The following is a 57,671-nucleotide window of genomic DNA, read 5'->3' on the forward strand; positions in this document are numbered from 1 at the left end:
TTTCAGTTGAGGGTCACTTTTGTATGCTCTTTTTTCGGACAATTTCCTCGTAACAGCTTTTCATCCCCTTGAATTTGCTCCGTTAGCGCAATCTTGATCGTTATTATGTGTTCGTAATGACTGCTTGCTGCTTTTGTCCTGTCAAAGTAAATGCAACCCCGTCGCATTTACTTTGACGAGGTTGCATTTACTCTGAAAATTTACCCCTTCCGCCGGCGCGGCCGCGGGAAAACGGCGAAAGGCGCCGCGGAACGTGGTACAATTCCCGGTGAAAAATCTATTCCATGGGGGGATTTCACATGAAAAAAGCGCTTTTGATCAACGGCAGCCCGCATCGGGACGGCTGCACTTTCACCGCCCTGGGCGAACTGCAAAAGGCGTTGAGCGGCGCGGGCGTCGCCAGCGACCTGCTCTGGCTGGGGACGAAACCCATGCAGGACTGCACCTCCTGCGGTCACTGCGAAACGACAGGACGCTGCGTCTTCGGCGACCAGGTCAACGAGGTGCTGGACCAGCTCGACGATTACGGCGCCATCGTGGTCGGCTCGCCGGTCTACTATTCCGGGGCAACGGGACGCCTGTGTTCGTTTCTTGACCGTCTGTTCTACGTCGGCAGCGACCGCATGGCCGGCAAGCTGGGGGCGGCCGTGGTGTCCTGCCGGCGCGGCGGTTCGACAGCCTCGTTCGAGCGGCTCAATCAGTACTTTCTGATCAGCAACATGTTCGTTGTCGGCTCGCAGTACTGGAACCAAGTGCACGGCTTCACGCCCGACGACGTGCGCCAGGACGCTGAGGGACTTCAGACCATGCGCACGCTGGGGGTCAACATGGCCTGGATGCTCCGTTCCATCGAGGCCGGACAGAAAGCCGGCATTCCCGCGCCGGCCTACGAGGAACACGTTTGGACGCACTTCATCGGTTAATTTTCACCGCGCATACGACACAGGGGGTTCGGCTTGGCGCCGAACCCCCTGTGTCGTACGGCTGCGGCTACATCTCGATAACGCCTTCAAAATCGCAGTCCACGCCGCCGATCAGGGATACCCCCTCAGGCGCGAGACGGACGACCAGCAGTCCCCCCGCCGTCCTCACGGAAATCTCGCCTTCGTCTACCAACCCCAGTCTGGCTGCGACGACGGCCGCGGCGCAGGCCGAAGTGCCGCAGCTCATGGTCTCGCCGATGCGGCGCTCCCACGTGCGTACCCGCAGCGTGTGACGGTCGGCAACGCTGACGCAGCTGACGTTGGCCCCTTCCGGGAATATCTCCGCGCGTTCCATCAACGGCCCTTCCACGCTCAGTTCCGCGCCGTCGCAGTCGTCGGTCAGGATCACGCACTGCGGGTCGCCCAGCGACAGGCAGGTAATCTGATCGTCGAATCCGCCGCAGGAATAGTACTGACTGACCACGGGCCGGCCGTCGGCGTTAAGCGTAACGGGCACGCGCGCGGGGTCGAAGTCGGGCCGGCCGATCAGCGCCTCGACGCTGTAGATCTCGCCGTCGCGGTCGTAAAGGCGAAGCGCCTTGACGCCGTCGTCGGTTTCGATCAGCAGATCTTTTTTCTTCACGTCCAGTTTCTCGTAAAGATATTTGCCCACGCCGCGCAGCGCATTGCCGCCGATGCGGGCGCGCGTGCCGTCGGCATCGTAAAGGGTCATGCGCGCGTCGGCTTTTCCCCGGGCCGGGGCGACGATCACGAGGCCATCGCCGCCGACGCTGCGCCGACGCCCGCACAGGGCCACGCTGAGGCTGGCCGGTTCGGCGACGCTCTGGCGGATCGTGTCGACATAAATGTATTCGTTGCCGCCGCAGTGCATCTTGACGAAGCGCACGGGACGTTTGCGTTCCGGCAGATGGGCCATGTCGACGAGCTCCACGTTGTCCTCGTCGTAACCGCTGACCATGCAGTCGACGAGGGCGCGGGCCGTGTCGAGGCTGGTCATGCAGGCGGCGCGGCGCTCGATGGCCTTGCTGCGCAGCACCTGGGCGTCGGCGCGCTCGCTGCTGTCGGGCGAGCTGGTCGAGAGCACGTACTGCACCCGTCCCTGATCGAGCAGATAAGGAATATCGCGGTTACCCTGGCTGATCTTGCCCACCGAGGCGCTGCGAATGCCGCGGCTTCTCAGGTATTCGGCGGTGCCGCCGGTGGTGTAAAGGCGGCAGCCCAGCGAAGCGAGGCGGCGGGCCAGCTCCACGATCTCGGGCTTGTCGCGGTCCTGCACGCTGATCAGCACGCCGCCCGGTTCGTGATGACGCACGGCGTAACCGGCCGCAATCAGCCCTTTGTACAAGGCTTCCTCAAGATTCTTGCCCACGCCGAGCACTTCGCCGGTGGACTTCATTTCCGGTCCCAGCTGCACGTCGGCGCCGCTCAGCTTTTCGAAGGAGAACACGGGCACCTTGACGGCGCAGTAAGGGCTGGGCCGGTACAGGCCCGTGCCGCAGGGCAGGTCGCGCAGCTTCGGCGCGTCGGGCGTCAGCGTGGCGAGCATCACCTGCGTGGCGATATCCACCAGCGGCAGTCCGGTGACTTTGCTGATATAAGGGATCGTGCGGCTGGCGCGGGGGTTGCTCTCGATCACGTAGACCCGGTTGTTGTAGATCACGTACTGGATGTTGACCAGCCCCTTCACGCCCAGTTCGAGGGCGATGCGGGCAGTGCTCTCCACCAGCTTCTCGGTGACGGGGCCGGAAAGGTTCCAGGCCGGATAAGCGGCGATGCTGTCGCCGGAATGGACCCCGGCGCGCTCGATGTGTTCCATGATGCCGGGAATCAGCACGTCGGTCCCGTCGCAAACGGCGTCGACTTCCACCTCGGTGCCTTCGAGGTATTTGTCGATCAGCACGGGGCCATCGGTCCCGATGGCGAGAAGGCGCCGCATGTAATTGCTGACGCTCTCGTCGTCGTAAGCGATGATCATGTTCTGGCCGCCCAGCACGTAGGACGGGCGCACGAGCACGGGATAACCGATGTCGCGGGCGGCGGCGAGCGCCTGCTCCAGCGTTTCCACGCCGCGTCCCTTGGGGCGGGCGATGCCGCAGCGGCTCAGAATCGCGTCGAAGCGCTCGCGGTCCTCGGCGGCGTCGATGGCGTCGGCGCTGGTGCCGAGGATGGCGACGCCGTTTTCGCTGAGGCACTTCGTCAGCTTGATGGCGGTCTGCCCGCCAAAGGCCACGACCACGCCGAGAGGCCGTTCCAGTCGGATGACGTCCATCACGTCCTCAGGCGTGAGCGGCTCGAAGTAAAGTCGGTCGGCCGTGTCGAAATCGGTGCTGACCGTCTCGGGATTGTTGTTGATCATCACGACCGTGTAACCCAGGCGCTTCAGCGCCCACACGCAGTGCACGGCGGCGTAGTCGAACTCGATGCCCTGGCCAATGCGGATCGGCCCGCTGCCGAGGACGACGATGGTCCCTTTGGAGGCGGCAAGGCCGGCATGATGGGCGATGAATCCGGCCGCTTCGTCTTCGCTGCCCGAGACCGGAGCGGCGGCGTAGAAGTAAGGCGTTTCGGCCGCAAATTCGGCGGCGCAGGTATCGACCATGCGGTAGACCGGCGCCAAATGTTTTTCCACTTTCGCGCCTGAAAGCTTCTCGATCGTGCGGTCAAGAAAACCTGTCGCCTTGGCGCCGGCGTACAGTTCGTCGGGCAGGACGCCGCCGCACTTCTGCAAAGCGCTCTCGACGGCAAGGATTTTTTTCAGCTTCCACAGGAACCAGCGGTCGATCTTCGTCACGTCGTGGACGTGATCGACCGACACGCCGCGGCCCAAAGCCTCGTACACGACGGACAGCCGCTGGTCGGTAGGCTCTCGCAGGCAGGCCTCGAGCTGATCGTCGCCGAGCTCCTTCAGGGAAGCGAGGCGCGGCGAATCCATACCGATCTCGGCGCCGCGCAGCGATTTGAGCAGAGCTTCCTCAAAGGTCGGCGCGATCGCCATCACTTCGCCGGTGGCTTTCATCTGCGGTCCCAGCGTGCGCGTGGCGCTGCTGAACTTGTCGAAGGGCCAGCGCGGCATCTTCACCACCACGTAGTCCAGCACCGGCTCGAAGAAAGCCGACGTCTTGCCGGTGACGGCGTTGGGGATCTCGTCAAGGCGCAGGCCCATGGCGATCTGCGCCGAAACCTTGGCGATCGGGTAGCCGGTCGCCTTGGAGGCCAGCGCCGAAGAGCGCGACACGCGCGGGTTGACTTCGATCACGGCATATTCGAAGCTGCCGGGGTTGAGCGCGAACTGCACGTTGCAGCCGCCCTGCACTTCGAGCTCGCGCACGATGCGAAGCGCCGCGCTGCGCAGCAGCTGGTACTCCTTATCGGCCAGCGTCAGCGCCGGCGCCACGACGATGGAATCGCCGGTGTGCACGCCTACGGGATCGAGGTTCTCCATGGAGCAAATGGCGATACAGTTGTCGTCGCCGTCGCGCATCATCTCGAACTCGATCTCTTTCCAACCGGCGACGCTGCGCTCCACGAGGATCTGCCCCACGGGCGAGACTTCCAGTCCGCGTCGCGCGAGCTGCTCCATCTCCGCGGCGCTGTGGGCGATGCCGCCGCCGGTGCCGCCCAGCGTGAAGGAGGGGCGGATGATGACGGGATAACCGATTTTGGCGCCGAAGTTCATGGCTTCGTTCAGTCGGGTCGCGATCGCCGAGGGGATGACGGGTTCGCCGATTTTCTCCAGCATGTCCTTGAAAAGCTGACGGTCCTCGGCTCGTTCGATCGTGTCCAGCGACGCGCCCAGCAGTCTGACGCCTTTCGATTCAAGCCAGCCGTCCCGGGCCAGCTGCATGGACAGGGTCAGCCCGTTCTGGCCGCCGATGGTGGAGAGCAGTCCGTCGGGGCGTTCCTTCTCGATCAGGCGCTTCAGGATCTCTACCGTCAGCGGTTCGATGTAGACCTTGTCGGCGATGTCGCTGTCGGTCATGATCGTGGCAGGATTGGAGTTGACCAGGATCACCTCGATGCCGAGCGCGCGCAGGGCCCGGCAGGCTTGAGTGCCGGCATAGTCGAATTCGGCGGCCTGGCCGATCACGATCGGGCCGGAGCCGATGATCATCACCCGTTTCAGTTTTTTATCGAGCGGCATGGCGGACGGCCTCCTCGCAATTCTTCAAAAAGCGGTCAAACAGGAACGCCGTGTCCTGCGGACCGGCACAGGCTTCGGGATGGAACTGCACGGAAAAGGCGTTGACGCCGCCGTAATCGATGCCCTCGCAGGTGCCGTCGTTCACGTTGACGTAGCTCAGACGGTTCTCCGCCGGAATGCTGTCGTTCTCCACCGCGTAACCGTGGTTCTGACTGGTGATCAGCAGACGCCCCGTCGCCGTTTCGCGCACGGGCTGGTTTTCGCCGCGGTGACCGTACTTCAGCTTCGTCGTGCGCGCGCCGCGGGCCAGGGCCAGAAGCTGATGGCCAAGGCAGATGCCGAACATGGGCAGCCCCGTCTCGGCCACGGTGTTGACGTTCTCGACGATGCCGCGGCAGGAGGCGGGATCGCCGGGACCGTTGGACAGCAGCACGCCGTCGGGACGCAGGGCAAGGATCTTCACCGCCGCCGTGTCCGCCGGCACCACGGTGACGCGGCAGCCGCGCTCCGTCAGCGCGCGGGCAATGCCGCCTTTGCAGCCAAAGTCCCAGAGCACGATGTGGCGCGTGCCGTCGGGGTTGAGGATAAAGGGCTTGTCGCAGGTCACCGCAAAGACGTCGCTCGACAGCCGCCGTCCCGCCAGATCCGCCGTGAAAGCCGGCAGGTCCTCGGGCAGACGCGAGCAGACGGCGGCGTTCATCACGCCGTGCTCGCGGATGATGCGCGTCAGCGTGCGCGTATCCACGCCGGCAAGTCCGGCTACGCCGCTTTCCCGCAGATAATCGTCAAGCGTGCCGCCGCTGCGGAAGTTCGAAGGAGCGTCGCACAGTTCGCGCACGATATACGCGCTCAGCCGCGGGCGCGGGCTTTCGAAATCCTCGCGGATGACGCCGCAGTCGCCGATCAGCGGAAAGGTCTGCACGACGATCTCCCCGTGGTAGCTGGGGTCGGTGAGCGTTTCCAGATAACCGGTCATGCCCGTGGCGAAAACGATCTCCGCCGTCACGTCGCCGGCCGCGCCGAAGCGTTCTCCGGCAAAAACGCGCCCGTTTTGCAGCACCAGATAGGCTTTCTCTCTCAAAGTCCTCACCCTCTTTTCTCCGTCCGCGCCGCCGCGCGGCGCCATTTTTCGTCCACGGTCATTCGTCTTCGTAAAATGCCCGCCAGCCCGATGCGGCGCGAACCAGCAGCGTGCGCCCGGCGGCGGGACGGCCGAGCACTTTCGCCGGCCCCTCGCCGAGGGCCGCCAGCAGCCGTTCGATGCCGCAGGGGCGGCCCTGCGCCTCCCAGCCGTCCAGCAGTTCCGGCAGGACGCCGTTCAACTTTTCGCTGCCGAAGGGGATCTCCTCGAAAGGCAGGCTCAGCTGATCGGCGCTGCGCGCGCAGTGATTGCTCACGACCGCCGCGATCAGACCTTCGTCGAGCGCCCGCCACAGGGCGGCGCGGTCGTCCGCGCCGCGCAGCACCGGCCAGACTTTGAGCGCGCCCTCAAGGGACGCCGCGTCGTACTCGTCTTCGGTATGGATCAGGTTCATGAAGGGCACGTCGCAGGTCACGTCCTGCCCGCCGTCCCGCGCCGCACGGATCGCTTCCAGCGAAGCGCGGCAGCTGACGCCGCGCACGTGCAGCGGCACGCCCCACTCGCCCGCCAGCGTCAGGACCGCCGCCACGGCGATCGCTTCGGCGACGGCGGGGACGCCTTTCATGCCCAGCCGGTCGGCCGCGTCGCCGTCGTTGATCTGGCCGAAAGCGCACAGCTCGCCCAGGCACGGCCTCACGGCGAGGCGGCAGCCCAGCCCGGAAGCGTAGCAGAACAGCGCCCGCAGCCGCCGCCAGTCTTCGAATCCTTCGGGCACGCAGAACAGCTTTTCGCCGTCTCGCGCCATCAGGCCGATCTCGGCCATCGCGCCGTTGTCGCGCAGCGCCGCGGGCAGCGGCCACACCCCCGCGCCGTCTTCCGACGCCAGCAGGCGGGCGGCCTTCAACGCGCCCGGGCCGTCGCTGCCGGCTTCGGCCGTCAGGGCCGTCAGCCCCCAGCCGCCGCGGCGGGCTTCCGCGGCCAGCGCCGCGCCGCTTTTGGCGCCGGCGCGGCAGAACAGGTCGATCGCGGCGGGGATGCGCCAGGCTTCCAGGACTTTTTCGGAAAGTTTCAGCGTTCGCGGATCCACGGCATAACGAGAACTCATCGCGCGCCACCTCCCAGGCAAATGTCGAGCAGAGCCATGCGCGTCAGCACGCCGCAGAGCACCTGCTCGCGGATCAGGCTCGACGGGCCGTCGGCCACCGACGAAGCGACCTCGACGCCGCGGTTGATCGGCGCCGGATGCATCACCACCGCGCCGGGACGGGCGCAGGCCAGCAGTTCCTCCGTGGCGCCGTAGCGCGCGTGATATTCCTTTACCGACGGGAACAGCCCCGCTTCCTGACGCTCCAGCTGCACGCGCAGCAGGCCGAGGATGTCCGCCTGCGCGGCCGCGGCGCGCGGGTCGGGCTCGTACTCCGCGCCCAGCGCCTCGGGACGCGTCGGCATCAGCGTGCGCGGGCCGCTGAGGATCACGCGCGCCCCCATGCCGCGGAAGGCTTTGACGTCGCTGCGCGCCACGCGGCTGTAACGGACGTCGCCGATGATCGCCAGCGTTTTCCCCTTCAGGCTGCCCAAACGCTCCACGGCCGCCGTGACGTCGAGCAAACCTTGCGTCGGGTGGCTGCGCGCGCCGTCGCCGGCGTTGAACACCGGGACGTGCGGCACGAGCTTTTGGATGTAATAAGGCATCCCCGTCGCGGAATGGCGCACCACCAGCGCGTTGACGCCCATCTCGCAGAGCGTCCAGACCGTGTCGCGCAGGCTCTCGCCCTTGGACATGCTCGATCCGGAAGCGCTCCAGTCGATCACCTCGGCCCCGGTCATCCGTTCGGCGACGTCGAACGAGTTGCGGGTGCGCGTGGAATTCTCGAAGAAAAGATTCGCCACGGTGAGGCCTCGCAGCGAATCGAGCGGCCGCTTCGGCACGCTCACAAGGCGCGGTTTCAACGCCAGAGCGCGCTTCACGAAATCCTCGAAATCCTGCGGCGTCCAGTCGTTCAGGTCGAGCAGGTTCTTGCGGTTCCAGGACATAAAACTCCTCCTTCCGGCACTGCGGTTCTTCCTTCCAACCCTGCGGCGCGGTTTTACCGAGACGGATTATACTCCGCGAAACGATTTCATGCAACCGATTGCATCAATGAAAATCACGTTCTTTTTTCCGACGCTCATGCGACTTTCGTCTTTTTACGATCGCTGTGATAGAATGAAAAAACTCAAACGACGCAAGGGGGTTTCCTGATGAAATTTCACTTCATCCACACGAACTTCAACGTCCTCGACCTGAAACGGAGCATGGCTTTTTACGAAAAGGCGCTGGGGCTGAAAGAAGCGCGTCGCATCGAGGGAGACGGTTTCACGATCGTCTACCTGGGCGACGGCGTCACCGATTTTCAGCTCGAGCTGACCTGGATGCACGACCGTACCGAGCCGTACGACCTCGGCGAGCAGGAGTTCCATCTGGCGCTGCGCGTCGACGATTTCGAGGCGGCGCACCGGCTTCACGAGGAAATGGGCTGCATCTGCTACGAAAACCCGTCCATGGGCATCTACTTCATTCAGGATCCCGACCAGTACTGGATCGAAGTGCTGCCCACGCGCGGATAATCTTTTTTCGCCCACGAAAAAGGATCGCCGCACCGCGGCAAAAACGCGAGGGCGAACGGCTGGATTTCATCCGGCCGTTCGCCCTCGCATTTTCGTTTCGGAATGTTCCACGTGGAACATTTTTATCTAAAACCAGACAGTCAGTGAATAAAATTATGACAGTTCATTTCACATTTCCAAAGGATCTCCGTGCCTCCAGAACACGCAGGCGCGCGCGTAAGCGCAGCCGGCGCAGCGCGAACGGTCGGGCGGCCACGGGCCGGAGGCCGCTTGGGACGCCTGCGCCAGGAGCGCGGCTTCCAGCGCTTTTTCGGCCTTCGCGTCCAGCGCTTCGAGCTTCTGTTCCGCGCCGCCGCGCAGGTTCCACAGCGCCAGATCGAGCTGCAGCGGCGCGAACTCGGGACGCTGGCGGCGCAGGGCCAGCGCGTAAAACCGCAGCTGCCGCGCGTAAAAATCGTCCATCCAGCGGCGGCGCAACGGGTCTTTCGGCAGGCGCGTGGTCTTGTAGTCGCGCACGCACAGCCGCGCCGGACGGCCGGCGGCGCTTTCGATCCAGAAGGCGTCGACGGCGCCGACCAGCTCGACGGGGCCGAGGCGGACCTTGAACGGGTATTCGCGCGCCAGCGTCCCCTCTGCCAGCGCCCGGCGCAGCCGCGCCAGCAGCTTTTCGCCGCCGGGGCTGTGGAAGTTCTGCAAAAAGCGTTCCAGCTCGCGGCGCGAGGCCGGATCGCGCCAGACGCGGCGGAATTCGGGGCGCAGGTGCCCGTCGCGGAGGCCGAGGATGCGTCGGTAATCGCCGTCGCTGAAGTCCCATTTGGAAAGGATCCAGTGCGCGACGTCGCCCAGCTCGGCGCCGCCGGACGCTTCGCGAAGCGATTCGCCTTCGCCGGCGTTCCAGCTCAGGTCGAGGTTCTGGCGGAAGGACAGGCGCCACGCCGCCGGGCACAGGCTCCAGAGGGCGTGCGAGGTGGCGCTGACGCGGCGCAGCGCGCGCGGGCGGAGGACGGTCAGCGGCACGTCGGCGCCGGGGATCGTCTTTTCGTGCGCGCCGGCCGCGTTGCGGCGCAGCCAGGCGTCGGCCTGGCGACGGGAGACTTCGCCGGACGCGGGGACGAACTCGCCGCCGGCGCGCTCGATCGACAGCAGCGAACGGTCTTTTTCCGCGCGTTTTCCCCCGCCGGGCATGAGGCCGCACAGGATCAGGCCGTCGCGCGCGCGGGTCAGCGCCACGTAATAAAGGCGCGTCCGTTCTTCGTACTCGGCGCGTTCGTCGAGACGGGCGTGCGCCTTGCCGAGCAGGCAGTCGCCTTCGGGCCAGCCGTCGGGGAAACGCGGCGCGGCCGCCAGCAGATGGCGCGAAGGAGCCACGCCTTTTTCCCGCGCGCCGGCGCGGCCGCCGTGTTCCAGACCGAAGACGGCCACGAGCGGGAATTCCAGCCCCTTGGAGGCGTGGATCGTCATCACCCTGACCGTGTCGCCGTCGGCTTCGGCGCTGGCTTCGGGATCGGCCGCGCCGCGGCGCAGGGCGCTGCGAAGATACGCGGCGACGCCCGCCGGCGACGGGCCGACGCCCGCTTCGTACTCTTCCAGCAGAGCCACGGCGCGGCGCAGATTGGCCAGCGCCGCGGCGCGCCGTTTCGGATGGACGTTTTTCAGGCAGTCGCCGCGGGCCAGCAGCGAGGCCAGCGCCGCCGACGGGCCTTCGAGCATGGCCTGCCGGGCCAGGGATCTCAGTTTCGCGGCCGGGCCGGGCCAATGCTCCGCCAGCGTTTTCAGCGGCTCGCCGCGGTCGAGCAGCGGCAGCAGCGCCTGGGCGTCCGCAAGCGGCAGGCCGGAGAAAGGCGAACACAAAAACCCCGCCAGCGCCGTGCGGTCGCGCGGATCGGCGAGAAACGCGCAGAGCGCGCAGGCGTCACGGATCTCCGGCCGCGCGTAAAAACTGCGCCCGCCGGTAAAGGCGGCGGGGACGCCGCAGAGTGAAAAAGCTCTCTGCAGGTTCTCGTAGGAGCTGCGGGTCGGCGTCAGCACGGCCATGTCGTCCCAGCGGACGGGGCGCAGGCGGTCGCGGTCCCAGATTTTCGCCTCCTGTCCGCGCAGCTCGCAGAGACGCAGCGCCAGACGCAGCGCCAGACGGTCGCGCGCGGCGGCCGCGCTTTCGCGCGCCCTTCCCTCTTCGTCGCGCTGGAATTCTTCCAGCAGCCGTTCGCAGACGGGCAGTTCCGTGCGCTGGCGTTCGTCGATCCACGCGGCGGCGCGCGCCAGACCGCGCGGCGAACGCAACGCCTCGTAGGGCTGGTTCAGTTCCGCGCCGAGGCGGTCTTTCCAGATTCTTTCGAAGCGGCCGTTGACGGCGTCCAAAATCTTTTCGCCGCTGCGGAACGACACCGACAGGCTCACGTAACGGCCGCCGCGGCGCGCCGCGGCGACATAGCGCTCGAAGATGGCCGGCTCGGCGTGGCGGAAGCGGTAAATGGACTGTTTCAGGTCGCCGACCACGAACAGCCGCGCGCGCGCCGCGCGCCGGACGGCGCGCAGCAGGGCGTCCTGCCGGTCGTTGGTGTCCTGGAATTCGTCCACGAGCACTTCGGAAAAGCGCGCGGCGTAAGATTCGTCATGTTCCAGCGCCTGAGCGGCCAGAGCGATCATGTCGGAAAAAGAGATGCCGCCGCGCGAGGACTTGTACGCCTGCCACTTGCGCCAGCACAGCCAGCCGAAGCGGATCAGCAGCGCGCGCAGCCTCAGCTCGTCGGCGCTCCACCCGTCGGCGAGCAGGCGCTCGAAGACTCGCAGCGCGTCGGCGTCCCTGCGCCAGTCGGCCAGCTTGACGCCCATCGCCTCCGCCAGCGCGTCGGCCAGCTTGCCGCGCGCGTTTTTGACGGTGTCGGCGGCGTCGAAGACGAACTCGCGGCAGTCCGCTTCGCTCGCGAAGCCGCGCGCGTTCCAGCGGTCGCGGAAGGCGGCGAAGCGCGCGACGAAATCGCCCGTGCCGCCGCATCGAACGGGATCGACGTCGAAGCCTTCGGTCCAGCAGTCGGCCAGCCGCGCGAACTCGGCGCCGAGATTTTGCCGCAGCAGCTCCAGCGCCTGCGCGTCGGGGGAGCTCAACTTTTCGAGAACGCTTTCGGGGGTTTCGCCGAAGTCGAACATCATGCCCTCGAAGCTGCGGGCGAAATCGGCGACGCCTTCGGGCCGCCAGCAGTTCACCACGTCGGCGGCTCCGGGGTCGCTCAGCAGCGCGCGCGCGGAGGCTCCGTACCCGCGGTCCATGCCCCAGCAGAACCATTCAACGTCGAGCCGGTCCAGCGCGCCGGTCAGTTCGCGCCAGAACTCGTCGGCCTCCGCGTCGCCGACGAGGCGCAGCGACGGTTCGACGGGCAGCGACAGCCCCGCTTCGCCGATGACGCGCGCGCCGAAGCCGTGGATCGTGGAGATGTAGGCCTGATCGAGCGAAGCCAGCGCGGCGGCGCGGCGGCGCGAAAGTTCGGCCGAAGCGGCGAGCGCCGGCTCGAGGTCCGCCAGCAGCGCGGCGATGCGGCGGCGCATCTCCGACGCCGCTTTTTCGGTAAACGTCAGCGTCAGCGTATGGCGCACGTCTTCGCGCGTCAGCACGGTCCAGACGAAGCGCCAGGCCAGCGTCCAGGTCTTGCCCGTGCCGGCCCCGGCGCCGACCACCGTCAGCGGCGCGTCGGACGTGATCGCCTCGACCTGCTCGGGCAGGCCCTGCGAGGCGACGTAATTTTTCAGCAGCGCCAGGTCTTCTTCCGGCAGAGGCGGCAGTCCGCGTTCTTTATTCGTCATCGGCGCCCTCCTCTTCCGATTCTTCGAGTTCGCCGCTCATCTCGCCGCGGCGGCAGATCGCCGCGAAGGCGCAGGCGCGGCAGCGTTTGCTCTCGTAGCGCGGCGGGAACTGCCCGGCGTCCATGGCCAGGGCGATATCCGACAGCAGCTGGCCGGCACCTTCCTTCCGCTCGCGCAGCGTTTTCGATCCGCTCCGTTTGTTCAGCAGCGAGGCGACGTCGTCGTCCCAACAGCCGGAAACGGCGGCGTCCTTCTGGCCGACGTAGCCCCAGCCGGCGCATCCGCCTCCGCCCAGCCCGCCGCTTTCGAGGGCCAGCGCGTAGCAGCCCAGCTGGAACGCCTTGCCGTAAGCGGAGGCTTTTCCCGCTTTGTAATCCCAGAGCAGAAAACGGCCGTCTTTGAGGCGGTCGAGGCGGTCGCAGCGGCCGCGGAACGTGACCGCGCCGCGTCGCAGCGGCGGCAGGTCGAGCTCGCAGAGGATCTCCGCGCGCAGCGGTCGCAGCGCCGTTTCCCACTCGTCCTGTTTCGCTGCGCAGCGTTCCGCGCCGCTGCGCAGTTCCAGCAGCGCGCGGCTCAGCGACGGAGAGCGCAGCAGCGCCGGATAGTTTTCGCCGACGACTCCGTCGAACAGACGGCGCGTCCCCTCTTCGACCGAGCCGCGGCAGCCCGACGCGGCGTATTCGCGCCAGACGCGTTCCCAGAGGGCGTGCATGGCCGTGCCGCCGCGGAGCGGGTCATACTCGTCCTCGCGCGGCGGCTCCTCGTAACCGAGGACGGCACGCAGCGCGAAAAGGTACGGGCACTCGGCGAAGTCGTCCACGGAACTCAGGCGCACTTCGGCGGCCGCGGCTTCGAGGCGTCCCGGCAGCACGCGGCTGGCCGGCAGCGAGTTCTCGGCGCGGAAATCCGGCTGCCGCGTCTCGACGGGCGTCAGCGCCGCTTCCTGCGGCGCGGCGAGAAGACGATCGAGCCCGCGCGCGACCGTCCTTTCCACGGAGATCCAACGGTCGGCCGCGGCGGCGGCAATCAGCGCCGATTCCTCCTGCGGCCGCTCCTGCGCGTCCACGGCGCTGCGGCAGAGGAACGTACAGAGGTCGCCGCAGGCGATCAAACGGCGGAAAAGGAACTCGCGCTGCCGCCGCTGTTCCGACAACAGGGGCAGATGGCTGCGGTCCAGCCCCAGAGAACTCAGGCCGTGGAGGCGCTCCTTGCGCGCCTCGTCGAGCAGCGGCGACTCACGAAGGCCGCCCGGCCACTGCGAAGCTTCCGTGCCGATCATGAACCAGTACGGCGCGTGGAACAGCGGCGACGGCGCGCCGGCGAAGACCGTCAGGCAGCCGGCCTCGCGCTGCCCCGGCGAGGCGGTCGTGCCGTCGGTCCACGCCGACAGGTAGGCGCGCGCGTCGGCGCCGGAAAGTTTCTGCGAGCCGAACTCGCCGAGGTCGCGTACGACTTCTTTGATGAAAAGGATCTTGCGGTCCAGCTCGCGCAGCGCTTCCAAGAACAGGGCAATGCGGCCGTCCAGCTCCGGCGCATCGACCGTCAGCCGCGCCACGATCAGCGCCCGCCCCGAGGCAAACGCGCGCAGCGCCGTCAGCAGTTCCAGCGCCGTCCCGCCGCGCCGCACTTTCGCGGCATAGCGGCGGCAGTCGACGAACGCGGCGCGGGCGGAAGCGCCGGCGCCGTCGAGCGCTTTTTCCCAGCCTTTGGCGCCGCGGGGATGGAACGCTCTCAACCGTTCTATGTCGAGCTCGGATCCGCACAGCCACGGCAGCGACAGCAGCCGCAGCGTCGGCTCCGTCTGCCAGCCGCTCTCGGCCGCTTCGAGACAGGCCGACGAGAGCTGCCAGAGCGGCGTCTCGCTGATCGCGCGGCGGAAATCCCAAAAGACGGGCAGCCCGTAGCGTGCAAAGACTTCTTTTGCCTCGGCGAGGCGGGAGCGCGGCATCGAAAAGGCCACGGCTTCCAGCCCCGGCCACGGCCCCAACTCCGCCAGCGGCCCTTCGCCTCGCTCCCAAAGCGCCAGCGAGCGCGCCGCCGTTTCCAGTTCCTGGCGCGGGTCGCCGCCCTGGATCTTCACCGCGCGCAGCGGCCGCCGTTCCGACAGCGCTTCGCCGTCGACGCCGAACTGCTGCGCCGCGCCGTAGGCCCCGGCCAGATCGGCGACGGGCGCGCACAGGCGCACGGCCGCGCCGTGCCCGACGAGCGCGCGCACGAGCGCCAGCTGCGAATGGGTCAGGCTGGAAAATCCGACGAGCACGAGATCGAGAGAACGGCACACGTCCGCCGCGCCGGGCAGGTCGAGGAGTTTGCGCGTTTCCGTGGTAACGCCGGCGCTGTCCGAAAGCCCCTGCCGGTCGAGCGCTCCGAGATACGCGCGGTACAGGCTGACGAAGGCCCGGCCGAGCTGGTCGCCTTCTTCGCAGACGGCCGCGAGGCTTTCCGGCGGCACCTCTTCGCTGATCAGCTCGCGGATCTGCGAGCCCAGCAGCGTCAGAAAGCCGCGGCGCTGCGCGCCCGCCGGCAGGACGCCGCCGGATTCGCGGTAACGCCTGACGATGCTCCAGAGCAGCAGCCAGTGGTCGGGCGGGTCGATCTGTACGCGCGGCTTTTCGACGCTCAGTTCTTCCGCAAAGAAGCGGTAGATCTCGTCCCAGCGGCGGATCCGATACTCCGGCGACGTCTCCGTTCCCGACAGCGTTTCGGCCAGCAGTTCGCGGTCGCCCGAACCGGCCACGAGGAACGTGCGGCCCCGCGCCGGCGGCAGGGCGCGCAGCAGCCGTTCCAGATCGCCGATACGCCGGTAAGCGTACAGTTCAAAGGGCATGGCGCTTCTCCTTTCGTTCCTCGTCCCATGCGGCCGCGGCCGCTATCGGCGGTACTCGCGCAGCAGCGCCAGCGTCGTTTCCGGCAACAGCGCCGCCAACTCCGGCTCGTCAAGGCCGCCGCGTTCCAGCAGCGCGCGCACGCGCGTGGCGCTGATCGGCGCGCCGCCGGCCTCGCAGCGGGGGATTTCCGTCACTTCGACGCCCAATGGCGGCAAAAACGCCTTCATGGCTTCGTTGTAACGCTCCGTCACGGGACTGAGCGGCTCCGTGCCGACGAAGCGCCGCGTGATGTTCATCGGTTCGGCGAAACAGCGCGCGAAAATGGTCAGGTCGAGTTCGCACTTGACGTCGCCGGCGCGCGCCTTGTCCTTGAGGAAATAATCGGGGAACGTCGCCGCCGAGATCAGATAATCTCCGGTCGGATGCACAGCGACGTTTTTCAGGTACGCGGTGCCGCGGCGCACCATCTCCAGCCGCAGCGCCGCGGGGAAAAGGCTCTTTTCCGCCGAAAGCACGAAGACGTGCAGAAAATCGCACTGCGACGCCGCCGTCTCCATCAGGTAGCGATGCCCTTTCGTGAACGGATTGCAGTTCACCACCACGGCGCCGATCACGCCGTCCCGGACGGGACGTTCCAGCGAAGCGACGAAGCGCTTCACGCCGTCGCGGCGGTTTTCCATCAGCAGCACGTCGGCGGTCTCCGCCATCGGGAAAAATCCCAGATCGTCGAAGATCTGCCGGTTCGACGGCTTCGTGAACACGAACAGATGAGTCAGCCCCGCCTGGATCGCGTCGGTCACGACCTCGCTCACGACCGACGCCGCCAGCCCCTCGCCCTGACGCGCCGCGCTGACGCCGACGCACTTGATCACCGCGCCCTGGCGCGACGCCGTGGCGACCACCTCGCCCTCCTCGTCGCAGGCGCAGGCCGTCATCTCCACGCCGTCGTCGTAGTCCAGCCCCAGCGACGCCAGAAATTTTTCGATCCGTTCCAGCGTTCTGCCCTTGAACGGACGCCCTTGCATCATATCCATCGGCTCAGTCCTCCCTTCGCAAGTTCGAATCGTCTCATTGATTCTACACTACCCCGCGGCGAAACAAAAGATTGCCGCGCTCATTCGGGCTTCGGTTGTGATATGATGAACTGCGAAAATTCGCTCTTTTTCCCCAACAAAGAATTTCACCGGAGGTTCTGCCATGAATCTGAAAAAACTGCTGATCGTGGTCTGGCTGACGGCCTGCGGCGCCGCCGAGGCCGCCGCGCCGACGGCGGATGCGCTGGACGCTGCCGAGTCGTCGTCCGTCGGCGGCGCCGATGTCAACGTCGCCGGCACGAACCGCTGGACGCCATTGACGCTCGCGCTCTGCGCCGGCGGGGACACGGCCGCCGCCGAAGCGCTTCTGGCCGCCGGGGCCGACGTCAACGCCCGCAGCAAAGAGCGCTGGACGCCGCTGATGTTCGCGCTGCGCTTCGACAAACCCGCCGCGTTCGTCGCCAGGCTGCTCACGCAATACCATGCGCTGGCGTCGGCCGAGAGCGAAGACGGCACGACGGCGATGATGATCGCCTGTCAGTACGCAAGCGATCCCGCCGTCGTCGAAGCGCTTTACGCCGCCGACGCCGACGCCGTGCAGCCGCGCCGCGGCGGAGACTGCCCGATCCATTTCGCCGCCCGCAACGCCACGGACGGCGCGCCCGGCATCATCGCGTTCCTGCTCAACAGCCGCGCGGACGCGAACCAGGCGAACGACGCCGGCTGGACGCCGCTGATGACGGCCGCCCGCTTCAGCACGAGGACCGACGTCATCGACGCGCTGGTAGCCGCTGGGGCCGACGTCAACGCCCGCAATCGCGACGGTCTGACCGCGCTGATGCTCGCCGCCGCCAACGAAGCGCCCGCGGCCGTGGCGATCGCAAAAAAGCTCCTGGACGCCGGCGCCGATCCGGAAACGGCCGACCGCTCCGGCCGCACCGCCGCGCTGGTGGCCGTGCGCAGCGGCCATTCCGCGGCGATGGTCCGCTTTCTCGACCGTGAACTGACGCCCCGCAGCGTCGCCCGGCAGACGGCGCTCCTTGCGGTCCTGCCCGTCTGCCGCACGGTGAAAGAATGCGCCCGGCTCGTGAGCGTCCGCGGCGAACGAGCGCCGCTTTCCGCGCCCCGGCCGACGCGCCGCGCCGCTTCCCCCGCTCTCGTCAACAAGGCGTCCGGCCGTTCGCCGCAGCCGGCCGCCGGACAGAGATCACGCTTTATAGAAGCTCCGGCGCTGGCCGCCGTGTCGCGGAACACGCGCCTGCTCTCGCGCCCGGCGCTGCGCGCCGCGCGCATCCGCGCTTCGGCGGCGCTGTCCGCGTCCGCCAAACGCCGCCGTCTCAAAAAGCTGAACGCCGCGCTGAAGCGCGACCCGGCCCGCGTCACGCCGCTGATGCTCGCCGCCGCCAATCCCAACGCCGCCGCGCCGGAGATCATCGCCTATCTGCTCGAAAAAGGCGAAGCGCTCGAAGCCAGGGACGGCGAAGGACGCACGGCGCTGATCTGCGCCGTGCGCTACAACCCCAGCCCGCTGGCGGCGGAAGCCCTGCTGAACGCCGGCGCCGACCCGCGCGCCACGATCAACGGCAACGGCCTGCGCCGCCTGCTCCGCTTCAACGAGCGCATGAGCCCCCAAGACAAAAAGCGTCTGCTGCGCCTGCTCCGCGAAAAGCTGGCCCGCTGACGCCGCGCCGTATAAAAAAGCTCGAAGCGGCAGGGCCGCTTCGAGCTTTTTTTGTTTGTTTGCGCGCCTCTTTTCCTGTCCCCGCCTTACCGCCGCTGCGCCAGCAGGCGCTCGACGATCTGCCCGACGCCGCCCTCGCCGTTCGGCGGGGCGATAATATCGGCCTGTTCTTTCAGCTCTCTTGCGCCGTTTTCCATCGCTACGCGGATGCCGGCGGCCCGGAACAGCTCGAGGTCGTTGTAGTTGTCGCCGAACGCGGCGATCTCCTCGCGGGCGACGCCGAAGCGCCGCGCCACCATCGCCAGCGCCAGTCCCTTGTTCGCCTGCGGCGCCAGCGCTTCGATCTGGCGCTCGCTGGAGCGCGTCACGTAGAGCCGGGGACCGAAGCGCGCCGTCAGATCGCCGTGCAGCGCCTCGACCTGCTGCGGCGTCAGAAGCGCGAGAAGTTTTTCCGGCCGTTCGCCGCATTTCGCCGCCAGGTCGGGGACGAGCTCCACCGACGCGCCCGTGCGCCGTTTCAGGGCGTCGAGCGCATCGGAGCTTTCTTCGGCGAAGCAGACGTCGCCGACGTAAAACCACGGCTTCGCCCCCGCCGCGCGAAAACGGTCCAGCGCCTCGCGCGCCAGTCCCGGTTCGAAGCCGACGCGGCGCAGGTACGTCTCCGACCGGCTCATGCGCACGACCGCGCCGTTGACGCAGATCACCGGCTGGTCGCCCGGCGCCGTCAAAGCGTACCTGCGCCCGCCCGCGAACAGCCGCCCCGTGCAGATCACCACGCGCACGCCCAGGGACGCCGCTTTTTCCAGCGCCGCGCGGTTGCGCTCCGGCATGGACAGGCCGCCGGGGGCCAGCAGCGTGCCGTCGAGATCGGTCGCGATCATCCTGATCATCGTTTTTCCTCCGCTCCGTTCTTTTCGCCAAAAAGGCGCCGTTTCTCCCGTCCATTATAGATGAAAGAAGCGCCGCCGCCCAGACTTCAGATTTTTTCGGACGGGAAATTGCTTCTTTTCAACAGCGCCCAAATCGGTTATTATACCAACAAATCGTTAAATATGAATTTGCTGTTTCCCGTAAGGAGGAACTATTGTGAGCGTAGAAATCGCCCGCTGGGTCGCGTCCGCGATCGAACTGATCAGTATCTTCATCATCGCCTGGGGCGTGCTGCTGGCCCTGTACCGCATCGTGGCGCTGGCGCTGGAAAACTACCGCGTCGACGTCGACATGCGCGGCGGCTGGCTGCGGCTGCGCCGCACTTTCGGCGAGATCATGCTGCTCGGGCTGCAGTTTCTCGTCGCCGCCGACATCATCCTGACGATCTGCAACCCCGATCTGCAGACGGTCAGCGTCCTCGCCGCCATCGTCATCATCCGCGTCGTGCTCAGCGTCTCGCTGGGCAAGGAGATCCACGGCCTGGAAGAGCGCGACGCCGACGCCAAGCGTCACGCGCCGCCGCGCTACGAATAATACTATTTCTCAATTAAAAGGCCGAACATAAGGGCGCTGCGGGGGAGATTCACAAAGCGAGCTGCGCAGACTGCGCAGCGGTCGAGAGAGTTCTGAGCGACTGAACTCCCTCGCAGCGCCCTGCAAACTATGTTAACGCTTTTTATCAAGAAATAGTATCAGCCCGTCCCCGCGTAAAAAAAATTCCGCCGCGCTTCCAGCTGCCTCGAAGCGCGGCGGAATTTTTACCGTCCGGCAAGTCTTAGCCGGCGGCGGGCATCCGCCCCTTCAAGCGCGTGCGCCGTTCCCTGCCCGGGTCTTTCCAGTCCGCCAGATCGGGAACGGAGATCTGTTCCATCTCGATGTCCCCGTCTTCGCTCAGCCCCACGGCCTGATAGCTGTCGAGCGTCGAACTCTCCGTGATCCGATAATCCTCGCCCACGGCGCTGTCGTACACGCGCACGTCCAGCGCGTAGCCCGGCTCGCGCCCGCTCTGCAGGTCGGCCTCGAGGTTCAGCGCCGAATAGACCGCGCGCCAGGGATCGAACCAGTAAAACGCCCCGTAGGCAGGGCGCAGCGTCGCCAGGTGGCAAAACGCCTCGTGCTCGTAATAGCTCAGCCGGTACAGTTCGAGGTCGCGGACCTGCGACCCTTCTTCGCCGACGGCTACGATCAGGCGCTCGCCCTTGGGCGAAATGCCGACGTCGCGGATCCTCTCCGGCTCGCCCACGAAAAAAGCCGCCGTCAGCGCCGGATCGTCGGCCTCGGCGTTGTCCTGCGAGAGCGTGAAGACGTAGAGCACGGGGATCTCCCCGGCCGGATCCCCTTCGCCGCCGGCGACGAACCAGTAATAGTCCACCCTCACCGCTTCGTCGTCGAACGGAGAGAAAGCGTCCGGGAACTGTCCCTGGCGAAGCTCGACGGCGTATTCCCTGCGCTCGCGCCCCTCGCCGGCAAACACGCGGCCGTTTTCGGCATCGACGCTGAACACCGCTTTCGGCGTCCGCCACCACTCGCCGGGCTTCCAGCCCGGCAGCCAGCAATAGGTGCGCTCCGAGCGCAGCGCCCCGTTTTCCTCGGGGCCGCCGGCCGCCCACTGCGACGCGTCGTCCACGTAATAATGCGCCATGGTGACGAAGCCGTCGCAGTAACCCATCATCGCGTACTCGTCCGTCGGCGTGGCCGCTTTGAGCGTCTGCGAACGGCGGCTGTCCGCGTCGAAAAGGCGCACGGAGAGATAACCGGCTTCCGCGCCTTCAAGGCCGGGCTTCTTCATCTTCGCGTCGTCGAACGACGTGTAGACGAAGCGGCGTTCGTCCACCCAGACGGGGCCGCCCCAGTCGACGATGGAACCGCGCACCGAGGTCAGCGGCTTCATCTGCGCAAAATCATAGACGCGGTTGACGCGCCCGGCCTCGCCGTCGGGCACCGAAAGCACGAATCTGGCCGCGTCGGGCGAAGCGGCCACGCAGGCGCCGTCGAATCCGCCCTGCAGGGGCAGCAGCGCGCTCTGGCGCCCGTCCGGCGCAAAAAACGCCACGCCGGACTCGGGAAGCGCCTCGTCCGTCGCGTTCGGATCGAGCGCCGCCCAGTAATACCGCGTTTCGCCGCCCGATTTGACCTCGTGAAGTTCGAAGCCGAGTTCGGTCTTCCGTCCCGGTTCCAGCTTGTACACCCTGCCTTCGCCGGGATCCGCCGCGTAGAGTTCCCGCGTTTTCGCCGGCGCGGCGAAAGCCGGCGAAACGGATACCAGCGCCGCGAGAACTCCCACGATCAGTTTCCTTGCCTTCATCGATCTCACGCCTTTCTCGATTCCGCCCGGCGTTTTTCGACGGCCGGACGCTGACGAAAAGATTGTTTTCCGTTCCCTTATCTTATCAGAAAAAAGGTCCGCGGCCTCACCTGAAAAGGCGATTTTTTCGCCTCCTGCGTCTTTTCGCGAAACGCGCCGGCGTGATATGATTACAGCCGTAGATCGGGAATCCGAAAACTCCGGCCGCGCGGCCGGAGCGTCGTGACTTTTTGAGGAGGAATCTTCCATGAAAAAAATTCTCGCGCTCGCGGCGACGCTGGCGATGGCCGCGACGGCGTCCGCCGCCCCAGTCGACGCCGGTTTTTTCACCGCCGAGACGCCGTCCGCAGGCTGGACGCTCCAGGCGGACGGCGAAAACTCCGCCGCGCTTGCGTCTCCCGACAAAGCGATCGTCTTCACGGTGACGAAAATGCCCGCGGCGGGCACGCCGTTGCATGACGCCGCATCCCGCATGGCCGAAGCGCACGGCTCTCAGGACCTCGTCAGGATGGAGGGCGAAGGCGAAGCCTGGGAATACACCGGCGCGGCCAACGGCCAGCCCCTGTACGCCCAAGTTTTCGACCTCGGCGGCGGCGCGTACGGCTGCATCACCATCGTCGGCGATCACGGGAGCGACGCGGCCACCGACGTGTTCAATTCCATTGCGTTCAAATAGAGAAACAGTCAGGACCTCCCGGCGGGGAGGCCCTTTTTAAATGAGCGATTTTTGGCGACCGCGCGCAAAGGTGCTAAGATATTCACGGTTTTCATTTGGGAAAAACCTTTTTCCGCCATCGCTGCATATACTTCTTTAAGGAGGCTCTTTTTATGAAAAAATTATTCATCGTCATTCTTTTTTTTACGCTTCTAGCTCCGGCCGTCTACGCCAAGGAAGTTGACGGAGGCTTTTTCGTCGCCGACATCCCTTCGGGCTGGACCATGAAAAAGCAGGCCCCTGCGGTCATTCTCGCCTCGCCCAAGCGCGATACGATCGTCACCGTCGCGAAAGCCCCGACCGAAGGGCACAGCGTCAGGGAAATAGCCGAAGCCGCCTGTAAGGAAATGGAAGGCGAGGATTTTGAAGAGCTTGGCGACGAAAGTTACGACTACGCCGCCGAAGTCGACGGCACTCCGCTGTACGTCCAGATTTACGGCTCCGGTGAAGAAGGAGAGTGCGCCGTGATCACTATCTGGGGGGAACAGAGCGATTCCGCGGCGGCGGTTTTTGATTCGATTCAGATGAAATAGCCGTGCGGGATCCGCGCCATGAAAAAAAATCTTCGTTTTTTCCTCGCCCTGACGCTTCTCTGCCCGCTCGTCCTGCCGCGGCAGGCTGCGGCGCTGGAAAAGTTTATCGTCGTCAATAAAAATCCGGCCCCGATTTTTGTCGCCATCTCATGGTACGACGATCCGAGCGCCCGCTGGAAAACCATGGGCTGGGCAGCCATCGAACCGGACAAAAGCGCCGTTTACAACCTGAAAAGCAGCATCGACGTGATTTTCTATTATGCCGAAGAAGTCGGCATGAAGCACACCTGGGACGGAGACGATATGGCAGGCGCCCAGGTGCGCTTCGTCCGCGCCGAGGGCTTCGCCTACAGCGAAGACCAGGCCTGCCCGGGCAACAACCGACGCGTCGTCGTCTTCCGCCCGCTCGATGTCGGCGATGGCGAAGAGTACACGCTGACGCTGAGACGATAGGCGAACGCCATGAAAAAATCTCTCTGCCTTTCGACTCTTTTTTTCAGTCTGGTCACTTCTTCGCCGGCGCTGGAAATCAGGCCCGTACTGCCGGCGTGGTTCGTCCAGAAGCATAGTGACCTTGAAACCATCGCCATCGCGCCGCGCTGGTTTCTAGAGGAGCACACGGCTTCCCTGATGCGCGACTATTTTGGCGAAGAAACGGCGGCGCTGCCCCTCAAGGCAGTGCTGCCCCCATGGTTTGCCAAACAGCGTGCCAAGCCGCCGGAACTTGACATTGCCGAATTTGCGAGATCCATCGGCAATATCTGGCAGCAGGACAAAAAACTTGTCATCCCTGCGCCGCCGCCCGAAAAACGCGCCAAACTGAGCGGTGGGCTGCCGGACTGGTACACATCGGCCCAACCGCGGCACGACACGGAAAGCCTGCTGCTGCCTTCATGGTTCCGCGCCCGAGGGACAACGAAAACGACCAATCGGGAAACGCCGCCAGCGCCCCATATTTCCTGGCTGACCCAGTTGCTCGATAATCCCCTCACCCCCACCACCGAAGACCTGTCACAAAAACAGGATCGTCGCGTCAAAAACGCGCCCCCAGGCAACTACGTTCAGCTGAAAACCGCGCTGGAACCGCACGTTCGCATGCTGGAGAGGGAAATCACCATTCCCATCAGCGCCAATCTTCACGAAAGCGCCATCGAGAAATATCTCGACGAGCTTATGTTCGACTGGATCATCAAAAGTTATCATTTTGATTACGATGACGAAAAGCTCCACCTGCGGCTTGTCTATTATGACTGGTATCGTTGCTGGCGCGGCGCGCAAAATCCGGAGGTGTGGTCCGAGCTGAGCGAGCGCGACCGGGAAACCGTCATGGCCGCCTGGGCTCTGATCGATACGCTCGCAAGCTCCGGCGGCGACCGTGACCGGCTTACGCTGATCAAAGGCTTTCATGATTTTCTCGTCGCCTCGGCACGCTACAGCGATCGTCCACGCTACCGCACTAAAGGCGCAAACCTCGACGATTATCATCAAACGCCCGACCGCGAAGCCCATTCCGTTCTGGTCGACAAAGAAGGTATCTGTGAAAGCTACGCCTCCGCTTTTCAGCTGATGTGCCGGCTGTCAGGCGTAGAATGCATTCTTGTGCACGGAAAGGGCGGCAAGCCTGCCGAACCGCACGCATGGAACATGGTCCGCCTCGGCGGACGCTGGCGTCACATTGACGTGACATTCGACGACCCGCTGCCCGACTCGCCGGAGGAAATCATCCGCGACTACTTCATGCTTACCGACTCGCAGATCAGGAACGATCACGAATGGGACTCGAGTTATCCGCGCACGAATTGACGCAGTTTCGATAATTCAAAGACTACAAATAGGAAAATACCGCCTCTTCGGGCTCAACCTTTTTTCGTCGAAAATCGGTATCGGGCAGCTGTCGATCGGTCGTTCGCCTTTGCGCATTGAGCGCCGTACGGGGAAGAAACCGCAAGGTCGAGACCGCGAATGTTCCACGTAAAGCATTTTATCGTTTATGATAAGCCGATGTATTGATTTAAGGGAGCTTCAGCCCGATGCCGAAATCACCTCTTCGGGTGATGCTTTTCCGCCGCGCCGTGATAGGATAAGCTCCAGAAAAAGAAATTTCGCCGCACGGAGGTGAGACGACCATGACGGCACTGGAAGGCGGCGTCGGGCAGGGGCTGGGGCATCTGCTTTTTCTCGCGGTCCTGTGCGGATGGAGCTGGTCGCTGCAGCGCCGCGTCGTTCATCCGGCGCTGCGCCGCGGCATGCAGGGAACGGCGCTGCTGCTGTTTTTCTGGATCGCGCTGCGGGCGACGCAGTTTTTGGCGGCGTTCAATCTGCCCATGGCCCGCGACCGGTGGCAGGCATACCGCCTCATGCAGACGGCGGCGCTGCGCGGCATGGACGTTGTCAGTTGGCTGATCTTCGCGCTGCTGCCGTGGCTCGATCTGATGATCCTGCGCGTTTCCTCGCAGCCGCTCGACGCGCCGCCGCTGGACCGGGCGCTGACGCTCCACCTGACGGTTTCGCTGGCGCTGTGGCTGGCGGCGGTCCTGCCGCTGGCCGCGGGGGCGAAAAAAATCCTCGTCGGCTGGATCGCGCTCTCGACGCTGTGCTTCGCCGCCGGATTGATCAAAAACGCCGCCTCGCCGGCCCGCGCCCGCCGCGCCGCCGCGCCGATCGCGATCCTCGTCGCTTTCGCGCTCTACGTCTGGCTGTATTTCGTCAAACGGCCCGCCTGGCTGCCGGGCGGCGGCTTTATTTTCGCCACGGCCGTCGCGGTCTTCCTCTTCTGGGAAAGCTGCCTGCGCAGCGGCGCGCTTCCCTGCAACAGCCGCTACGAGGAACTGTTCGCGCTCGCCCCGGCGCGGATGTGGATCGAGGACGAACGGGGAACGCCCGTCTACCGCACCCGCCTCGCCCCGCCCCGTCCGGGCGCGGACGCGCCGCCGGGGACGCAGCGCCGTTCGTGGCCGCTGCGCGGCGGCTCGGTCCTGTGGGAGGAGGACGTGAGCGAACTCCTGGCGCTTCAGGAAAAACTGCGCGAACTGACGCGCGAACGCGAACGCGGCAACCGCCTACTGGCGCAGCGCAATCAGATCCGCGGCCGCCTGCTGGAACTGCGCTGGCAGAACCGCCTCTGCGCCGAAGTCGAACGACGCATGCAGGACAAGATCGAAGCGGCGCGCCGGCTTCTCGCGGCCATTCCCGAACGCCCCGCCGCGGGAGATCGCGAAACGGTCCGCCGCGCTCTCGCCCGTCTGGGCGTGCTGATCTGCGCCGTAAAGCGCAAGAGTCATCTGTTCCTGAAAAGCAAACAGTCGAACCGGCTGCCGCTGGCCGAGATCATGCAGGCCGCCATGGAATCGGCCCGCTGCGCCGCGCCGGCCGGCGTGGACTGCGCCCCGTTCTGCGCCGAAAGCGGCGCCGTGCCGGCGCGGACAGGCATGTTCGTCTACGATCTGTTCGAGGAAGCGCTGGAATGCTGCCTGACGGCCGCGCCCGCGTCGCTGCTGATGCGGCTGCGGCGCGCCGGCGACGAATTGGAACTGCGTCTCGTGATCGAAAGCGCGCAGCCGCCCGACGAAGCGGCGCTTTTACCGCCGCCGCTGCGGGAAACGCTGCGCCGTCTGGGCGGCGCGTATCGTCTCGAACGCGACGAGGGCAGCCTGTACGCGACCTGCCGCTTGCCGCTTCCCGCCGACGGAAAGGAGGCGCGCCCATGAACGAGCTGCTGGCGTTCGACGCCTTTTTCCGTATCGCCCTGATGGGGCTGACCGCTCTGGCGCTGCTGTTCGAAGTTTTTCTGTCGCTGGAGCTGGCCTTGCAGCGGAAACGCCCCGGCCTGCGCGCCGAGCGCTTCGGAGAATTCTTGACCGGTTTGTATTTGTTGGGCGCTTTTGCGCTGCTTCTCTCCGTCCACTGCCGCGGCTACGCGGGGACGGAGGCCGTTTTCCCGCTGACGCCGTGGCGGTGGCTGAGCGCCGTCCCGCTTGTCGTTTTCGGCGTCGTCTCGCGCCGGTCGATGTTTTTGCCGGGCGCGTTTTTCGCGTTCGCCGCGCTGCCCTGCTTCGACCGCGCGCGCTTTTTCGCGCCGCTGTTCGTCCTCGGGCTGCCGTTCTTCGCGCTGCGGGCCGCCTGGTGCGACGCCCGCGCGCGGCGCGAACGCCGCCGTTCCGTCGCGCGCCACTCCATCAAGGAAGCGCTCGACCGGCTGCCGGACGGCGTTCTGTTCAGCGATCCCACGGGCCGCCCCGTGCTCGCCAACCGGCAGATGCTGCTTCTGGCCGAAACGCTCACGGCCCGGCCGCTGCGCGACGGCGAGGCGTTCTGGCAGGCGCTGAACGGCGGCGCGCTCCGCGAGGGCGTCGAGCGGATCGCGCTCGCGGATGCGCTGCTGTTCCGCGCCGACGGCCAGTCGTGGGAATTTTCGCGCCGCCTGCTCGACGTGGAGGGACGCGCGTTCAGCGCGATCTTCGCCGCCTGCGTGACCGAGACCGACCGGCTCACGCGCGAGCTGCAAAAGCTTCACGAAGAACTGGCCGCGCGCGCCGAAGAGCTGCGCGAAGCCGGAGCGGCGCTTGCCGCCGTCAAACGCGAGCAGGAGCTGGCGCGTCTGCAGAGCCGCATCCACGACATGGCGGGACACCGCATCTACCTGATGCAGCAGTACCTGCAGCGCGGCGGCGAAAATTTCCGCGACCTCGAGCGTTTCCTGCCGCTCCTCTCCGGCCTGATCGACGACCTGCGCGCCGACGTCACGGCGCCCGCCGCGCGGCTGCTGGCCGACCTGCAGCGGTCGTTCGGCTTCATCGGCGTCGAACTGAGCGTGGAAGGCCGGCTCCCCGGCGACGGGCGGCAGGCTGCGGTACTGATCAAGATCCTGCGCGAAGCCTCGACCAACGCCGTCAAACACGCGGGCGCGTCCCGCGTCGAGGCGCGGATCGAGCGCACCGGCGCGGGGCTGGCGATGCGCGTCGCCAACGACGGCGCGCCCTTTGACGGCGACCGGCCGCTCAAAGAAAACCAGGGGCTGGCCGGCATGCGCCGCCTCGCCGCCGAAGCGGGGGGCACGCTGGAGATCGCGACTTCGCCGCGCTTCACCGTGACCGTAAACCTGCCGCCGGAAGAGCGCGAGGCATAAAAAAGGAAGCCCCGGCCGTTCCGGAGCTTCCGCTCATATTTTCGTGTTGATGAAACCGTTGGAGACGGCGAAGATCGCCAGCTTGGCGACGCTCTCGTAGCCCGTTTTCGAGAGGATGTTCGAAAAGTGCGTCTTCACCGAGTTGACCGTGATGTTCAGCCGCTCGGCGATCTCCCGGCGCGACAGCCCGTCGCAGATCAGCACCAGCACCTCGCGCTCGCGCCGCGTCAGCTCGCCGAAGTTGAGAACTTCCTCGCGTCGTCCCGGATAGACGCTTTTGCCCGCGCAGGTGTCGCGGATCACGCCGGCCAGGCCGTCCACGTCCAGATCCTTGTAGACGAAGCTGTCGGCTCCCGCCTCGCGGGCCCGTTCGACGAACGTCACCTCCGGCAGCCCCGTCATCATCACCACGCGCACCTGCGGGAAGCGTTTTTTGATCGCCGCCGCCGCGTCCAGCCCGCTGGAATCGTTCTCGGTGCACACGTCCATCAGCACCAGATCGGGAGACGTCCTCTCGCAGTACAGTTCCGCCAGCGCCGCGTCGGCGATGGCGGCGATGACGTTGAAATCCTCGACGCCGTCCAGGCTGTTTTTCAGCGCGTCGCGCACCATCGTCTGATCTTCGACGATCATGATTCGGACCATATCCTTCGCCTCCGCCCGGCGTTCGAGATTTTTTTCCGCCGCGTTGCGCGCTTCGACACTTTTTGCATTCCACGGCACAACGCGGACGAAAAATTTCGATTGCTTCCATCGGCGTTATTTTATCAGGATTCAAAAATTTATGCAGGGTGATTTTTCAATCCGTTCGTGCTAACATATTTTTTCGATAAGTTATGAAAATCGCAAACCGGCATCGTTCAATCCATTTATTCTATTTAAGGAGGCTTCACTGCGCATGAAAAGGAAATCGCTGCTGCTCTTCACCGCCGCCGTCTGCGCCGGAGCGCTGAACGCCGCGCCCGCAAGCGCGATCAGCAAGGAACATCTGATCGGACACGCCGAATACTACGTGCGCGAGTTCGAGAAAGAGGTGGAACGCCAGCGCGGCGGCGAAAAGGCGGTCTGGCGCGGCAAGCAGGACGCGCTCAGCCGCGTGCAGGCGCTCAAGCTCCAGTACCCCGACGATCCCAAGGTCGAAGAGCTGTTCCAGCGCACCAAGAGCGCGCTGATGAAGAGCAAGGGGGACTACATCCAGATCACCCCCGAGATGACCGCCTACCTACGCACGGAGGAGAATCTGCGCCGCGAGATCGCCGCGCTGGGCAAAAAGGCGTGGGACGAGAAGCTCGCCGAATATCGGGACACGCTGATCGACAAACCGTTCCCCGCGCCCGACTCCAAACAGATCGCCGTCAGCGACCTGGAAGGCAAATACGTCGTGCTCGACGACGTGCAGTACCCGCAGCACCAGTTCTACGGCGCGACCGGCGAGTACGTTTTCGCCGGCAAGCCGTCCGCCGGCTATTACTTCGTCGACATCGGCAGCCGCGCCTGGCTTGGGCCTTACGAGGCCGCCAAACGCTTCCGCCGCCAGGTGGACACCGAACTCGAAGAGGCGAAGAGCTGGACCGTGCTCGGCAAGATCACCGACATCACCGCCGAGATCCCCGAAGCCGGCGAGAAAAAAGTCGGCGGCTTCCAGTACGGCTGGGTGGTCACGCCCGTGGCGCTGTACGTCCCGGGGCACGTCATGGCCTATCACACGCCGGACGGCGAGGCGGGCGGCGCGTTCGCCGGCGAAGACATCGTCGCGGAGAGGAAAAAGAGCTGGTACAGCGTCGCGTCCGTTCCCGCGGACGTCTCGCCCGAACGGCTGATGGAGATCTACGTCGCCGCCATCAAGGAAAAGAACTACGACCTTTACCGCGAGTGCATCTACCCCGACTGCTACAAGGAAGACACCGGCAAGGGACTGCTTTCCTACCACTGGGACCTGCATCAGGGGCGCTTCCACGGCGAGTACGTGCACGTCACCTTCGGCCAGGCGAAGATCAGCGTGCTGAAAGGCTTCGACGACAAAAACGACCTGGAGAACTTCTTCCTCGACGCCGGTCAGAAAGAAACCCTGAACAAAGTCGGCGGCACGAAGATCGAAGAAGCCGTCGTCGAGACCCGCGCCTGGGACGCAAACGGCAAAGCCGTCGGTTCGCCGCATCCGCACCGCCTACGCCGCGAAGGCGGCGGGCGCTGGTACGTTTACGACTACCAGCCGCGCTTTTAACCCCCGAGAGGAGCTGAAGAAAAATGTTCCCTTCCGCAAAAAGACTGACCGCCGTCCTGATCTTTTGCCTGAGCGCCGCGCTGCCCGCCGCCGCGCAGGAACCGTCCGAGGCGCAGAGGCCCAACGACCTTGCCTTCTGCAAAGGCTGTATCGCGCAGGAACTCAGCGCCCGCGCCGCGCTCGTCAAGGGCGACGCTTTTCTCTACCCCGACCGCGACGCCGATCTGAGGCAGTACGTGAACTTCATGTATTCGCCGGCAACGCTCTCGCCCGCGCTGAATTTCACCGGCACGCCGGAGGAGATCCAGCGCTGCCGGGAGATCGCCGAAGCTTTTCAGCGCTACAACGAGACCTTCCTCTGCCGGACCACGTTAGGCCGCACGCTCAACATCCTCGCCGGCAACCGGGCCGTCATCCGCGCCAAGAAGCTGAACGACTCCTTCCAGTGGTTCGAAGAGATGGGGCCGGCCTACAGAGGGCACATGAACGGCTACGACGCCGCCTACCGCAAGTTCGTCGAAGCCGCCCAAAAGCTGAAGAACAACGTCGATCTGAAGGGCGTGAAAGCGAGCGGCCCTTATCCCTGGAACGTCGATTTCGTCGACGTCTTCAATTACGCCGGCCTGAACGAATACGCGCTGAAAGTCCTGCGCGCCCAGCCCTACTTCGAGAACGAGATGCGCGTCCTCGACTCGCAGATCGTCGCCTGCAGCGACTCGAAACTGAACGAGCAGAAAAGCATGTTCGAAGCGCTCAAGAAAGAATGGGAGAAAGCCCACGCCTCGTTCAGCCAGGCGAAAGAAGCCGTGCTGAAACTGCCCGGTTACGCCGAGATCCAGCCCATCGTCGACGCCGACGAAAAGATCCTGCTCAACGCGTTCGATCTGCTCGACGGAGCGCTGACGACCATCGAATCCCTGAACGACGGCGACACCATCGGCGGCAGCCTGCGCGCGTGGAAGAACGTCGCCGCCACCGCCTTCGACACCGGCGATTCCATTTCCAGCGGCGGCGGTCCCGTCTACACGCGCCGCCTGCGCAAAAGCCTGACCGAGCTGCGCCGCATCTGGAACGACTCCGTCGTGCACCTCGATGTCGCCTACGGCGGCTCGCAAGGCTGGCACACGATGAAATATTAAAGGGGAGGCACAAAAAATGAAAATCCCGCGCGCCCTCGTTCTGGCGCTGCTCCTCGCCGCAGGTTCGGCCGCGGCGAGTAGCGCCGTCACCGTGGCCGAAGTGATCCAGTCGGGCGGCGAATATCGGGGCAAGATCGCCACGCTCCTGCTGCCGAAAGGCTGGAAGAAAGGCACGTTCGACACCGACCGCTGGCTCGACTTCAAGGCCCCGACCGGCAGGATCACCACCAAGACGCTGCGCTTCTCGCAGGAGAGCCTCTATTCCCACTCGCCCGAAGAGTTTCAGCAGAAGATCGCCGCCGCCGCCGCGAAAAAAGCGGGCGCGCCGTTGCAGTCGGCGCTGATCGACGACATTCCCTTCACGTTCTACGTGACGCCGTCGAAATATCAGGACAAGCGCGTCCCCGGCACGCAGTACGACATGATCCTGTGGGCCGACTGGCCCCGCAGGGAAGAACCGGCCAACAACGAATTCCGCGACGCCATGAACATCTCCATCCTGGAGCGCCCGCTGCTCGGCTCCGACGCGCAGACGGCGCTGAAGCCCGAACAGGTCGGCGAACTGCTGCGCAAGGGCATCCTTCCCGACGTGGAGATCATGGCCATCCTGCACAGCATTGCCTTTGCCGAGAGCCCGGCCAAACGCTACCACGCGCGCTTCGCCGCCATCCGCCGCCAGGCGCAGGAGCAGAAAGACGCCGCCGCCGCGGTGACGCGCCTGATCGCCGTCGGCAGACTGGCCGGCACCTGGGTCCCCGCCGAGCTGCGCGTGAATGGCCGTACGCTGACCGGCGCCGAGATGGAAGAAGCCGCCGCCGGCCGCCTGCGCACCGTCATCTTCAGCACCGATGGGACCTACCGCTTCGAGCCGCGTGACGAGACGTGGAAGCCCGACGACAAAGGCGGCTACATGCTCGGCGACTTCAGCGGCCGCCTCTGGGTCGAGAACAACGGCCTCGTCAACTTCCGCGACGCCGACGGCTATCACTTCGTCTTCCGCAAGCTGCCCAACGAGTTCCCCAGCGATCCCGAGCTGCTGGCCGCCGCCGTCGGAGAGTGGACGCCGGTGGAACTGATCGCCGGCGGCAAAGACGCCATGGGCGACGAACTCGAGCGCGCCGCCCGGCTGGCCCGCGCGCCGCTGGCGCCGCTCTCCGTGCGCGCCGACGGCACGCTGTTCGACGACAGGAAGTTCGGCTCGTGGAAACTCGAAAACAACAACTTCGTCATGACGTTCGAAAACTATCAGTTCGTCCTGCGCGGCGCGCACATCGAGAACCTCGCCGCCGACGGCGCGCGCGTGATCTACGCGCGCCAGGGCGAAGAGCGCCGCTTCAAGTCCGTTTTCATGAGCGAACTGCTGGCGGCCGAAGCGGCGGCGGCCGAGAGCGAACCGCTCATCGGCCGCTGGGAGCCCGCAGGCGTGACGAAAAACGGCGAAGAAATGCCCAAGAGCATCGCCAGCGACAACTACCGCGCCAACGCCCGTCCCATCTGGATCCGCTCCGACGGCACGGTCTTCGCGGACGGGCGCGACTGCGGCGCGTGGACAAACGAAAGCGGCGTTTACACGTTCAGTCTCAAGAGTTTGCTCGCCCAGGCCGAACTCAAGTTCGAAAACGGAAAGCTGACGCGCGGCTTTTCCGGCGGCGTCGTCGTGATCTACAAAAAACTGCCGTTCGCGCTCCAGTAAGGAATGTTCTTTTCGCCCCGCGAGGCCGAAACGTTTCGCGGGGCGTTTTTTTTCGTTCCGCGCGGGACGAAAAAATCTTTCCGCGCCGCCGCGGACGAACGCGGCGCGGTTTTCACCCCTTCGGGTGATGCCTTTTCGCGGCGGCGCGTTTATGATAGCGGCAAGAACGTCGATCAGGCTGCCTTTTTTCCGCGCGCGTTTTTCATTTTTCAAAAGCGGAAAAGCCTCGAAAACCGACAAAAACCCCGTGCATGAAACGGCTTTTTATGTTAATCTTACGATGATGTTAACAAAGAATAATTTCTCGGGGAAACTTGAGAAAGAAATCTGAGAGGGGTGCTGAAAATGGGACTTTTCAAAGCGATCGGCGGCGCCATGGGAGACGTGCTTTCCGACCAGTGGCGCGAATACTTTTACTGCGACGCGATGGAACGCGATGTGCTCGTCGAACGCGGCTACAAACGCAAGGGCAAGCGCGGCAACAACAAAGGCGGCGACAACATCATCAGCAACGGCTCGATCATCTCCGTGGCCGACGGTCAGTGCATGATCGTCGTCGACCAGGGAAAAGTCGTCGAGCTCTGCGCCGAACCGGGCGAGTTCGTCTACGACACGTCCAGCGAGCCGAGCATCTTCTACGGCGGGCTCGGGCACGGCCTCAAGGAAAGCTTCAAGACCATCGGCAAGCGCATTTCCTTCGGCGGCGAAGCGCCCAAGGAGCAGCGCGTCTACTACTTCAACACCAAGGAGATCATGGGCAACCGTTACGGCACGGCCAACCCCGTTCCGTTCCGCGTCGTCGACAGCAACATCGGCCTCGACATCGACATCGCCATCCGCTGCAACGGCGAATATTCCTACCGCATCACCAACCCGATGCTGTTCTACACCAACGTCTGCGGCAACGTGAACGAAGTCTACACGCGCGACCAGATCGACAGCCAGCTCAAGACCGAGCTGCTGACGGCGCTGCAGCCCGCCTTCGCCCGCCTTTCCGAACAGGGCATCCGTTACAGCTCCCTGCCCGCTCACACCATGGAAATGGCCAAGGCGCTGAACGACATCCTTTCCGAACAGTGGGGCGCCCTGCGCGGCATCGAGATCGTGGCTTTCGGCGTGAACTCCGTCAAGGCGTCCGAAGAGGACGAGAAGATGATCAAGGAAATGCAGCGCAGCGCCGTGCTCCGCAATCCCAACATGATGGCCGCCCATCTCGGCCAGGCGCAGGCCGACGCCATGCGCGCCGCCGCCTCCAACACGGCGACGGGGCCGATGTTCGCCTTCGCCGGCATGAACATGGCCTCTCAGGCCGGCGGCATGAACGCGGCCAATCTGTTCGCCATGGGCGCGCAGCAGCAGCACGCCGCCCCCGCCCCGCAGGCCGCGAAGCCGGCGCCGGCTCCCGTTCCCGCCGGCTGGAAGTGCGGCGCGTGCGGACACGACGGCAATCGCGGCAAGTTCTGCTCGGAGTGCGGCGCCCCTCAGCCCGCGCCGGCTTCGGCCGAAGGCTGGACCTGCCCGACCTGCGGCCACGTCAACAAGGGCAAGTTCTGCCCCGAATGCGGCGCCAGAAAGCCCGCCGGCGAACCGCTCTACCGATGCGACAAGTGCGGCTGGGAGCCCAAGGATCCCCATCATCCGCCCAAGTTCTGCCCCGAGTGCGGCGATCCCTTCGACGAAAACGACAACGTCGCCAAATAAAGGATTTTCCGCAGAGTTTCCGTATCGCGCTCGAAAGGAGAAAATTTCATGGAAGAAAAATCGGCCTTTCAGGATGAGCAGGAACCTGTACGGGTCCGAACCAAGGACGAGACCGACAAGAAATGCCCGCAGTGCGGCGGCGTCATGGAGTTCGACCCCGCCACGGGCGGCATGAAATGTCCCTACTGCGAATACGCCGAAGAGATCGCGGCCGGCGAGGCCGCCCGCGAGATCGACTTCGAAGACGCAGAAGACCGCGCCAGTCACGACTGGGGCGCCGCCAAGAAAAGGGTCCTCTGCGAGTCCTGCGGCGCGGAAACGATCTACGACGCGCTCGAGGTCGCCAACGAATGCCCTTACTGTGGTTCCAACCAGGTCATGGAAGTGCAGGACGACGACACCATGGCCCCCGGCGGCGTCTGCCCGTTCAAGATCGACAAGAAGACCGCCGGCGCGAACTTCAAGCGCTGGATCGCCGGCAAACTGTTCTGCCCGTCGCTGGCCAAGCAGAAGGCGCGTCCCGACGCCTTCCACGGCGTCTATCTGCCTTACTGGACCTTCGACACGCAGACCGAGTCCGAGTACGACGGGCGCTACGGCATCTACCGCACGGTCAGGGAGGCCGACGGCAAAACCCGCACGGTCACCGACTGGTACTACACTTCCGGCGATTACAGCGAATTCGTCAACGATCATCCCGTGCTCGCCACGGCGCGCCACGACGCCTCGATCCTGAACGAGATCCTGCCCTTCGACACCGAGGCTAACGTCGCTTATAACCCCCGATACCTGGCCGGCTACGCCGCCGAACGCTACTCCGTCGGCCTCAACGACGGCTGGGAACAGGGACGCGAAGAGATCCACGACCATCTCGAACGCCAGGTCGAGCAGAAGATCCGCTGCGAATGCCGCGCCGACACGGTCGCCAACGTCAACGTACAGACCAGCTACGACGACCTCAAGTTCAAGTATCTGCTGCTGCCGGTGTGGCTGTCGTCGTTCCGCTACAACGGCAAGGTCTACAACTTCATGGTCAACGGCCAGACCGGACGGGTCGGCGGCAAGTCGCCGATCTCGGCGCTCCGCGTCGCCATCGCCGTGCTCCTGACCGCCGCGGTCATCGGCGGCGCCTGGTACTTCATCAACAAAAGATCGGCGCCGCCGGCCGTGCGGTCGTCCTTCCAAGGTCCGGCACGGACGTTCGATTCGACGCGGTCGACCGCCGCTTTGCCGGAGGATTTCGCACGTCGGCTGAAAATGTTCCACGTGGAACATTCTTGGTGTTAAACGGGCTTCCGTTCAGTCGTAAGCTCGTTTTCCGCATCATAAAATCTTTCTCGCAAGGAGGTCTTTCCATGCGCAAATTTTTCGGCGCCCTGCTGTGCGGCTTGATTCTCGCCGGCGCGGCATGGGCGGCCAACGATGTGACCGTCAAAAGCTTCTCCCCCGAGGGCGAAGTGACGGCCAACCGCCCTCAGTTCACCGTCGTCTTCAGCGGCGACGTGGTGAAAAGCAACCAGCTGAACAAGCCCCTCACGGGCGGCGCGGTGCCGCTCAAATTCCGTCCGGCCCTGGCCGGCACGGCCAAGTGGGTGAAGACGAATCAGCTGGTCTTCACGCCGTCCGCCAATCTGCAGCCGGCCACGCGCTATGACGCCGATTTCGGCCCCGGCGGGCTCCGCACCGCCGGCGGATCGCTGGTTGCGGGACGTCAGAGCTTCACGTTCCACCGCCCGGCGCTCAGCTTCGACCGCGTGACCATCATCGGCACGTCGCCCAACCGCGAGCTGACGCTGCGCCTCGACTTCAACGCCGAAGTCTCGCCCGTGCGCCTGCGCGGCTTCCTGAAGATCTTCAACGCCGCCGGCAACTCCGTGGGCTACAACATTCAGGGCGCGACGCCCGCCAAAGAGATCGTCGTCCGCACCAGCTCCGTCTACGGCAAGAGCGTCAAAGTCCTCGTCGAGGGCGGGCTGCTGCCCGACAAGGGCGACCTGCCGCAGGCAGGCGGGCTCGAAGCGACGCTGAACGTGTCCACCGAAACGCTGGTGACCGATTCCAACGCCTACATGAACGAATCCGGCCGCGGGCGTATCCGCGTCGGCCTGAACAACAGCGTCGATCTGGCCAAGGCCAAAGGATTCATCGAGCTGTCTCCCGCCGTTCCCTTCACGCTGACCGGCAGTTACGACGGCTTCAACATCGAGGGCGATTTCGCGCCCCGCAGCCGCGTCACGCTGACGATCCGCAAGGGACTGACCGGACAGGACGCCCAACCGATGAAAGAAGATTTCGTCAAGGCGTTCATCTTCCCCGACATGCCCTCTTTCGTGCGCTTCCCCGCCGCCGGAATGTTCCTCACGCCCGCCGAGGCCCCGCGCGTCGCCGTGGAGAGCGCCAACATCGAAACGCTCGAAGTTTCGGCGTGGCGGCTCTACAACAACAACGTGCCGATCGCCGCGCTCGATCTTGACGACGAGGGCAGCTTCACCAGCTGGGCAAAACCGCTCGGTTCCAAGAAATACGCCGTCGGCGGCATGGTCAACGAGACCGCGCGCCGCGCCCTCGATCTGGCCGGCCTCGGCTGCGAAGGCGAAGGCGTCTACCTGATCGAGGCCAAAAACGGAGATCCCTCCACGTGGGACAGCGCCAGAATGCTCCTCACCATCACCGACACGGCGCTGTCGGCGCGCATGTACAAGCGCGGCCTGCAGATCTGGGCCAATTCGATCTCGGACAGCAAGCCGCTGGCCGGAGCCGAAGTGAAAGTTTACTCCAGCAAAAATCAGCTGCTCCTGAACGGAACGACGGATGCCGACGGCCTGGTTTCCTTCGGCGTCGCCGAAGGTTGGCAGGAAGACCTCCAGCCTTCCGTGGTCACCGTTGAAAAGGAAGGACGTCTCTCCTTCGTCAAGCTCGGCGTCAATCAGCTTTCCGGCCGCGACGTCGACATCTCCGGCGCGCCGTGGAACGACGCCTACGACGGCATGTGGATCCTGCCGCGCGCGCTCTGGCAGCCGGGCGAAACGCTCGAAGCCAAGGCGATCGTGCGCAGCACCGTGCTCGAACTGCCCGGCGAATTCCCGCTGAATTGGGCGCTGACTGCCCGCGGCATCGACCTGGCTTCCGGCGTCATCAAGCTCGGCGCCGACGGCACGGGCGTCGTCTCCGTACCGATCCCCGCTACGGTCGACAGCGGTTCCTATTCGCTGCGGCTGACCGTTCCCGGCACGAAGACCGTCGTCGCCGAGCGCGCCGTGCAGATCGAGGAGTTCCGTCCGCCTCAGATCGAAACGAAGCTTCAGGCCCCCAAGGCGTTTTATCCCGGGCAGGAAGCCACGCTCGAACTCAGCGCCCGCTACCTCTTCGGCGGCAGCGGCGCCGGCCTGAACTGGGAACTCGATTACACCACCGTTCCCGAAGCCTACGTCTCCAAGGCGAATCCCGGCTACGTCTTCGGCTCCGAAATGGGCAAGGACGCCGGGCGCTCTTCCGGCCAGATCGCCAGCGGAGAGCTTGACGAGAACGGCGCCGCTCAGGCCGTCTGGACGCCCGAGGCCGATCTGAACGCTCCTTCGATCATCCGCGCCCATCTGCGTCTCAACGTCATGGAAGCCAACGGCCGCTGGACCGGCAGCACGGTTTCGGCGCCGATCTATCCCACCAAGGCGCTGATCGGCGTGATGGCCCCGAAGGCCGAAGTCCGTCCCAACAGCTCCGCCGAGATCGGCCTCGTCGCCGTCGATCCGGACGACAAGCCCGTAAACCTGGGCGAAGTGGCCGTCGAGATCAGCAAGGTCACCAGCCGCTACGTGATGGTCAGCGACGACAACGGCAGCCGCATGACCTGGCAGGAAGAGTTCTCCGAGCCCGTCACGGACAAGGTCACGCTGAACGGCAAGGGCAAATACGCCTTCACGCCCAAGGACGAGGGCGAATACCGCCTGACCTTCACTCACGCCGACGGACGCGCCTCGCTGCGCCTCTGGGTGTGGGAAAACTGGACCGGCTCCGCTTCCATGGGCGCCGTTATGCCCGATCGCGTCGAGCTGAAAGCCGACAAGGAAAGCTATCTGCCCGGCGCCACGGCGCGGATCACCGTCAAGTCGCCCTTCGCCGGACGCGCCATCCTCGCCCTCGGCAGCGACCGCCCCGTGATGGTCAAGTCCTTCGACATGGCCGACAAGGAAACGACCGTCGACGTGCCCGTCACCGAAGAACTGCTCCCCAACGGCTGGCTCACGATCCAGGTCGTCCGCCCCGAAAGCGCCGACACCAAGCCGCCGTATCGCGCGCTGGGCGCCCTGCCGCTGAAGCTCGACCTCAGCGACCGCCGTCTGAACGTCTCCGTCGAGGCGCCCGACAAGGCGGAGCCCGGCGTGTTCAGCGCCAAGATCCGCGTCGCCGACGCCAAGGGACAGCCCGCCAAGGGGACCGTGGCCGTCGCCCTCGTCGATCGCGGCATCCTGCTTTTGAGCGGCAGCGACAACGCCGATCCATGGAAGTACTTCACGCGCCGCCGCGGCATGGACGGCAAGATGTGCGACATTTACGACTCGCTGCTGCCCATCGAGGCCCGCGGCACGGCGCTGCTCCATCCCGCCGGCGGCGACGACGCCGAAATGAGCAGAGCCAAGCTGATGGCCAACGCCGACATGATGTCGCCGGTCCGCGCTTCCGATTACAAGCCGCTGTCGATCTGGCTGCCCGCCGTCGAGCTGAAGGACGGCACGGCGGAGATCACCACGCAGGTGCCCGAGTTCGCCGGCGCGCTTCGCGTCGAAGCGATCGCTGTCGACGGCGTGGCTCTGGGACGCGCCGAAAGCGAGTCGAAGATCGCCCGCCCCGTGGTCATCGACCTGACGCTGCCCCGCTTCGCCGCGCCCGGCGACCAGCTCCAGGCGGCGCTGAACGTCACCGCCGAACAGGGCGGCAGCGCCTCCGCCGTCGTGACTCCCGCGGAAGGGCTCGACTTGAACTTCAACGGCCAAAGCGAGTGGAAGGATACGATCGCGCTGACGGCCAACAAGCGTCTCGAACTGACGTCGCTGATCCCCACGCTGACGGCTCGCAGCGCCAGCGAACACGGCGCCCTGAAAGCTTCCGTCTCGCTGGACGGCCGCGATTATGCGTCCGAAACCGGGCTTGCCATCCGTCCCGGCTGGCCGCTGACTTCCGTGGTCGGCGGCGGCAGCGCCGGCGAAGGTTCGACCGACATCGTCCTGCCCGACGACTGGTACCCCGGTACGGGCAGCCTGACGCTGACCATCTCCGGCGCGCCCGTGGTCGACGCGGTCTCGCTGCTCGAGACGGTCGATACGTGGGGCTTCGGCCTTGACCGTCTCGTCTCGCGCGGCTGGATCACGCTGAACATGCCCAGCCTGCTCAGCGACGAAGATCAGGATCTGGTCAACCCGATCGAGAACCGCATCGCCATGAACACCGTCCTCGCCGGTCTGGCGAGCTATCAGCTCTACGACGGCTCGTGGAGCGCCTGGCGCGGCGACGGTACCGACGCCTGGGGCTCGGTGGCCGCCCTGCACCTGCTGACGGCCGTCAAAGCCGCCGGCGTCATCGAACCTTCCGGCCTGAACGCCGGCGCTCAGTGGCTGCGCCGTTACATGGCCGAGCCGCTGCCGGAAAAGAACGTCCGCGAAGCCATGAACGCCCGCGCCTATGGCGCCTACGTGCTGGCGCTGGGCGGCGAAGCGCCGCTGGGCTGGATGAACTGGCTCGAAGAGCGCATCGGCGACCTGAGCGGCTCCGGCCGCGCGCTGCTGGCCGCCAGCTACGCCCTCGCCGGCGATCAGGAAAAAGCCCAGGCGCTGGCCGGTTCGGAATCCTCTTCGGCCGACGCCAAGCTGTCGCTGCCCGAAGCCGGATTCAGGATGCTGGCGCTTGACGCCATCGAACCCGGCGGAGCGCCCAGCCGCGATCTCGCGGCCCGCATCGCCGCGGAACTGGCCAAGGGCAGCGGACGCCGCAGCGCCCGCGACGCCGGCAGCATGATCATGGCGCTCGGCGTGTTCTCGACTCACGTCGTCCCCGGCCCCGTCACGGCCAAACTGTTCGACGCCGACGGCAACGAGGCGGCGGTCTTTGACGGCAAGCCCGCGATCTGGCGCGGCGGCAAGGGCGGGACCATGAAGCTCGAAGCCAGCGGCGCCGGTTCGATCTGGTACTCCTGGACCGCCAGCGGCGTCCCCGACAAGGAGCCGCGCAGCTACAGCCGCGGCCTGCGAGTGGAGCGCAGCTTCGTCGACGCCAAGACGGGCGAAAACCTCGATCTGTCCTCCATCGCTTTCGGCCAGGAAGCGGCCATGAAGATCAAGGTCACTTCCACCTCGCGTCCCGCGGCGCTGCGGCTGAGCGCGCTGCTGCCCGCCGGATTCGAAGCGGTCAGCGCCGGCGAAATGACCGCCGGCGAAGGCTACTCCGTCCGCTCCGCCTTGCGCTTCGACCGTCTGCTGCTCCACATCGACGGGCAGGGCAAGAACTTCGAATGGAAACTGCCGCTCCGCGCCGTCTACCGCGGCACGTTCTCCGTACCGCCGATCTCCGTCGAGGCGCTGGGCAACAAGGGCATCGGTTACCTCGGCAAGGCCGGTACGGTGACGATCCAGTAACCGTTCATTACAGATGAAATTTCATAAGCTCACGCTTTGGATGGGAGGGGCGGCGCTTCTCTGCGCGTTTCTCGCCGCCGCAGCCAGTTGGCGTTATTGGAACCGGCTCGGCCGGCTCGAGCCGATCGAGGCGCGCCTCTCGTCCTGGCCCCGCTCCACGGTCGTCCGCGACCGCAAGGGGACGATGCTCAGCGTGACCATGTCGGAGGACGGGGAGTTTTGTCTCCCCGTCCTTCTTTCTGAGATGGGGCGCTGGATGCCGCTCGTCGCCGTGGAAGTGGAGGACCGTCGTTTCTGGTCGCACGGCGGCGTGGACTGGCGGGGAGTTTTGCGCGCCGCCAAAGACAATCTGCTGGCCGGGAAGGTGCGCTCCGGCGCCTCGACGATCACCAGCCAGGTGATCCGCCTCTGCTGGCCGGCCGAACGCAATCTGAAAACCAAGCTGCGCGAGTTCGCCCAGGCAACTCAACTGGAAAAGATCAAATCGAAAGACGAGATCCTCCAGATCTACCTGAACGTGGTCCCGCTGGGCAGCAATCTGCGCGGCGTCGAAGCCGCCTCGCTGGCCTGGTTCCGTCGCTCGGCCCGCGACCTGACCATCGCGCAGGCGTCGCTGCTGGCCGTCATGATCAAGGGACCGACCGCCTACCGTCCCGACCTGCATCCCCAAGCGGCGCGGCAGCGGCGCAACTGGGCCATTTCGCTGCTGCGCGAGCGCGGCAGGATCACCGACCGGCAGGCGCGCTCCGCCATGGCCGAACCGCTGCCGGAAACGATCTCGCCGCCGCCGGCCGACGAGTGGGTCTCCTGCCAGAAGGTCATCAGCCTGACGGAAGAAAAGGACATCACGTCCACGCTCGACCGCAACGCGCAGAAAGTCCTCCGCGCCGCGCTGCTCGACGCGCTGGCCTCGCAGGACGACGCCGTCACGGCGGCCGGCGTGCTGATCGAGAACGCCACCGGCGCCGTGCGCGCCTATGTGCCCAACGCCCGCTGGGGCATGAAGGGCGCTCCCGCCGGCTGGGTGGACTGCGCCTCGTCTTTGCGTTCGCCCGGCTCGGCGCTGAAACCGTTCGCCTACGCCATGGCCTTCGAGGACGGCGCGCTCACACCCGCCTCGCTGATGGCCGACACGCCGCTGACGCTTTCGGGACGCGCGCCGCGCAACTTCGACCGCATCTATCGCGGCCCCGTCAGCGCCGCCAACGCGCTGGTCGATTCGCTCAACGTCCCCGCCGTGCGCATCCTGCGCGCGGAAGGCGGCGAACGCCTGCTGCAGAAACTGCGCAATCTCGGCTTCGCGGCGCTGACGCAGAGCGCCGCGCACTACGGCGACTCGCTCGTGCTGGGCGGCTGCGAAGTGTCGCCGCTCCAGCTCGCCCGCGCCGTCACCGCGCTGGCGCGCCGCGGACGGCTGATCGAGAGCCGCTTCGTCGAAAAAGAGCCGCTTTCGGAACGCGACGTCTATTCCGCCGAAAGCGCCTGGATCACCACCAACGTCCTCGCCGATCCGGCGCGGATGCCGACGCTGCTGCGATCCGTCGATCCGTCGCGCGGGCAGATCGCCTTCAAGACCGGTACCTCCTACGGCCTGCGCGACGCCTGGACGGCCGGCTGGAACGACCGCTGGTCGCTGGTCGTGTGGCTGGGGGATCCGCGCGGCGAACCGCATCCCGAACTCGTCGGCCTCGGCGCGGCCGCGCCAGCCGTGCTGAAAGCGTTCCGCGCCCTGCCGCCGGGAGGATTCGGCGCGCCGCCGGCCGGCGTGGCGCAGCGCGAAGTCTGCTCGCTTTCGGGACTGCCGCCCACTGACCTTTGCCCGCGCACCGTCAGGGAATATTTCATTCCCGGCGTCTCGCCGTCCGGAGTCTGCCCCATGCACCAGCTCGAACAGGGCAAAGTGGTGGTCGTCTGGCCGCAGGAGCTGTCCGTCTACATGGAAAGCGCGCGCGAAAAGCGGACCGAGCTGACGGTCGCCTCGCCGCTGGCCGACGCCGCTTACCTGATGCACGAGGAAGACGCCAAACTGGTCTTCCGCGCCGAAGGCACCGGCGAGTTCTTCTGGTTCGTCGACGGCAAATACGCCGGCCGCGGCACGGCGGACCGGCCCTGCCTGTGGCCGATGACGCCGGGGCGTCACCGCCTTTCCGTGACCGACTCGCTGGGACGGCAGAAAGCGATCTCCTTCTCCGTTTACACGCTGGACGACAATCCCGGCCGACAGCTCCCCGATCTGCTCCCGCTCGATTGACCGCCGCACTCCCGCGGCCTCTGCCAACGCCGCTTTGAACAAAAAAGGCTGCTTCTCTCCGCGCAAAAGCATGGAGGGAAGCAGCCTTTTCTCGTTCAACGGATTCGCGAATACCGAAAGACCGCAGCGCGCCCGTTCTCCGCAGAGCGACTCCGCAGGGCTCCGTCCGCAGCCCGCGCCTCCGGGTTTTCGCCGGAAAGCGGCTCACATCAGAGAGGAAAGGATGCTGGCCTTGGTGACGATGCCGAGCAAAACCCCCTCCTCGTCGACAACGGCGATGGGGAACGGCGCTTCCGCCGCGAGGGAGATGGCGTCTGCGATCAGCGTATCGGGCGTCGCGGTCTGCACGTTCCGGCAGAGCGCCTGAGCGATCGGCTGCCCCTGCCGGCGCGCCTCGATCGCCTCCCTGATCGAGAGGATCCCTGACAGGCGCAGATCATGGTCGATCACGAAAACGGAAGACAAACCGTTCATCCGCATCTCATGGATGGCGTAATCCACGCTGTTGTCCAGGCGGACGATGCTGGACGGCGTGATCATGATGTTGCGCACCGACACCACTTTCGTCTTGTCCGCGCTGTTGACGAAGTTCCGCACGTACTCGTCGGCAGGCTGCGTGCTCAGCTGTTCCGGCGTGCCGATCTGAACGACTTTCCCGTCCTTCATGATGCAGACCCTGTCCCCCATCTTGAAGGCTTCGTCGATGTCGTGCGTGATGAAGACGATCGTCTTTTTCAGTTTCCGCTGGATCTGCAGCAGTTCGAACTGCATGTCCCGGCGCACCAGAGGATCCAGCGCGGAAAACGGCTCGTCCATCAGCAGCACTTCGGGATCGCTGACCAGCGCCCGGGCGATGCCGACCCGCTGGCGCATCCCGCCGGAGAGCCGCTCGCACGGCTGATGTTCCCAGCCGTCGAGTCCCACCATGGAAATGCTCGCTTTGGCGAGGCGTTCACGGTCTTCGCGCCCGAGCCCTTTCACCTCCAGGCCGTAGGTGACGTTTCCCAGGACGTCTCTGTGGCTCATCAGCCCGAACGACTGAAAGACCATCGCTATCTTTTCGCGGCGCAGGTTCAGCAGCTCCCTGCGGCTCATCGACTGAATATCGCGCCCCTCGAAGAGGACCTTTCCGCTCGTCGGCGTCGTCAGTCTGTTGAAACAGCGTACCGCCGTCGATTTTCCCGATCCCGAAAGGCCGATGATCACGAAAATGCTTCCCCTGAAAACCTCCAGGCCGACATCCCACAAAGCGACGGTGCACCCCGTTTTTTTGTAAACCGTATCCTTGTCGGCCCCCGCCGACATCATCCTGGACGCTTCCGCGCAGTTCGGACCATAGAGCTTGGTCACGTGCTCCATCCTCAGGATCACGTCATTTCGAAGGGCTGTCATGAGCCTGTCCTCCGTCTCCATTGGGACTGTCCGCACCTTTTCCGGAGCTCATCCCCTGCGTCACCCGATCGAGCACGATCGCCAGGACGACGACGCAGCTTCCGGCCACGAGCCCGCGCCCGATCTCGATCCGGTTGACGGCGTTCAAGACTTCCATGCCGAGCCCGCGCACGCCGATCATCGAAGTCGTGACCACCATGGCCATGGCCATCATCAGAGTCTGGTTGACGCCCGCCATGATCGTCGGTTTGGCCTGGGGGATCTGCACCTTGAACAGCGTTTGCCACCGTGTGGAGCCGAAGGCCCTGGCGGCTTCCACCACCTCTTTGTCCACCTGGCGGATCCCCAGACTGGTGAGGCGGATGACCGGGACGACGGCGTAAATGACCGTGGCGATCACGCCCGAGGCGTTGCCCGTCCCGAACAGCAGCAGCGCGGGGATCAGATAGACGAACACCGGCATCGTCTGCATGGTGTCCAAAACGGGGCGGAGCATTTTATTCGCCAGATCGGAACCGGAGATCAGGATCCCGATCGGAATGCCGATCACAAGGGCGATCATCACGCTGGCCAGCACGACGGACAGCGTCACCAGCATCATCTGCCACAGTCCGGCGAAGCCGATGGCGGCGACCAGCGCGGCGTACAGGACGCCGCTGCGGAGACTCCGGCGGGTGCGCCAGACCAGGAGCGCGACCAGCAGCAGGAAGAGCGGCCACGGCACGTGCCTCAGGCACAGCAGGACGAGGCTCACGAAGCTGTTGAGGCCGCCTTTGATCAGGTCAAGAAAGGTTTCGGCGTTCACGGCGAAAGAACGCACCGTCGTGTCGATCGCTGTCGTGTTCAGTTTGAAGAATTCCGGGAATGTGAACAGCCAATCCATGCTCTACCCCCTTTCGGAACGCACAAAGCGGCGCTGTCACAGAGCCGCCCTCACCTTTGCCGCCTGTTCGGGCGAGAGCCATCGATCCAGCAGTTCGGGATGCGACTTCGTCAACAGCCACTCCGCGGCCTCTTCGTAGCCGGCATTGGTGGTGTTCATATAGGCTAAAGCTTCGCTGATCATCGCGGAACTCATCTTGAATTTGGCAAGAAACGCGCAGAATTCCGGATTCGACGCGGCAAAGTCATTGCTCACCGCCACCGTCACCGTGACCGAAGGGCAGGCGCCGTATCCCTCGTGATAGCGTTCGGCGTCGTACGGCTCGTCTTCGAGAAGGACGAAATCGTATTTTCCCAGCAGCCACGTGGGTTCCCAGTAATAGGCCACAATCGGTGCCTTCTTGTCCCAGGCGGAGACCATCGCCGCGCTGAGCACCGCGTCGCTGCCGCTGGCGAAATAGTTGTAACTCTTGTCCAGCCCGTAGGCCGCTATTTTTTTGTTCATGATCTCCGTGATCTCCCAGCCGACGATGCCGCCGTAAATGATGCCCTTCGAGGCATCCTCCGGGTCGGGGAACAGTTCGGCATAACGGGCCAGATCTTTTACGCTCTTCAGATCGGGACAGCGGTCGGCCACGTACCTGGGAATGTAAAAGCCCTGGCGGTTATCGTCGAAGTTCACGCCCAGTTCGGTGAAACGGCCGGCCTGCAGGTCCGGAGCGTAAGACCGAATGTTGCTGGTCCATTCCTCCATGTGAATGTCGATTTCTCCCTTCAGCAGGGCCTCATGGGAGATCGGCGTGGAACCCGGCGTTTCCTGCCACGTGTACCCGAAAACTTTTTCCGCGATCAATCCGGCCAGCGCGTTGTTCAGTTTGATGGAATCCCAGCCCACGTCGGCGAATGTGAGAGCGGTTTTCCCTTTCCCCGTCGCAGTGCCGCCGGCGGCGCACCCCGCCGACACACACGGCAGGAGCATTGCCAAGAGCAGCAGCGATCTTGTCGTCTTTTTCATGATGTCCTCCTTTTCATGGGTTTCGGATCCCCCGGAGCGCCGATGGCGGCGGGAGACAGACCGCCCCGAAAGCGGCCCCTCCCCAGCGCCCCAGGAGTTCGCGAAGAAGCGCGTCACTCTCCGAAAAAATGGCTTCGTCCCGTCGCCCTTCAACTTTTGCAGCGGGCCTTGGGAACGCCGTCCTCCATGAGTTCGCGGACTTTATCGATATGCTGCACCCCGCACGCGACGATCAGCATGTCGTTGACCTTGAATTCCGTCGACGGCTCCGGCGACAGTATGGTTTCATCGTCCCGCCTGATCGCCACGATCGTGGCGCCGGTTTTTTGCCGGAACTGAAAATCGCGGATGCTGACCCCCAGAGCGGGGAAAGTTCCGCCGATCTTGAACGTGAACATGTGCAGTCGGTCGCTGTCCCGAAAGCGCTGATTCAATTCAAGGATCTGCCCGAGGGTGGCGTCGATGTCTCGATTAAGCTCGTCCCGCGCCGCGATCATGGCGTCAAGCCGCGCTCTGAGAGCGAGCAGATCGTTGTCGAGCTGGCGATGCTCGACATATTCCACGGCATGGCTTCGGGATACAATCGTCGAACCGACGTTGTCCTGCGTCGAAATGGCCCCCACGTCGTTCAGATGCCAGAGCGCGCGCCGGATCGTTTCCGGAGACGCCTTGTACTGCGTCCCCATCAACGAGCGTCCGGTGATCTTCGTCCCTTCCCTGAGCTCGCCGCTGGCAATTTTGACGGCGAGATCAAAGGCGATTTTGGAATAGACGGACTGCCCCTGCCCCTTCCTCATGGAAATCCCCTCTTCTGACGAGTTCTGTTCGACCATACGTTCGAGAAAAATTTTCAGAGATTGTGACAACTCATTTTAATTTATAAGTTGGCAGACTGTCAAATCCCCTTGGAGAACGCGCCGTCCCTGGCTCTCGACGGCTTCACCGTTTCATACTATTTCTTAATTAAAAAGCCGGACGCAAGGGCGCTGCGGGGGAGTCCTGTCGCACAGGACTCCCCCGCAGCGCCCAGAAAACCATGTTACAAGAATTAGGATCAGCTCCGATCCGCGGAGACGGCCTTTAAAAACGGGAGATTGCTTTTCCGATTGACGATCGGTCATTGCCCGGCATGATTTCGAAGCGGACTCTTGACAAAGTTATTGAACAATCCATTGATTAGTTAAGACAAACAGATACATTCCCGTAAATATGGACGGCCGACGCCTCAGAAGCGGGAAAGAGTTCATCGAAGAAGCAGGTTCAAAGCGTCGGAAGTCTCTTTGAAAACATTCGCGCAATTTTGACTTCTTGTCTTTGACAAGTTAAAAATTATATCTTCTTGACGACGAGCCCCGAATAAGGCATAATTATTCACATGAAAACTTTCTGTCTTTCGCCGTGCTTTCCTAACAATAAATAACATTCGGAAGAGCACCGTCGGCGATCGTTTCTTTGGACACGAACAAGACGGAAAGCGGATCGAGAAACAAAGCGGTCTGCGGGACAGACCGCGCGGCGGCGACGCGATGTCGCCATCCCGTCCCCGGCGGGCGCTGGCGGGAGACGGGACGGCAGTTTGGCTTTCAGTGCTCTTATCCTATCGAAGGAGATGGCATTACATGAAGAAAAGCACCATTCTGGCTCTCGCGGCCCTCGTTCTCGGTGTGGCGGCCAGCACCGCTTTCGCGGCCAAGGATCGTCTGATCGTCGCCGATCAGTACGACGTCACCAGCATGGATCCTATCGGCCACAACGACGTTCCCAGTTCGCGCTGCTGCTTCGAGCTGTACGACACGCTGATTTTCCGCGACAATCAGAACGTTGTCACGCCCGGTCTCGCCGAGAGCTGGGAGTTCGTCTCGCCCACCGAGATCAAGTTCGTGCTCCGCAAGGGCGTCAAGTTCCACAACGGCGAAGAGCTGAAGGCAGAGGACGTCGCTTTCACGCTGATGCGCGCCACCACCGACAAAGGCGCCAAGATCCGCAGCTATTCCCAGGACGTCAAGGATGTCAAGGTCCTCGACGACTACTCCTTCGTCATCGAACTGAAAGCCCCCAACTCCTCGTTCTTCAATTCCCTGACCCACAGCTGGGCCTCGATCCTCAACAAGAAGGCCGTCGAAGCCGCTGGCGACAACTATGGCACCTTGGCCGCGCCGCCCGTCGGCACCGGCCCCTTCAAATTCCTGAGCTGGCAGAAGAACGACAAGTATGAGCTTGAGCGCTTCGACGGTTTCTGGGGCGAAGCTCCCAAGTACCAGTATCTCGAAGTCCGTTCCATCCCCGAAGCCAACAACCGCACCATCGAGCTCGAGACCAAGGGCGTCGATATCGCCTTCCCCATCGCCGTCAACGACCTGAACCGCGTCAAGGATAACCCCGAACTGGTTCTGCAGCAGGTTCCCGCCGTCAACGTCACTTACCTTGGTTTCGACACCGTCAAGGCTCCCTTCGATAACGTAGTCGTCCGCCGCGCCGTCAACGCCGCCATCGACAGCATCGGCATGCACAAGGTCGTCTATGAGAAGCTCGGCAAGAACGGCTCCGTGCCCCGCGCCATTGTGCCCGCGGCTCTGCCTTACAGCATCGCCAACGATCAGCCCGAGCACGTGCAGGATCAGGAGCTTGCCAAGAAGCTGCTCGCCGAATCGGGCATCGATCTGAACAAGACCTACCAGATCTGGACGAACGAGCGCAAAGAACGTCAGGACATGGCCCAGATCATTCAGGGCATGCTGGCCGAAGTCGGCATGAAGACCGAGATCAAGGTCCTCGAGTGGGGCGCGTATCTCAACGGCCTGCAGGAAAAGAACCATGACATGTTCATCCTCGGCTGGTCCACCAGCGTTCCCGATCCCAACTTCGCCATGAGCGGTCTGCTTGAGACGAACGCCGGCTCCAACTATACCTTCTTCAGCAACGCCGCTTTCGACGCCGCCATGGACAAGGGACGCAAGACCCTCGACGGTCCCGAGCGCGCCGCCGTTTACAAGGAAGCTCAGGAAATCCTCCTTGATCAGTGCCCCCAGGTTTATCTTCACAGCGACGACAACTGCGTCGGCACTCAGAAGTATGTCAAGGGCTTTGAAGTCGGCGCGAACGACACCTACAACTTCCGCACCGTCTACTTCGAGGACTAATCCGCAGCGCCTGCCGGCTTGAGGAAAAAACTCAGGCACGCGCGCAAGCAGGGGAATTTCCTGTTCCCCTGCTTTTTTCTTTGGCGTTCTGTATCGGTTTGAGAGTCCAATTCATAGCTAATCTGTCTTTATTCTCACACCGTGAACCCAACGGTCAAAATTCGACGAAAAGAAGGTAAAACCATGCTTCGATACATTCTCCGCCGGATTATCCTGCTCATTCCCGTACTGGTCGGCGTGGCGTTCTGCGTCTTCCTGCTGCTCTATCTGACGCCGGGGGACCCGGCCAAGATGGTGCTCGGCGACCAGGCCACGGAGACTGCCATTCAAGAGTTCCGCGAACGGGAAGGCCTGAACGATCCCTTCTGGATCCGCTTCGGCACATATTTATACAAGATCGTCGTCAAGGGAGATCTCGGACGCTCCTACGCTTCCAGAACGCCCGTCATGAAGGAGCTGCTGGCGGCGTTTCCGGCTACGTTGAAGCTGGCCGGCTTCGCCATATTCATAGCGGTCCTCATCGGCATCCCATGTGGCATCGTTTCCGCCATCAAGCAATACTCGCTTTTCGATACCGTCACCATGATCTTCGCCATGATCGGTTTGTCCATGCCCGTGTTCTGGCTGGGGCTGCTGCTGATCCTGTTCTTCTCGGTGCGTCTGCGCTGGCTGCCGTCGTCGGGTTTTTCCACGTTCAAGGCGATGATCCTGCCTTCGGTCGCGCTGTCCGCTCAGTCCATCTCAATGATCACGCGCATGACCCGTTCCTCCATGCTCGAGGTCATCCGCGCCGACTACATCCGCACGGTGCGCGCCAAAGGGCAGACCGAACGCGTCGTCATCTGGGGGCACGCGCTGCATAACGCGCTGATCCCCGTGGTCACGCTCTGCGGGCTCCAGTTCGGACACTTGCTGTCGGGCGCTCTGCTGACGGAATCGATTTTCGCCATCCCCGGCGTCGGGCGCGTCATGCTCACGTCCATCATGGCCCGCGATTATCCCATGGTGCAGGGAGCCGTGTTGTGCGTCTCGGCGGCGTTCAGCGTCGTCAACCTGCTGGTTGACATTCTGTACGCCTTCATCGATCCGCGCATCAAGGCGCAGTACAAACGATAGAGGAGGTCATCTCATGACTGAAAAAGTTATCGACGCTCCCGTCAAAAAACAGCGCCGCGGCATCGCCGAAGTCTTGCATCGCCTGAGCAAAAGTCCTCTGGCCATGTTCGGGCTGGGTTTTATCATTCTGCTGGTCATCTGCGCCATTTTCGCAAATCAGCTGGCGCCGTTCTCCTTCTCCAAGCAGGACCTGATGCACACGTTCGACCTGCCGTCGGCCAAGCATCTGCTCGGCACCGACGAGTTTGGGCGCGACATTCTCAGCCGCCTGATTTTCGGCGCGCGCGTGTCGCTGCAGGTCGGTTTCATCGCCGTCGGCATTTCGCTGGTCGTTGGCGGCCTGCTCGGCGCGTTCGCCGGCTTTTACGGCGGCACGCTCGACAACGTGATCATGCGCGTCATGGACGTGCTGCTGGCCGTTCCGCAGACGCTGCTGGCCATCGCCATCGCCGCGGCGCTCGGGCCGGGTTTGTTCAACATGATGATCGCCGTCGGCATTTCCGCCGTTCCCAACTACGCGCGCATCGTGCGCGGCTCGGTGCTCTCGATCCGCGGCATGGAGTACGTCGAAGCGGCCCGCGCCGTCGGCTCTTCCGATCTGCGCATCATTCTGCGCCACATCATTCCCAACAGCATGGCCCCGATCATCGTGCAGTCCACGCTGGGCGTCGCCTCGGCGATCCTCAACGCGGCCGGGCTGTCGTTCATCGGGCTGGGCATCCAGCCGCCCAATCCCGAATGGGGCGCCATGCTCTCCGGCGGGCGTCAGTACATCCGCGACTTCCCGCATCTGACGCTCTATCCCGGCCTGGCCATCATGCTCACGATTCTGGCCCTGAACTTCCTCGGCGACGGTCTTCGCGACGCCCTGGATCCCAAGCTGAAGCGCTAAGGAGGAGCCTGCCATGTCCGAAAACAAAGATTTGCTCCTCGAGATCAAGGATCTGACCATCCACTACGTCACCGAGAGCGGCCGCGTCCACGCCGTCGAAGGGCTGAACCTCGAACTGGCGCCCGGCGAGACGCTGGGCTTCGTCGGCGAAACGGGCGCCGGCAAGACGACCACCGCGCTGGGCATCATGCGCCTGCTGCCCATGCCGCCCGCCAAGATCGTTTCCGGCGACATCCTCTTCGAAGGCGAGAGCCTGCTGAGCAAGCCCGAAAGCCAGATGCGCGCCATCCGCGGCGGCAAGATCGCGATGATCTTCCAGGATCCCATGACCTCGCTGGATCCCGTCGTTCCCGTCGTCGAACAGATCGCCGAGATGGTGGAGCTGCACCAGAAGGGCACCAAGGCCGACGCGCTCAAACGCGCCGGCGACATGCTCGAACTGGTCGGCATCCCCCGCGAGCGCGGCGTCGCCTTCCCGCACCAATTTTCGGGCGGCATGAAGCAGCGCGTCGTCATCGCCATCGCGCTGGCCTGCGACCCGACGCTGCTGATCGCCGACGAGCCGACCACGGCTCTGGACGTGACGATCCAGGCTCAGGTGCTCGAGCTGATGCACGAGCTCAAGGAAAAGTTCAAGACTGCCATGATCATGATCACCCACGACCTGGGCATCGTCGCCGAGATGTGCGACAAGGTGGCCATCATGTACGCCGGTCGCGTCGTCGAGTACGGCACGACCGAGATGATCTACAACCACCGCCTGCATCCCTACACGGAAGGGCTGTTCAACTCGCTGCCCGACCTCGAGTCGGAGCAGGAGGAGTTGAAGGTCATCCACGGCCTGATGCCCGATCCCACCAACCTGCCTTCGGGCTGCTGCTTCCATCCCCGCTGCCCCTACGCGACGGAAAACTGCTCCAAGAGCGCGCCGGAAATGGCCGAAGTGGCGCCCGGACATTTCGTCGCCTGCCCCGTGCGCACGGCGGCGCTGAAGAACGACTAAAGGAGGCCGATGACTATGACTGAACAGCTGAACAACCAGCCCATGGTAGTTGTCAACCACCTGAAGAAGTACTTCAACACGCCGCGCGGTCTGCTCCATGCGGTCGACGACGTTTCTTTCTTCGTCAACCGCGGCGAGACGCTGGGATTGGTCGGCGAATCCGGCTGCGGCAAGTCCACGCTCGGCCGCGCCATGATCCGCCTGCTGGAACCGACTTCCGGCGAAGTGAAGTTCTGGGGACGCGACATCGTCGGCCTGAGCAAGGGCGAAATGAAAGAAATGCGTAAAAAGGTCCAGATCGTTTTCCAGGATCCCTACTCCTGCCTGAACCCCCGCCTTTCCGTTTCCGAACTGATCGCCGAACCGCTGATCGTCAACAAGATCTGCTCCAGCCGCAAAGAAATGAACGACCGCATCACCAAGCTGATGGACACGGTCGGCCTGGCCCGCCGCCTGATCGGCGCCTACCCTCACGAACTGGACGGCGGCCGCCGCCAGCGCATCGGCATCGCCCGCTCGCTGGCGCTCGATCCCGAGTTCATCGTCCTCGACGAACCCGTTTCCGCCCTCGACGTGTGCATCCAGGCTCAGGTGCTCAATCTTCTCAACCAGCTGCAGAAGGAGAACAACTACACCTACGTGTTCATCTCCCACAATCTCAGCGTCGTCAAGCACCTCTCCGACCGCATCGCCGTCATGTATCTGGGCAAGATCGTGGAGCTGACGGACTACAAGACCACCTTCAAGAATCCCCTGCATCCCTATACGCAGGCGCTGCTGTCGGCCATTCCCATCCCCAAGGTGGGACAGAAACGCAACCGCATCATCCTCGAAGGCGACGTGCCCAGCCCCGTCAACCCGCCCCAGGGCTGCCGCTTCGCCGGCCGCTGCCGTTTCGCCCAGGACGTCTGCCGCCAGCAGTCGCCCGAGCTGAACGAGTACGAGCCGAACCATTTCGTGGCCTGCCATTTCACCGGCAAGCTCCAGTACGCCCGTTAATATCGCTCCAAAAAAGGGTCTGTGTGCGCCACAGGCCCTTTTTTGATGACGCCGTTTTTATTTTTTTGCGGTAGAATAGTTTCGCGCCAACAATTTCCCATTGCTTTTTCGAAGGAGGATCTTTCATGTCTTCACTGGTTGATCGCTTTATCCGCTACGTCAAAATCGACACGCAGTCGGCCGAAGGGCAGAATTGCGTGCCCAGCACGCCCTGCCAGCACGATCTCGCCAAAGTCCTCGGCGAAGAGCTGCGCGGCCTCGGCCTCAGCGACGTGACGGTCACCGAGAACGCTTACGTTTGCGCCACTCTGCCCGCCAACTGCGAGGGCGCGCCCGCCATCGGCTTTTGCGCCCACATCGACACGGCCCTCGAAGTGACCGGCAAAAACGTCAAACCCCGCCTCGTCGAGAACTACGACGGCGGCGACGTCGTGCTCAACGCCGCCGAGAACGTGGTGCTGTCGCCGAAAGTTTTTCCCGAGCTGAGCGACCACAAGGGCGAGACGCTGATCGTCACCGACGGCACCACGCTGCTCGGCGCCGACGACAAGGCCGGCGTCGCCGAGATCATGACCGCCGTCGAGCACATGGTGCGGCATCCCGAATTCAAACACGGCAAAATCGTGGTCTGTTTCTGCCCCGACGAGGAGATCGGCCACGGCGCCAAGTTCTGGGATCTGGAAAAATACGGCGCCGACTTCGCCTACACCGTCGACGGCGGCGGCACGGGGACCTTCTCTTACGAGACGTTCAACGCCGCCCAGGCGCACGTGAAGATCAAGGGCGTCGCCGTCCATCCCGGCACCGCCAAGAACAAGATGATCAACGCCGCCATGGTGGCCATGGAGTTCGCCGCCTCGCTGCCGCCCGCCGAGACGCCGCCCCACACGGAGCTGTACGAAGGGTACTACCACATGACCGGGATCGCAGGCGGCGTGGAAGAGGCGGAGATGACCTACATCATCCGCGACCACGACACCGCCAAGTTCGAGGCGCGCAAAGAACATTTCCAGCTGCTCGTGCGCCAGCTCAACGAACGCTGGGGCCGCGAACTGGCCGAGCTGGAAATGCACGACCAGTATTACAACATGGCCGTGCCGCTGCAGAAGCGCATGGACATCGTCAACACCGCGCTGAAAGCCTACGAGATGGCCGGCGTCACGCCGAAGATCATCGCCGCCCGCGGCGGCACCGACGGCTCGCAGCTCTCCTTCCGCGGCCTGCTCACGCCCAATCTCTTCATCGGCGGCTACAACTGCCACGGCAAGTACGAATACGCCGTGGTCGGCGCCATGGAAAAATGCGTCAAGGTCATCCTCAACATCGTCCAGCTGTACGCCGAAGGCAAACAGGTCAAATAAACGGCGCGCCCAACAAACGAACCGCCCCGCTGAAATTTCAGCGGGGCGGTTCGTTTGTTTTTCGCTTCTTGAAACGTGCGGAAAGAACGTTTTTACTGCGCCGCGGGTAGGATCGCGCCCACCATTTCGGCGTTGGGCGTCACTTCGAGCACGAGCGTGTCGGCGTCGGCGTTGACCAGGTTGACCGCGTCGACCATGCCCATGTTGTCCAATACCATGGAGACGATGCCCTTCGCGTCGTCGCCGCCCAGCGCCGGCATGACGCTGTCGCCGAAGTCGGCGAACAGCTTCTTCAGCACGGGCTGCAGGACTTTGACGTCGAAGCCGAGCGCCACGTTGCGGGGCTCGAGCGCCGCCGCAAGGCCGGAAGCCGCTTCCGCGGCCTGGCCGAACTGATCGGCGTTCATGCCGGCGATCAGCAGGCCCTTCTCGCCGCCGGCGACGAGGACCGAGACGGGCGCGGCGAACGCGAAGCCCTTCCAGCCGTCCGCGTCGTAGGCGGCCGGTTCGCCGGCCACCATCTTGCCCTGCTCGGCGAGCATGTTGGCAAGCGCGGCCGCCTTGGCGGCGTCGATGTCGGAAACGTGCAGGTACAGGCCGGGGATTTCGCCCACCATGGGTGCGGCCAGCTTGCCGGCCACGCCGAGCGTGACGTTGCCGCGCAGGATCTTGACGACGTCCGCCCACTCAAGGCCGACGGCGCCAATGGCTCCATTGATTTCTGACTCGGCTTCCTTGAGCATGTCCGCGTCGGCGATCAGGTCGGCGAGCTTGAAGTTCTCCGGCAGGAAGGAAGCGGACAGGTTCACGAGAGCGGCCAGCGGCGAAGAGCCGTAGACGAACGGGGCCTTGGCCGCGGCGCCGCCGTTGAGCACGGCGCGCAGATCCTTGCCGATCAGGGCGCCGATCTCGTCCACAAGGTTGCTCCACAGCATCGCCTTCACGGACGTCGCCGTGTCGTCAAGCCCCAGTTCGAGGCTGAGCGGCTGCGGCAGCGGCGCGTCCATCTTGGCCAGCGTCTCCGCCGAGATCTGCATCTGCGCCCAAACGTTGGCGGGCGTGCGGGCCATCACCACGGCGCTGTTCTCGGGAGCGCCGGCCATCACGGCCAGGTTGGCGGGGTCGCCGCTCGCGCCGATCAGGTACTTGGCGCCGTCGCGCTCCAGCGTCGCCAAATAAATCAGGCCGATGGAGCCGTCCTCGGAGTCAACCGTGCCCAGCGGCGTGACGGTCGTGCCTTCGGGAGCGGTCACCGTGAACTCGGGGGCCTTGAAATTGCCGGCAGCCGCAAAATCCTCGGCGGTCAGGGGCGCTTTCATCTCCATCGCCAGAGCCAGCTTATCGACCTCGTCGAGGCTCGACTTCAGAGCGATGCGCACGTCGAAGCTGCCGGCCTTGTCGGCGTAGTTCTTCACCTGCTCGGCGGGCAGCATTTTCATGGCGCGCATCAGCAGAGAATCCGCCGGTTTGTTCAGCAGCGCCTGCGCGTCGCGCAGTCCGAACGCGGCCCAGTCGCCGCCGCCAACCAGACCGGTCGTCAGATCGCCCGGCCGGGGAGCAGCGAACGCGGAAGACACCAGGAGCGCCAACGCCGCCGAAGCGGCCAGAACGGAACGGAATTTCTTCATAAGACATTCCACCTTTCAAATATTCGTCTCGCCCTGCGGCAAGAACCACATCAGCCCCTCTTACGAAAGGCGCACTACCGGTTTGAATCTTATCATTCCGAAACTCTTTCCTCAATGCATAATATTAAATAAAATACTATCTAAAGCGGGATATTCTTCGTGCCTTTCCCTTCGCACGGCCCCCGGCGTGCCATCCGCGCGCCGCTCATCGGCCGGCGGCCTTCACGGAACGCCGCATCCATCCCTATCCTACCATGGAACGAGACGCTCGCATCACCCGATAGGATGAAATTTCTGCGTCGCCCCCGACAGAAAATCCGGACCGGCTGCCCAGCAGCCGGTCCGGATTGGGCGCAAGCGTCACGCCCTGTTTTTCAGCGTCATCTTTTGAAGCAGATACATCGCCACGCCGACGCCGGCGCCGATCACGTCGGTCATCCAGCCAGGCTGGATCAGCAGCAGCGAAGCGGCGAAGATCACGGCGCGCTCGAACAGGTTCAGATTGCGCAGCCAGTAGCCCGCCGCCGCGAAGGACAGCAGCACGGTGCCGAGGATCGCCGTCACGACCGGCACGGTCGTGTTGGCGACAGAGGCGTTGATCATCAGCAGTTCGGGGCTGTAAACGAAGAAATAGGGAATCAAAAATCCGGCCACGGCCAGACGCAGGGCGGTAAAACCGGTGCGCATCGGGTTGGCTCCGGCGATACCGGCGCCGGCGTAGGCCGCCAGCGCGACCGGCGGCGTCAGGTCGGCGATGATGCCGTAGTAGAAGATGAACATATGCGCCGCCAGCACGGGCACGCCGAACTTCTGAATGGCGGGCGCGGCCATCGAAGCCAGCACGATGTACTTGGCGGTCGTGGGCAGCCCCATGCCGAGCAGGATCG

Annotated in this window: 40 protein-coding genes (1 of these 40 running past the window's edge); 24 read left to right on the forward strand and 16 right to left on the reverse strand. The window is 64.4% G+C overall.

Features of this window, described 5'->3' with window-relative positions; genetic code table 11:
• Positions 1–299: 299 nt before the first annotated feature.
• Positions 300–923, forward strand: a complete 624-nt coding sequence (locus D7D26_RS00005; RefSeq protein ID WP_233543405.1) for a flavodoxin family protein — start codon at positions 300–302, stop codon at positions 921–923.
• 67 nt (positions 924–990) lie between these two features.
• On the opposite strand, the gene carB is transcribed toward D7D26_RS00005, so the two are convergent.
• Genes carB through D7D26_RS00025 form a run of 4 tightly spaced genes read right to left on the reverse strand, consistent with a single transcriptional unit; the run spans position 991 to position 8,200 of the window.
• Positions 991–5,085 (reverse strand): carbamoyl-phosphate synthase large subunit, encoded by a 4,095-nt coding sequence (gene carB, locus D7D26_RS00010; protein WP_120371531.1) that lies wholly within the window; start codon positions 5,083–5,085, stop codon positions 991–993.
• Positions 5,072–6,175: a carbamoyl phosphate synthase small subunit gene (locus D7D26_RS00015; RefSeq protein ID WP_233543406.1), complete on the reverse strand. Its 1,104-nt coding sequence runs from the start codon at positions 6,173–6,175 to the stop codon at positions 5,072–5,074. Before D7D26_RS00015 ends, carB begins: the two co-directional genes overlap by 14 nt.
• Before the next feature lie 49 nt (positions 6,176–6,224).
• Positions 6,225–7,271 carry a dihydroorotase gene (locus tag D7D26_RS00020; protein ID WP_120371533.1) on the reverse strand — a complete coding sequence of 349 codons (1,047 nt, stop codon included), beginning with the start codon at positions 7,269–7,271 and terminating at the stop codon, positions 6,225–6,227.
• Positions 7,268–8,200: an aspartate carbamoyltransferase catalytic subunit gene (locus D7D26_RS00025; protein ID WP_120371534.1), complete on the reverse strand. Its 933-nt coding sequence runs from the start codon at positions 8,198–8,200 to the stop codon at positions 7,268–7,270. Before D7D26_RS00025 ends, D7D26_RS00020 begins: the two co-directional genes overlap by 4 nt.
• A gap of 207 nt (positions 8,201–8,407) precedes the next feature.
• On the opposite strand from D7D26_RS00025, the gene D7D26_RS00030 reads away from it, so the two are divergent.
• Positions 8,408–8,773 carry a VOC family protein gene (locus tag D7D26_RS00030; protein ID WP_078016206.1) on the forward strand — a complete coding sequence of 122 codons (366 nt, stop codon included), beginning with the start codon at positions 8,408–8,410 and terminating at the stop codon, positions 8,771–8,773.
• Between the two features lie 168 nt (positions 8,774–8,941).
• Here D7D26_RS00030 and D7D26_RS00035 read toward each other — a convergent pair whose 3' ends face one another.
• From D7D26_RS00035 to citC, 3 genes are read right to left on the reverse strand one after another with little or no spacing between them, the layout of a single operon-like run.
• Positions 8,942–12,571 (reverse strand): UvrD-helicase domain-containing protein, encoded by a 3,630-nt coding sequence (locus D7D26_RS00035; protein WP_120371535.1) that lies wholly within the window; start codon positions 12,569–12,571, stop codon positions 8,942–8,944.
• Entirely contained in the window at positions 12,561–15,398 is a 2,838-nt protein-coding gene (locus D7D26_RS00040) for a PD-(D/E)XK nuclease family protein (protein ID WP_120371536.1), read from the reverse strand. Before D7D26_RS00040 ends, D7D26_RS00035 begins: the two co-directional genes overlap by 11 nt.
• Positions 15,399–15,440: 42 nt before the next feature.
• The gene (citC, locus tag D7D26_RS00045) at positions 15,441–16,433 is read right to left on the reverse strand and encodes a [citrate (pro-3S)-lyase] ligase (RefSeq protein ID WP_120371537.1); all 993 of its coding nucleotides are present in this window, start codon (positions 16,431–16,433) and stop codon (positions 15,441–15,443) included.
• 163 nt (positions 16,434–16,596) lie between these two features.
• On the opposite strand from citC, the gene D7D26_RS00050 reads away from it, so the two are divergent.
• Positions 16,597–18,114 carry an ankyrin repeat domain-containing protein gene (locus D7D26_RS00050; protein WP_120371538.1) on the forward strand — a complete coding sequence of 506 codons (1,518 nt, stop codon included), beginning with the start codon at positions 16,597–16,599 and terminating at the stop codon, positions 18,112–18,114.
• 86 nt (positions 18,115–18,200) lie between these two features.
• Here the strand turns inward: D7D26_RS00050 and D7D26_RS00055 are convergent, their stop codons facing one another.
• Positions 18,201–19,004 (reverse strand): Cof-type HAD-IIB family hydrolase, encoded by an 804-nt coding sequence (locus D7D26_RS00055; protein ID WP_120371539.1) that lies wholly within the window; start codon positions 19,002–19,004, stop codon positions 18,201–18,203.
• A gap of 196 nt (positions 19,005–19,200) precedes the next feature.
• Here D7D26_RS00055 and D7D26_RS00060 point away from each other — a divergent pair, with 196 nt between their 5' ends.
• On the forward strand, positions 19,201–19,578 hold the full coding sequence (locus D7D26_RS00060) for a DUF1622 domain-containing protein (protein WP_078016200.1): 378 nt from the start codon (positions 19,201–19,203) through the stop codon (positions 19,576–19,578).
• A gap of 241 nt (positions 19,579–19,819) precedes the next feature.
• Here D7D26_RS00060 and D7D26_RS00065 read toward each other — a convergent pair whose 3' ends face one another.
• Entirely contained in the window at positions 19,820–21,349 is a 1,530-nt protein-coding gene (locus D7D26_RS00065; protein ID WP_120371540.1) for a hypothetical protein, read from the reverse strand.
• Between the two features lie 247 nt (positions 21,350–21,596).
• On the opposite strand from D7D26_RS00065, the gene D7D26_RS00070 reads away from it, so the two are divergent.
• The 6 genes from D7D26_RS00070 (at position 21,597) to D7D26_RS00095 (ending at position 27,722) form a co-directional block, all read left to right on the forward strand.
• Complete coding sequence (locus D7D26_RS00070; protein WP_120371541.1) at positions 21,597–22,025, forward strand: hypothetical protein; 429 nt, start codon at positions 21,597–21,599, stop codon at positions 22,023–22,025.
• A 152-nt stretch (positions 22,026–22,177) separates the two neighbouring features.
• Positions 22,178–22,597: a hypothetical protein gene (locus D7D26_RS00075; RefSeq protein ID WP_120371542.1), complete on the forward strand. Its 420-nt coding sequence runs from the start codon at positions 22,178–22,180 to the stop codon at positions 22,595–22,597.
• A gap of 18 nt (positions 22,598–22,615) precedes the next feature.
• The gene (locus D7D26_RS00080; protein ID WP_120371543.1) at positions 22,616–23,050 is read left to right on the forward strand and encodes a DUF1036 domain-containing protein; all 435 of its coding nucleotides are present in this window, start codon (positions 22,616–22,618) and stop codon (positions 23,048–23,050) included.
• A 9-nt stretch (positions 23,051–23,059) separates the two neighbouring features.
• Entirely contained in the window at positions 23,060–24,400 is a 1,341-nt protein-coding gene (locus D7D26_RS00085; protein ID WP_120371544.1) for a transglutaminase domain-containing protein, read from the forward strand.
• 323 nt (positions 24,401–24,723) lie between these two features.
• Positions 24,724–26,304, forward strand: a complete 1,581-nt coding sequence (locus D7D26_RS00090) for a hypothetical protein (protein ID WP_120371545.1) — start codon at positions 24,724–24,726, stop codon at positions 26,302–26,304.
• Positions 26,301–27,722 (forward strand): sensor histidine kinase, encoded by a 1,422-nt coding sequence (locus tag D7D26_RS00095; RefSeq protein ID WP_120371546.1) that lies wholly within the window; start codon positions 26,301–26,303, stop codon positions 27,720–27,722. The genes D7D26_RS00090 and D7D26_RS00095 overlap by 4 nt, the downstream gene beginning before the upstream one ends.
• A gap of 33 nt (positions 27,723–27,755) precedes the next feature.
• On the opposite strand, the gene D7D26_RS00100 is transcribed toward D7D26_RS00095, so the two are convergent.
• Entirely contained in the window at positions 27,756–28,367 is a 612-nt protein-coding gene (locus D7D26_RS00100; protein WP_147413011.1) for a response regulator transcription factor, read from the reverse strand.
• 253 nt (positions 28,368–28,620) lie between these two features.
• Between D7D26_RS00100 and D7D26_RS00105 the strand changes: the two genes are divergently transcribed.
• From D7D26_RS00105 to pbpC, 8 genes are all read left to right on the forward strand, one after another.
• Positions 28,621–29,946 (forward strand): hypothetical protein, encoded by a 1,326-nt coding sequence (locus D7D26_RS00105; RefSeq protein ID WP_233543407.1) that lies wholly within the window; start codon positions 28,621–28,623, stop codon positions 29,944–29,946.
• Between the two features lie 23 nt (positions 29,947–29,969).
• Positions 29,970–31,085, forward strand: coding sequence for a hypothetical protein (locus D7D26_RS12205; RefSeq protein WP_158606200.1), 1,116 nt, complete (start codon positions 29,970–29,972; stop codon positions 31,083–31,085).
• A gap of 16 nt (positions 31,086–31,101) precedes the next feature.
• Positions 31,102–32,778 carry a hypothetical protein gene (locus tag D7D26_RS00115; protein ID WP_120371549.1) on the forward strand — a complete coding sequence of 559 codons (1,677 nt, stop codon included), beginning with the start codon at positions 31,102–31,104 and terminating at the stop codon, positions 32,776–32,778.
• Positions 32,779–32,905: 127 nt separating this feature from the next.
• Entirely contained in the window at positions 32,906–33,109 is a 204-nt protein-coding gene (locus tag D7D26_RS12095; protein WP_147413012.1) for a hypothetical protein, read from the forward strand.
• A gap of 14 nt (positions 33,110–33,123) precedes the next feature.
• A complete protein-coding gene (locus D7D26_RS00125) occupies positions 33,124–34,479 on the forward strand; it encodes an SPFH domain-containing protein (RefSeq protein WP_120371551.1) in 1,356 nt (451 codons plus the stop codon).
• A gap of 48 nt (positions 34,480–34,527) precedes the next feature.
• Positions 34,528–35,766: a hypothetical protein gene (locus D7D26_RS00130; protein ID WP_120371552.1), complete on the forward strand. Its 1,239-nt coding sequence runs from the start codon at positions 34,528–34,530 to the stop codon at positions 35,764–35,766.
• A gap of 68 nt (positions 35,767–35,834) precedes the next feature.
• Complete coding sequence (locus D7D26_RS00135) at positions 35,835–41,105, forward strand: alpha-2-macroglobulin family protein (RefSeq protein ID WP_120371553.1); 5,271 nt, start codon at positions 35,835–35,837, stop codon at positions 41,103–41,105.
• A gap of 13 nt (positions 41,106–41,118) precedes the next feature.
• Positions 41,119–43,356 carry a penicillin-binding protein 1C gene (pbpC, locus tag D7D26_RS00140; protein WP_078016187.1) on the forward strand — a complete coding sequence of 746 codons (2,238 nt, stop codon included), beginning with the start codon at positions 41,119–41,121 and terminating at the stop codon, positions 43,354–43,356.
• Positions 43,357–43,560: 204 nt separating this feature from the next.
• Here pbpC and D7D26_RS00145 read toward each other — a convergent pair whose 3' ends face one another.
• From D7D26_RS00145 to D7D26_RS00160, 4 genes are all read right to left on the reverse strand, one after another.
• Positions 43,561–44,748 carry a quaternary amine ABC transporter ATP-binding protein gene (locus tag D7D26_RS00145; protein ID WP_078016186.1) on the reverse strand — a complete coding sequence of 396 codons (1,188 nt, stop codon included), beginning with the start codon at positions 44,746–44,748 and terminating at the stop codon, positions 43,561–43,563.
• Positions 44,729–45,631: an ABC transporter permease gene (locus D7D26_RS00150; RefSeq protein ID WP_120371554.1), complete on the reverse strand. Its 903-nt coding sequence runs from the start codon at positions 45,629–45,631 to the stop codon at positions 44,729–44,731. Before D7D26_RS00150 ends, D7D26_RS00145 begins: the two co-directional genes overlap by 20 nt.
• Before the next feature lie 36 nt (positions 45,632–45,667).
• On the reverse strand, positions 45,668–46,645 hold the full coding sequence (locus D7D26_RS00155) for an ABC transporter substrate-binding protein (protein WP_120371555.1): 978 nt from the start codon (positions 46,643–46,645) through the stop codon (positions 45,668–45,670).
• A gap of 149 nt (positions 46,646–46,794) precedes the next feature.
• A complete protein-coding gene (locus tag D7D26_RS00160) occupies positions 46,795–47,442 on the reverse strand; it encodes a TrkA C-terminal domain-containing protein (RefSeq protein ID WP_158606201.1) in 648 nt (215 codons plus the stop codon).
• A gap of 822 nt (positions 47,443–48,264) precedes the next feature.
• On the opposite strand from D7D26_RS00160, the gene D7D26_RS00165 reads away from it, so the two are divergent.
• From D7D26_RS00165 to pepT, 6 genes are all read left to right on the forward strand, one after another.
• Complete coding sequence (locus D7D26_RS00165; RefSeq protein WP_158606202.1) at positions 48,265–49,785, forward strand: ABC transporter substrate-binding protein; 1,521 nt, start codon at positions 48,265–48,267, stop codon at positions 49,783–49,785.
• A 183-nt stretch (positions 49,786–49,968) separates the two neighbouring features.
• The gene (locus D7D26_RS00170) at positions 49,969–50,901 is read left to right on the forward strand and encodes an ABC transporter permease (RefSeq protein WP_078016181.1); all 933 of its coding nucleotides are present in this window, start codon (positions 49,969–49,971) and stop codon (positions 50,899–50,901) included.
• A 13-nt stretch (positions 50,902–50,914) separates the two neighbouring features.
• Positions 50,915–51,793 carry an ABC transporter permease gene (locus D7D26_RS00175; protein ID WP_078016180.1) on the forward strand — a complete coding sequence of 293 codons (879 nt, stop codon included), beginning with the start codon at positions 50,915–50,917 and terminating at the stop codon, positions 51,791–51,793.
• A gap of 13 nt (positions 51,794–51,806) precedes the next feature.
• On the forward strand, positions 51,807–52,796 hold the full coding sequence (locus D7D26_RS00180; protein ID WP_078016179.1) for an ABC transporter ATP-binding protein: 990 nt from the start codon (positions 51,807–51,809) through the stop codon (positions 52,794–52,796).
• A 15-nt stretch (positions 52,797–52,811) separates the two neighbouring features.
• The gene (locus D7D26_RS00185) at positions 52,812–53,795 is read left to right on the forward strand and encodes an ABC transporter ATP-binding protein (RefSeq protein ID WP_078016178.1); all 984 of its coding nucleotides are present in this window, start codon (positions 52,812–52,814) and stop codon (positions 53,793–53,795) included.
• Positions 53,796–53,920: 125 nt separating this feature from the next.
• Positions 53,921–55,156, forward strand: a complete 1,236-nt coding sequence (gene pepT / locus D7D26_RS00190) for a peptidase T (protein ID WP_120371557.1) — start codon at positions 53,921–53,923, stop codon at positions 55,154–55,156.
• A gap of 92 nt (positions 55,157–55,248) precedes the next feature.
• Here pepT and D7D26_RS00195 read toward each other — a convergent pair whose 3' ends face one another.
• Both D7D26_RS00195 and D7D26_RS00200 read right to left on the reverse strand, forming a co-directional pair.
• Positions 55,249–56,784: a hypothetical protein gene (locus D7D26_RS00195; protein WP_120371558.1), complete on the reverse strand. Its 1,536-nt coding sequence runs from the start codon at positions 56,782–56,784 to the stop codon at positions 55,249–55,251.
• A gap of 360 nt (positions 56,785–57,144) precedes the next feature.
• Positions 57,145–57,671: the end of a TRAP transporter permease gene (locus D7D26_RS00200; RefSeq protein WP_078016175.1), read on the reverse strand. Its footprint extends 1,462 nt past the window's final position; only the last 527 of its 1,989 coding nucleotides appear in the window; its start codon lies off the right edge, out of view; it ends in the stop codon at positions 57,145–57,147.

Origin of the sequence: Pyramidobacter sp. CG50-2, assembly GCF_003612005.1 — a bacterium.
In the GTDB taxonomy this organism is placed as follows: domain Bacteria; phylum Synergistota; class Synergistia; order Synergistales; family Dethiosulfovibrionaceae; genus Pyramidobacter.

Bases quoted from the DNA above. Each gene is read 5' to 3' on its own strand.
- D7D26_RS00005 (WP_233543405.1), top strand. From the start codon at position 300: ATGAAAAAAGCGCTTTTGATCAACGGCAGCCCGCATCGGGACGGCTGC.
- carB (WP_120371531.1), bottom strand. From the start codon at position 5,085: ATGCCGCTCGATAAAAAACTGAAACGGGTGATGATCATCGGCTCCGGC.
- D7D26_RS00020 (WP_120371533.1), bottom strand. From the start codon at position 7,271: ATGAGTTCTCGTTATGCCGTGGATCCGCGAACGCTGAAACTTTCCGAA.
- D7D26_RS00025 (WP_120371534.1), bottom strand. From the start codon at position 8,200: ATGTCCTGGAACCGCAAGAACCTGCTCGACCTGAACGACTGGACGCCG.
- D7D26_RS00030 (WP_078016206.1), top strand. From the start codon at position 8,408: ATGAAATTTCACTTCATCCACACGAACTTCAACGTCCTCGACCTGAAA.
- D7D26_RS00035 (WP_120371535.1), bottom strand. From the start codon at position 12,571: ATGACGAATAAAGAACGCGGACTGCCGCCTCTGCCGGAAGAAGACCTG.
- D7D26_RS00040 (WP_120371536.1), bottom strand. From the start codon at position 15,398: ATGCCCTTTGAACTGTACGCTTACCGGCGTATCGGCGATCTGGAACGG.
- citC (WP_120371537.1), bottom strand. From the start codon at position 16,433: ATGGATATGATGCAAGGGCGTCCGTTCAAGGGCAGAACGCTGGAACGG.
- D7D26_RS00050 (WP_120371538.1), top strand. From the start codon at position 16,597: ATGAATCTGAAAAAACTGCTGATCGTGGTCTGGCTGACGGCCTGCGGC.
- D7D26_RS00055 (WP_120371539.1), bottom strand. From the start codon at position 19,004: ATGATCAGGATGATCGCGACCGATCTCGACGGCACGCTGCTGGCCCCC.
- D7D26_RS00065 (WP_120371540.1), bottom strand. From the start codon at position 21,349: ATGAAGGCAAGGAAACTGATCGTGGGAGTTCTCGCGGCGCTGGTATCC.
- D7D26_RS00070 (WP_120371541.1), top strand. From the start codon at position 21,597: ATGAAAAAAATTCTCGCGCTCGCGGCGACGCTGGCGATGGCCGCGACG.
- D7D26_RS00075 (WP_120371542.1), top strand. From the start codon at position 22,178: ATGAAAAAATTATTCATCGTCATTCTTTTTTTTACGCTTCTAGCTCCG.
- D7D26_RS00080 (WP_120371543.1), top strand. From the start codon at position 22,616: ATGAAAAAAAATCTTCGTTTTTTCCTCGCCCTGACGCTTCTCTGCCCG.
- D7D26_RS00085 (WP_120371544.1), top strand. From the start codon at position 23,060: ATGAAAAAATCTCTCTGCCTTTCGACTCTTTTTTTCAGTCTGGTCACT.
- D7D26_RS00090 (WP_120371545.1), top strand. From the start codon at position 24,724: ATGACGGCACTGGAAGGCGGCGTCGGGCAGGGGCTGGGGCATCTGCTT.
- D7D26_RS00095 (WP_120371546.1), top strand. From the start codon at position 26,301: ATGAACGAGCTGCTGGCGTTCGACGCCTTTTTCCGTATCGCCCTGATG.
- D7D26_RS00100 (WP_147413011.1), bottom strand. From the start codon at position 28,367: ATGGTCCGAATCATGATCGTCGAAGATCAGACGATGGTGCGCGACGCG.
- D7D26_RS00105 (WP_233543407.1), top strand. From the start codon at position 28,621: ATGAAAAGGAAATCGCTGCTGCTCTTCACCGCCGCCGTCTGCGCCGGA.
- D7D26_RS12205 (WP_158606200.1), top strand. From the start codon at position 29,970: ATGTTCCCTTCCGCAAAAAGACTGACCGCCGTCCTGATCTTTTGCCTG.
- D7D26_RS00115 (WP_120371549.1), top strand. From the start codon at position 31,102: ATGAAAATCCCGCGCGCCCTCGTTCTGGCGCTGCTCCTCGCCGCAGGT.
- D7D26_RS12095 (WP_147413012.1), top strand. From the start codon at position 32,906: ATGCCTTTTCGCGGCGGCGCGTTTATGATAGCGGCAAGAACGTCGATC.
- D7D26_RS00125 (WP_120371551.1), top strand. From the start codon at position 33,124: ATGGGACTTTTCAAAGCGATCGGCGGCGCCATGGGAGACGTGCTTTCC.
- D7D26_RS00130 (WP_120371552.1), top strand. From the start codon at position 34,528: ATGGAAGAAAAATCGGCCTTTCAGGATGAGCAGGAACCTGTACGGGTC.
- D7D26_RS00135 (WP_120371553.1), top strand. From the start codon at position 35,835: ATGCGCAAATTTTTCGGCGCCCTGCTGTGCGGCTTGATTCTCGCCGGC.
- pbpC (WP_078016187.1), top strand. From the start codon at position 41,119: ATGAAATTTCATAAGCTCACGCTTTGGATGGGAGGGGCGGCGCTTCTC.
- D7D26_RS00145 (WP_078016186.1), bottom strand. From the start codon at position 44,748: ATGACAGCCCTTCGAAATGACGTGATCCTGAGGATGGAGCACGTGACC.
- D7D26_RS00150 (WP_120371554.1), bottom strand. From the start codon at position 45,631: ATGGATTGGCTGTTCACATTCCCGGAATTCTTCAAACTGAACACGACA.
- D7D26_RS00155 (WP_120371555.1), bottom strand. From the start codon at position 46,645: ATGAAAAAGACGACAAGATCGCTGCTGCTCTTGGCAATGCTCCTGCCG.
- D7D26_RS00160 (WP_158606201.1), bottom strand. From the start codon at position 47,442: ATGAGGAAGGGGCAGGGGCAGTCCGTCTATTCCAAAATCGCCTTTGAT.
- D7D26_RS00165 (WP_158606202.1), top strand. From the start codon at position 48,265: ATGAAGAAAAGCACCATTCTGGCTCTCGCGGCCCTCGTTCTCGGTGTG.
- D7D26_RS00170 (WP_078016181.1), top strand. From the start codon at position 49,969: ATGCTTCGATACATTCTCCGCCGGATTATCCTGCTCATTCCCGTACTG.
- D7D26_RS00175 (WP_078016180.1), top strand. From the start codon at position 50,915: ATGACTGAAAAAGTTATCGACGCTCCCGTCAAAAAACAGCGCCGCGGC.
- D7D26_RS00180 (WP_078016179.1), top strand. From the start codon at position 51,807: ATGTCCGAAAACAAAGATTTGCTCCTCGAGATCAAGGATCTGACCATC.
- D7D26_RS00185 (WP_078016178.1), top strand. From the start codon at position 52,812: ATGACTGAACAGCTGAACAACCAGCCCATGGTAGTTGTCAACCACCTG.
- pepT (WP_120371557.1), top strand. From the start codon at position 53,921: ATGTCTTCACTGGTTGATCGCTTTATCCGCTACGTCAAAATCGACACG.
- D7D26_RS00195 (WP_120371558.1), bottom strand. From the start codon at position 56,784: ATGAAGAAATTCCGTTCCGTTCTGGCCGCTTCGGCGGCGTTGGCGCTC.